We start from the raw sequence: 57,230 nt of genomic DNA, 5'->3' as shown, positions 1-57,230 counted from the left end.
CCGCCACGGAGAGTGCCGCAAGGACATAAGCCACCAGCAGCGAAAGCTGGGGTACGAAACCCGGCAGCGCATTCTCGTCCACGAGGAAGGAGGATTCGTCCTCTGCCCGCACCACGCGCAGTACGGTGATTGCGAAGGCGAAGGTTCCGATGAAGGTCGCGAGGCTGAGCTGATTGCCGCGGTTCTCCATGAAATTGGTCAGCAGGCGCGGACCGTAATTGCCGCTGGCATAGGCGACCGCGGCAATCGTGATGGAGAAGACCGTGGAAGCGACGCCGATCATCGAGCCGGCGATGACGGTCAGCATGTTCGATGCACCTTCGGGGCGGGCCGGCTGCAACCATGAGACGTCGTTCAGAAACTGCGCGTATCCGTTGCGATCGAGCCAGATGGTGAAAAGGGCGGCGGACACTGCCGCAACCGTGAACAGGGCGGGGTAGAACCAATAGGATGCATTGACCGTCTTCCAGAAGTGCCAGAGTTTGGTCAGCATCGTGTGGCAGGTTCCATCATCATCCGATCGACATTAGCGAATGCCGCCCCAATGTCTTCCCGATCCTTGCCGGTTTGTGCCCGCGCCTGTGCATGATTGGCTAATTGTTCGGCATAATCCCGCAGGAAGCCGCGAAGGCCGGCAGGGCAGCCCACGACATGCAATTGCGTAATCATCCGCGCGATATTGCCGATCATGCGGATCGAAACCGAAGGATAATCGGCCGCCGCCTGCCGGAACTCGGCAAGCGGGTCTTCGAACAGGCCACGGAAATCCTGGCCCGGCAACTCTATGGCGCGCTTACCGCAACGCACGGGGATCTGCAGTTCGTCGATCCAGTTGCCGCGATGGCCTTGGAGAACCTCGCAAATGGCATCGGCGGCCACCATGGCAGTCCAGAAATCGTTCACCGCAGGCGACATGGCGCGGGCCGCGATCTCGACCAGCAGCCGGATCTGGAAAACCGTGCCCTGATTGTCGCTGCGGAAATTTCCGATAGGAATGCATTCCCGAACGAAATCCGGATTGGAGCATTCGTTTTCCAGCATTGCGATGGTCTGGTTTTCGAACACATGCTGTCCGGGGGCCACGCATACGCGCACCGCGCCCGGCAGGTCGGCTAAATGCTTTTCCAGTTTATCGAGTTCGATGCCTTCGACATAGCCATCCTTCGGAGCGAGGATGGTTTGTGCAAACGTACCTGAAAACGGCCTTTGTCCTTCGACTTCGACCGAGATCGGCTTCGCGTCCGCCGCCAACTGGTCGATTTCCTTGTCGACGAAAATCGTACGCCCGAGATCATGAAGGGCAACGGCCAACATCGCGATATTGACCAGCAGGAAGAAGATGGTGAGCGCGAAACAGAACAGCGGCGTATCTGCCAGTTCCGCATCGGGATCGATCGCCGCCATAGTCAACACGGCATAGATCAGCGTGAACGACAGGCCCGCGATGGAGATCCGGACCAGCTTCTTCGCAAGCCAGCGGTCAACCAGTCGGACGCCGAGATTGCCAGCGGCTATGGTCAGAACCAGCAGCGAGATCGAGAAATACAGCGTGATGAACGCCGCATCGATTCCTGCGACAACGCCCGCCAGATCGCGCGCCGTATCGGCGGTCGCGACGGGCGCCAGATCTTCGCGAAGCAACCAGTCGGTTGCGCTATCCCGGTCGAAAGCGAGCGTCGCGAAGAAGAACAGCGGCGAAGCGATCACAGCGCCAAGTGCGAGCGACCAGTAATTGACCGTCAGGCGATGTGCGATCCAGCCTGTCAGGCCGGTTATGGGATTGTTATTCACAGTCGCGCTCGCCCCTTAACCGACGGTTACAAAGGAACCTAACCTGCGACGGTCCATTTGGTTGCAGCGCACCCAAGCCCAACAGCCTTTGGTGGGGAAGGCAGAAGGTGAGCAACCATTATAAAAGGATACCGTGATGGTCTTACCTTCAATTGCCGAGCAATTCGGCAGCATCGAGAACCTCGTTGCGCTTACACCGGGGCAGTATACGACCGGATCGTTGATCCTCATGGTCAGCTATGGCGCGCATTTCGCGTTCCTGTTGTTCTTCGTACTTATGTCGTTCCAGCTTGCGCCGCGTTACCGCATCGTGCCGATCATGTCGGCGGTGGTCATGGCTTCGGCGGGCCTCAGCCTGCTACGTGAAGCCAATCTGTGGCAGGAAAGTTATGCGCTCGTCGGCACGGTCTATGCGCCGCTGGCCGAAAATACGAGCTTCACCAACGCCTTTAGATATGGGAACTGGACGATCACCGTCCCGATCCTGCTGACCCAGCTTGCTATCGCGTTCGGCCTACCGCGACCGGAATTGCACAAACGGTCGCTGCGCATGATCATCCCGGCGGTCCTGATGATCTGGACCGGGCTTTACGGCCAGTTCGGCGAGACGGGCGACTACTCTCGTCTCAACATCTGGGGTGTCATCTCGACTGTCTTCTTCGTATGGCTGATCCTCGAAGTGCGCGGCGTGATTTCGGCTGGCGTGTCCAACAGCCCGGCGGAACTGAAGCCGTGGCCGAAGAACATCTGGTGGTACTTCCTTGCGACCTGGGGCATCTATCCCATCGCCTACGCCCTGCCGCAGCTCGGTCAGAACGGCGACATCGTCGTCATCCGACAGCTCTTGTTCTCTATCGCCGACATCTCGTCGAAACTGATCTACGGCCTGATCCTCAGCCGCTACGTCCTGCGTCGCAGCGCGCTGGAAGGCTATGTGCCGGCAGCCGAGGCTCTGGAAACCTCGCCGCTCGGTTCGGCAGTGGCGTCCAAGCGCGGAGACTGACCGCTTGCGGGAGGTTTTTCCTCTACCGAGAAAGGGGCCGTGGCACGATGCCGCGGCCCTTCTTTCGTGGGGCGCGATACTTGTGGCGATCACCGCTCAGATCGCCGGACCAAGCTGGTCGACGGCGGCAGGATTGCTGTTCTTCGTCCTGGGATTGGCGCATGGTGCAGGCGACGAGAACGACGGCCGCATCGCGCGCATCACTGTAACCCACGCGGCAGCTTACCTTGTTGCGGGTACAGCCGTGGCGGGCCTGTTCCTTGTCGAACCCCTCAGTGGGCTGGTGCTGTTTCTCGCCTTGTCCGCCTGGCATTTCGCGCGCAGCGACTGCGCGCTTGCCCCGATCACCCGCTATGCCATCGCCGGGCTCGCCGTGGGCGGCAGTGCGCTATTCCGGCAAAGCGAAACGCTGTCGATCTTCGAGTTCGTGACGAACGACGCGGTCCCCTCCGCCTTCATCCGCTTGCTGGCGGTGATCGGCGGTGGTGGCGCCGTATGTGCGGCCATGGCCTTGCTGAAATCGAGGCGCGGCTTCGGCCATGCGATCGTCGCTCTCACCGCCACGGTGTTGCTCCATCCCGTACTAGCGGTGGGGCTCGTCTTTCTCGTCGCCCACGCCGTACCGGTGCAGCAACGCCAGATCGCAGCCTATGGCCGAAGCGCTGTAATCCGTGCCGTCGCCATTCCGAGTGCGATCGCCACCGTGGGCGCGGCGGCGATCATGGGGCTAGTGACCAGCGGGTTGCTCGCCTTGCCTTATGCGGTTGCCTTGGCTTTCGGCATGGCCACCCCGCACATGCTTACGGAGCGGCTGGAGCGCTAGCTACCGCCGTTTCGGTGTCTTGGCCTTCCCCAAGCAATTCGCGGTTGAGAAAAGCCAGCAGCAGCGCCGCCCGCTTCGCATCCTCGGCATGGTCCGCGCCGACCGAATGGCCGCCTTCGCGATATTCGTGGTAATAAACGGTTTGGCCAAGCGCCTCGTGCTTCGCCGCCATCTTGCGGGCGTGGCCCGGATGCACTCGATCGTCGAGCGTGGAGAGGTAGTAGAACGTCGCGGGATAGCCTTCGGCCGCCTTCAGGTTCTGATAGGGCGACCATTCGCGCATGAACGCCCAGTCTTCCGGCACATCGGGATTGCCGTATTCGCCCATCCACGATGCCCCGGCGAGCAGCTTGTTGAAACGCCACATATCGTCGAGCGGGCTGCCGGAAATGACCGCCGCATAAAGATCGGGCCGCTGGTTCGCGAGCGCGCCGACCAATGCGCCGCCGTTCGAGCGACCGGAAATGCCGATAGCCTGCGGTTTTGCAAGATCTGCGGCGATCAGGTCTTCGGCCACCGCATGGAAATCGTCGAAGGCGTTCTGACGCTTTTCGCGCAAGGCTTCCTCATGCCAGCGCGGACCGTATTCCCCGCCGCCACGAATATTGGCAAGGACGTAGCTGTTGCCCTCTTCAAGCCAGAACAGACCGAGCGGGCCGCTGCGATACGGTTCGGCGGTCAGATATTTCGGCGTCTGCGCCGCGCGGAAACCGCCATAGGCATGGATCAGCGTAGCGAGCGGGCCTTCCGCATCGTTGGGCCGGACGAGGTAATACGGGACCTTCGTCCCGTCCTTCGAGGTCGCGAACCGCTGCTCCACTTCGAACTTCGACGCATCGAACTGCGCAGGTTCGCTCGCGACGACGCGCGGCGCGCCGTTCTGCCCGACGGCATACAGCGTCGGCGGGGTCAGCATGCCTTCAACCGTCACGAACGCCATGTCGCTGTTCGTCGCGGTCGCGGCGAGAGAGAGGGTGCTGTTGCCCGGCAGGTCGATCGCGCGCTCGGTCCAGCCGTCTGCAAATGGCGTAAGTTCGATCAGCTTGCCGGATACGTCGTCGAGCAGCTTGACCCACAGCTTGCTGTCGGAGGATGCGACCTCCTCGATCGCCTGGCTCTCGCTCGGGTTCAACACCATCGAGGGGGAAGGTGTCCGGCCCGCTGCGATGTCGGCCAGCGACCATGCGACAAGACTGCCTGCCGGAGCCTCGCCGAGGGGCGAATTCAGAAGCGCGATCAGCTTGCCGTCGAGCACGTCCTCGAACGTCGCATCGTCCGGCAGGGGCAACGCGACGGTCGACCCGTCGTCGCGCACCAGCGAAAGTTCGTTGGTAAAGAAGCTCGGACTGCGATTGACGAGGTGCCAACGCGTATCCCCGTCGAGCACCGAGAAGCCGTTCACCGAAACGTCGGACGCTTCGCCTTGCGCCACCAGTTTCGCCTGCGCGAACGGCGTGCCGCGCTGCCATAGCTTGACGAAACGGGGATAGCCGGACTCGGTCAGACTGCCGTCCCCTTCGTCGGTGCCGACAAACAGCGTGTTCTCGTTGTACCACGCCACGTTCGACTTCGCGGCGGGCAAGGTGAAGCCATCCCTTACGAAGGCTCCGGTCGTGATGTCGAACTCGCGTACCGTATCGGCATCGGTGCCTCCAGGGCTCAATGAGATGAGGCAGCGGATATATTCAGGCGCGAGACAATTTGCACCGTGCCAAACCCAGCTCTCGCCTTCCTGTTCGCCAAGTGCATCGACATCGATCAGCGTGCGCCATTCCGGTTCGCCGGAAAGATAGCTGTCGAGGCTGGCGGTGCGCCACAGCCCCCGCGGATTGTCGGCATCGCGCCACAGGTTCAGCACACGGTCGCCATATACGGCATCGGGCATCGCGATCTGGCGATCGTCGTCGAGGATCTGTTTCGCCCACGCCTGCGCGATGGGATATTCCGGCGCCTTCGTCAGCACCGCCTCGGTCTCGGCGTTCCATTGCTCGACCTGTTCGAGCGCACGCTCACCCTTGATCTCTTCAAGCCACAGATACGGGCCTTCCGCATCCGTCTGCTGTGCGGCGAGCGGCATGGCGGCCAGCGCCAGCGCCGTGGTGAATGCGAAACGTGCGACCGTCATAATCCCTCCGATATTCTTTTCAGACTTTGCCCAGATCACCCTGTCCGATGGTACCGCTGGCCATTTCCAGCATCCGGTCGAGGCTTTGCTTCGCCTTCAGGCGGAGACCTTCCTCGATCTCGATGCGCGGTTCGAGATCACGCAAGCAGACGTAGAGCTTTTCCATCGTGTTGAGCGCCATGTATGGGCAGATGTTGCATGAACAATTGCCGTCCGCACCCGGCGCGCCGATGAAGGTCTTGCCGGGCAGCGCCTTTTCCATCTGGTGGATGATGTGCGGTTCAGTGGCGACGATCAGCGTATCGCCCTCGAAGGTTTCGGCGAATTGCAGGATGCCGCTGGTCGAGCCGACATAGTCCGCATGGTCCACGATAGTCGGCGGGCATTCGGGGTGCGCGGCGATCGGCGCATCGGGATGTTGCTGCTTCAGTTTGAGTAGTTCGGTTTCACTGAAGGCTTCGTGCACGATGCACACGCCGGGCCACAACAGCATCTCACGATTGAACTTGCGGGAGAGATAACCGCCAAGGTGCCGGTCCGGACCGAAGATGATCTTCTGGTCTTCGGGTATCTGGCTGATGATGGTTTCCGCGCTCGATGAGGTCACGATGATGTCGCTGAGCGCCTTCACCTCGGTCGAGCAGTTGATATAGGTCAGCGCGATGTGATCGGGATGCGCCTCGCGGAACGCCTTGAACTTTTCGGGCGGGCAACTGTCTTCGAGGGAACAGCCGGCGTCCATATCGGGCAGGACGACGATTTTTTCCGGGCTGAGGATCTTGGCGGTATCGGCCATGAACTTGACCCCGCAGAACGCGATCACGTCCGCATCGGTCTCGGCCGCCATTTGCGAAAGCTGAAGACTGTCGCCGACGAAATCGGCGAGATCCTGAATCTCGGGCTTCTGGTAGTAATGCGCGAGAATAATCGCGTTCTTCTCCGTGCGGAGACGGTCGATCTCGGCGCGAAGGTCGGTGCCGGTAAGTGGAGCGTTCTGGGCGGTCATCGTGCTGTCCTGTAGCGAAGATGCGGAATGTATATCGGAGGCAAAGAGGGTGTCGCGCTGGTCCTATCGCGGTGTCAGGCCATTTGCCATGTGTCATCCGAACGGGCGACGAGGCCGCGCCGTTCCAGATCGATGAGATGGGCGAGGACAGACATCCTGGCCGCGCCATGCAGCTTCTCGTCGAGGCCGCGATACATTTTCGGGACGAAATCTTCCGCCCGGTGCGGCCCTTCGGCGAGGTGCCGGAGGATCTGCCGTTCGCGTTGGCGGCGATGGCCCAGCATCCCGCGCACGAGCTGCTGCGGCTTTTTCACCGCCTCGCCGTGCGCGGGGTAATAGACCCGATCTTCTCTCATGCCGAGCGCCTCCAGGCTTCGCATGTAATCGGTCATGTCGCCATCGGGCGGCACGACCACGCTGGTCGACCAGCCCATCACGTGGTCGCCGGTGAACAATGCGCCGCTTTCTTCCAGCGCGAAACACAGATGGTTGGAAACGTGGCCAGGCGTGGCAACGGCGCGCAGGGTCCAGCCGGGACCGCTCATCGCCTCGCCATCATGCAACACGCGGTCCGGCGCATAATCGCGATCGAAGCTCGCATCGGCGCGGGGGCCGCTATCGTTCATTACCAGCGGAGCGCAGCCGACGATCGGCGCGCCGGTCCGCTCCGCCAAAGGACGCGAGGCTGGGGAATGATCGCGGTGGGTATGAGTGCACATGATGGCGATCACAGGCTCATCGCCGACGGCCGTCAAAAGCGCATCGATATGCTCGGCTTCGGCCGGGCCGGGATCGATCACAGCGCAACCGTCGCCCGCACTCACGATGTAGGTCTGCGTACCGGTATAGGTATACGGCGAAGGATTGGGCGCGAGGACACGGCGGACCAGCGGCTCGAGTTGTAGCGCATCGCCGGTCGGCCAGGGTTTTGCGGGAAGTGATGCCATCGTTCCCATATGGGCGAAACCGCGCCGAAGTCGAGCGCTCGACATTTTAGCAGGCGCGCGCCATCAATCGGGAATGGGAGAAACCATTCTCGTCCTCGATGCAGGCACGACCTCGACACGCGCCATCCTGTTCGACGCAAAAGGCCGAATGTTAGGTAATGCGCAGCGCGAACTGGCGCAGCATTATCCCCGGCCCGGCTGGGTGGAACACGATGCCGCCGAGATCTGGACCAAAACGCTCGCTTGCATGCGCGAGGTGGCAGGACCCTCCGCCGAAAATATCGCTGCCATCGGCATAACCAACCAGCGCGAAACGGTGGTAGCGTGGGATCGGCGAAAGGGCGACCCGCTCGCTCGCGCAATCGTGTGGCAAGACCGGCGAACGGCTGACTATTGTGCGCGATTGAAGGAACAGGGGCAGGAAGCGAACGTCCAGCGCCGCACCGGCCTGCTTCTTGATCCCTATTTTTCCGGCACCAAGATGCGCTGGATGCTGGAGCACGACGATGCAGTCGGCCCAGCGGCGCGGGACGGGTCGCTGGCATTCGGGACGATTGAAAGCTGGCTGGTCTTCAAACTTTCGGGCGGGGCGCATGTCAGCGATGCCAGCAATGCCAGCCGCACGCTGCTCCTTCCGCTCGACGGGGAGGGCTTCGACGACGGGCTGTGCAGCCTGTTCGACATTCCCCGCGCCGCCCTGCCGGTTGTGATCGATACCCACGGGGAACTGGCCGAAACGTCGAGCGAATGGTTCGGCCGCCGCGTGCCGATATGCGGGTTGGTCGGCGATCAGCAATCGGCGACGATCGGGCAGGGCTGCCTCTCTCCGGGCGAGACGAAGGGCACTTACGGCACCGGCGCGTTCGTGCTGACGAACAAGGGCGAGACGATTCCCCAATCGGACCATCGCCTGCTCGGCACCGTCCTTCATCAGCGCGGCGGCAAACGGGTTTATGCGTTGGAAGGTTCGGCTTTCGTCGCTGGCAGCCTGATCCAATACTTGCGCGATCAGCTTGGCCTGATCGGCTCCGCCGCCGAAACGGAGGACCTCGCGCGGTCGATCGAGGATAGCGGCGAAGTGGTAATCGTACCCGCACTCGCGGGTTTGGGCGCACCGCATTGGCGGCCCGAGGCGCGCGGCGTCATTTCCGGTCTGAGCTTCGCCAGCGGGCGCGCCCAGATCGCCCGCGCCGCGCTGGAAGCCATGGCGCACCAGACAGCCGATCTGGCGAGCGCCTTTGCGAAAGACGGTGCGCCGTGGACAATGCTGCGGATCGATGGCGGCATGAGCGCCAATGAATGGATGGCGCAGGACCTCGCCGATATGCTCGACCTGCCGGTTGAGCGACCGGACTTCATCGAGACGACGGCATTGGGTGCGGCCATCTGCGCAGCCGTCGGCGCGGACATGTACTCCGATCTGGAGGCGGCAGCGCTGGCGATGCGGGGTGGGGCGCGGGAATTCCTCCCCCGAATGGAGAGAGCCGTGCGGGAGGCGCGTTTGGCGCGCTATGCGAAGGCGCTGGGCGCCGCCTGATCAGACGGTATCGAACGCCGTCGCTATCCGGTCCTGCATCGAATGGACCGGCCCGTCTTCCTCGATAGCTGACTGCCGCCATTCCGTATCGAGGCGGGAAACGCGCGCATGCAGTGAGATCGTGTCTGCAATCAGGATGCGCGTTTCCGGTTCGAGAACGGCGAGCGAAGCTTCGTCCGACGGTCGATCGTCGCCAAGAACGTTGCGGCGGCGAAGCTGGCGTGCCGACAGCTCGCCATCGAAGAACGCACGCTGGTTCAGCAGCCAGGCCAGGATATTCATGATCCGGGTGGTCGAGCGAAGGCCCTCGATCGACATGGCGATGCGAACGTCATCGTTGGCGGCATCATCGATCCCAACCGGTCCATATGCGAAGACCGCCCGGACTTGTTCGGCAAGCTGGATCGCCTCGTCGTAAAGCGTCTCGACGATCTGTTCGTTCATGGGGCGCATCATGTCCATAAGATGGCGCGCTTAGATGAATGCCCGAGTGCCGCCAGCGGCGTGAATTTCGCTGTCCCGCATTGGAACTCGCGCGTCCGCGCTCAGGCGATGATATCGGGAATGAGATTGTCCTCGAACGCCGCGATGCGGTCCTTCAATTGCAACTTGCGCTTTTTCAGGCGCGCGATCTGCAACTGATCGACGAAGCCGGCACGCTCCCCGGCATCGCGCAGGGCTGAGATCGCGATATCGAGGTCGCGATGCTCGCTCCTGAGCGCTTCGAGGCGCTTCCTCAATTCCTGTTCGTTCACCCGCGCGACCTTCCCCGAATCTCGTTTCGTCGCATGGCTAGCCTATGGGGGTTTGTAAATTCACAATGCTGTGGTTTGATGTCTCTCCAGCGACACATGTCGCCATCGACATGAGTCGCCTCAACAGGGGTCTTTCAACCCGAGAAGGAGACAACTCGATGCAATCATCCCATGTCGAATCGCTCAAAGCCAAGCACGCCGGTCTCGATGCCCGCCTGCACAAGGAGCAATCCCGGCCTGCACCCGACGATGCGATGATCAAGCAATTGAAGCGCGAAAAGCTGCGGATCAAGCAGGAGATCGCCGCTCATTGAAGCGCGGGGTGCGTGCGGCGGGGCCTCGATTGGCCCCGCTTTCGCATGCTGTCCTTTTTGGTATAGGCTGACGCGATGTCAGCCGCCTCGTCCGCCCGCCAGATCCTCACCCGCTTGCACGAGGTCATGGCAGGGCGCACCCATGCCCAGCACAAGCTCGATCGGGTGGTCGAGATCATTGCCGACAGTCTGTCGAGCGAGGTCTGCTCGATCTACCTGCTGCGGGAAGGCGAACTGGAACTGTATGCCACCCAGGGGCTGAACCCTTCCGCCGTCCACGTTACCAGGCTCGCTCTGGGCGAAGGTCTGACGGGCACCATCGCCAAGAACATCGCGACGCTGAACTTAGCCGAAGCGGCCTCGCATCCCGACTTCCAGTACCGCCCTGAAACGGGCGAGGAGAAGTTTCATTCCTTCGCCGGCGTGCCGATCGTCTATCGCGAGCGGGCCGTTGGCGTCCTGTGCGTCCAGCATGCCGATCCGCGCCGCTACGAGGATGTCGAGATCGAAGCGTTGCAGACGACGGCGATGATCCTGTCCGAACTGATCGCGCACAAGGAACTGGTCGACGATACCGAAACTATCGCATTCGACGAAGTGCACACCGAATGCGAAGTCATGCAAGGGCTGGCGCTGGTAAAGGGTCTGGCATTCGGCAAGGCGGTGTTTCACCAGCCGCGCGTCGAGATCGACCAGGTCATCGCCGAGGATATCGAAGCGGAGCGTCAGCGGGTTTATCGCGCCTTCGACAAGATGCGCGACCAGATCGACGCGATGGGCCGTGAACCCGAATTCGGCAAGGGCGGCGAGCATGTGGACGTGCTCGAGACCTACAAGATGTTCGCCTACGACGAGGGGTGGAGCCGCCGGATCAACGAGGCGATCGACAGCGGATTGACCGCAGAAGCCGCGATCGAGCGGGTGCAGCAGCGCACCCGGATGCGAATGCGCGAGATCGACGATCCCCTGCTGGCCGACCGAATGCACGATCTGGAGGACCTCTCCAATCGGTTGCTGCGCATCGTCTCTGGTCAGCTCGGCACGGCCGCCACGCAAGGCCTTCGGCGCGACACGATCCTGTTCGCGCGCAATCTCGGTCCGGCGGAACTGCTCGAATACGATCGGCGGCGCCTGAAGGGCGTCGTGCTGGAAGAAGGATCGCTCACCGCCCATGTCGTGATCGTGGCGCGGGCGATGGGCATTCCCCTCGTCGGCCGGTTGCCCGGCATCCTCGCCCGGGTCAGCGAGGGAGACGAAATCCTCGTCGATGCCGATATGGCCAGCGTCACCCTGCGCCCGACCCAGGCCCATCTCGACGCGTTCGAAGGCCGGTTCATCAAGAGTCGCGAACGGCAGGCGGCCTATGCCGAACTGCGCGACGTCGAACCTTTCACCCGCGATGGCACGCGCATTACCGTCATGATGAATGCCGGCCTGCGCGATGATATGAGCATGTTGCAGGTGACGGGCGCGGACGGGGTAGGGCTGTTCCGGACCGAATTCCAGTTCCTCGTATCTGCTACTCTTCCGCAGCGAGAGCGCCAGATGCGCCTTTACCGCGACGTGCTTGATGCGGCGGACGGCAAGAAGGTCATCTTCCGGACGGTGGATATCGGCGGCGACAAGGCCGTGCCCTATCTTAACAACGACATAGCCGAACGCGACGAAAACCCTGCGATGGGCTGGCGCGCATTGCGCCTCTCGCTGGAACGCGAAGGCTTGCTGAAGGCACAAGCGCGCGCTTTGTTGGAAGCGGCGGCCGGGCGACAATTGTCGGTCATGTTTCCGATGGTATCGGAACCGTGGGAATTCGATGCCGCGAAGGCCATCTTCGACGAACAGGCCGAATTTCTGCGCGCCCGCCGCAAACGATTGCCGGCGGAGATCGAGTTCGGTTGCATGCTGGAAGTGCCCTCGCTTGCGGAGACGCTCGATCTCCTGGCGCCGAAAGTGTCTTTCATTTCAGTCGGCACGAACGACCTTACGCAATTCCTTTTCGCAGCCGACCGCGCGAACCCCAAGCTTGCCGCGCGCTACGACTGGCTCAGCCCGGCGATCCTAAGGTTTCTTGCGCGGGTTTCGCAAAATCTTGTGGGGACGGATGTCAGGCTCGGCGTATGCGGCGAAATGGGCGGGAGACCATTGGAAGCACTCGCTCTTCTTGGCTTAGGCTACCGTCGGCTATCGATTACGCCGGCGGCAATCGGGCAGATTAAGGAACTGGTCCGCAAGGTCGATCTCGATGAGATTTCGGCCCAAATGCAGACATGGCTTTCGAACCCGCCCGCCGCTATGCGGGCGGCACTTGGCGACTGGGCGCGGGCCCGCGAAATAGACATCGAATAAATTTGGTCGCATACACGGCCCGTCTCGCCTTTCAGCATCGAATGTTATAGGTCACCGCTGGTTGACCTGTGCTGCCGGCTTGTCTTGAGCCGCGTCGAGGCGTCGGGAAACGCCGGGTCATATTGTGTCGGGATTATTATGGAAGATGTTCACTCCGAAGACGACGTAGCGACGCAGCAGGCCTCTGTCGGAACGCAGCTGCGTGAGGCGCGCGAAGCGGCGGGCATGGAACTGGAACAGGTTGCCGCCGAAACGCGCATTCCGCAGCGTCATCTGGTGTCGATAGAGCAAGGCGATTTCGCCGCTCTTCCTTCGCGGACCTATGCGATCGGATTCAGTCGGACCTATGCCCGGCTCCTCGATCTCGACGATCGGGAGGTGACCGACCGCGTACGCGCGGAACTGGCATCGACACAGAACGAACGCCCCGAACGCACGACGAAGCTGGAACCCGGCGATCCTGCCCGCGTGCCGGGGCGTGGCCTTGCGTGGTTCGGCCTGATCGCGGCGGTGCTGCTGATCGGCGGCATATACGCGTTCTACAGCAGCTATTTCTCGCCCGGTCTTGGTCCTGCACCGCTGCAGGAACCCGAGGCGCAAGTTGCACAAGCCAATGGCCGGACGGCTTCGGCGCCCGCGCAAGCATCGGCTTCGCCGGCGCCTACGGGGCCGGTCGTTTTCACCAGCACGATGGACGGCACTTGGGTGAAATTCTACGACGCTAATGGCGAGCGACTTTATGAGGCGCAGATGGACGAAGGCGATACGTATACGATCCCGTCCGATGCCGAAGGACCGCAGGTCTGGACCGGCCGCCCCTACGCGCTCGCGATAACCGTCGGCGGACGCGAGGTGCCGCGACTGTCCGAAGAGGACGAGATCATTCGCGATGTTCCGGTGAGTCCGGAGGCCTTGCTCGCGCGTGGCGAGAATACGGCTGCGCCGAAAGCCAACGAGGCCGGTACCGCTGCTGCGCCAGCAACCACCTGATACGAACGATTTCAGAATACCGACAGTTTTCCGTCTCTAGGCCGATAGGCCAAGATCAGGTCGGATGAGGAGAGATTCACACATGTTCGCACGCACTTTTCGCCGGTTCGCGGTCGGTACGCTTGCAGGAGCGCTCGCCGTGACCGCTATCCCGGCCGGCGCGCAAGACGCCGACCAGTCCGCCCGTATTCGCAAGCTGGAGGCCGAAGTCAGTGCATTGCAGCGCAAGGTCTTCCCCGGCGGGAGCGGGCGCTTTTTCGAGCCCGAGATAACGGCGCCGCAGCAGAATCAACCCGCCACCAATACAGTCACGACCAGTGCGCTGACTGACGTTCTGGCGCGGCTCGATGCACTCGAAAGCCAGCTGCAGCGCTTGACCGCGCAATACGAGGAGGGCAGTAATACCGTCCGCCTCTTGCAGGAACGGGTCGATGCGCTGGAAGCTGGTGGAGCGGGGCCGGCGGCTATTCCACAGCCCGCATCCGGCAGTGTGCAGCCTTCGGGGCCGCTACCGGTGTCCGCCAATCAGCAGCCCTCGACCCCCGCACCTGCCGCGCAACCGTCTCCCCAGCGCCTTGCCGCCGTTCAGCAGATCACCAAGCCGCAAACCGGCGATACGGGCGACGACGAATACAGTTACGGCTTCAGGCTTTGGGACGCCGGTTTCTTTCCTGAGGCGCAGCAGCAACTGACGATGTTCGTGGAACAGTATCCTAATCATTCGCGGGCGAGCTTTGGGCGCAACCTGCTGGGCCGGGCCTATCTAGACGATGGAAAGCCGAGCGAGGCGGCGCCTTGGTTCCTGAAGAATTATCAGGAAAACAAGAACGGCGCGCGGGCAGGCGACAGCCTTCTCTATCTCGCCGAAGCGATGATCGCGCTGAACGACACCAGCCGCGCCTGCATCGCGCTCGCCGAATTCAGCGAAACCTATCCGGCGCTGGCGGCGGGTCGGCTGCAGAACGAATACCAGGCCAATCGCGGCAAGGTCAGCTGTAGCTGATATGGTCGTAAGCCCAAAACTGGTTGCGCGGTTTCGGGACGACCTTGCCGCTCTCTGGCCGAACGCCGAAGACGGGAAAGGGCTGCTCGGTCTCGCGGTTTCCGGGGGCGGGGACAGCTTGGGCATGCTACTTCTCGCGGCCGCGGCAATGCCTGGGCGGGTGCGGGCGGCCACCGTCGATCATGGTTTGCGTCCCGAAAGTGCTGCAGAGGCTGCCTTCGTCGCCGAGAGGTGTACTGAACTCGGCGTGCAGCACGATACGCTCGCAGTCGAAGTCGGCGACGGAAACCTGCAGGATCGGGCGAGGGCGGCGCGATACACTGCGCTTTCGCAATGGTGCGCTAATAGTGAACTAAAGGCTTTGGCGACCGCGCACCAGTTGGACGATCAGGTCGAAACACTTCTGATGCGCCTCAACCGAGGTAGCGGGCTCTCCGGACTTTCGGCGATCCGTGCCGTTCAGTCGATACAGGATAACTTGCCACTGATCCGTCCGGTTCTGGGATGGCGGCGCGAGGAACTGGCGAAGGTCGTGAGGGATGCCGGTTGGCGAGCCATCGACGATCCTTCGAACGGGGACGACCGGTTCGATCGGGTGCGGCTGCGCAAAGTGCTGGGATCGGTCGATTGGCTTGACCGCGCCAACCTTGCCCGCAGCGCCGCGCTGCTTGCGGAAGCGGAAGACAGTCTCGAATGGGCTGTCGAACGCGAAGTCGCGGAGCGTGTCCGGTTCGATGGAGAGCAGGCTTCATATGCTGCGGGAAGCAGCGATGCGCCTGCCCTTATCCGCGTCGAGGTCGTCCGCGCTCTTTACCGGAATTTCGCGACGTCTATCGACCGGCGTAGCGCGGCAGAGGTCGTCACGCGACTGACTGCCGAGCAAGTTGGCAATGTTGCAGGCTTGAAGTTCACCGTAAGCGGAACGGCGGCAGAGCTTCAATGGGTGTTCCGCCGGGAGCCTACCCGCCGGACCGGTTAGGCCAGCGCACTCGCCCTGCGCGCGATCTGCTCGACCTCTGCTTCATCGATGGGCCCGCGCGGGGCGACCCAGCTTCCGCCGACGCATAGCACCGGATCGAAAGCCAGCCATTCCGCTGCGTTTTCTTCCGATATGCCTCCTGTCGGGCAGAATTTGCAATCGCCGAATGGCCCTGCAAGTGCTTTTAAGGCTGGGAGGCCGCCCGATGCCATGGCCGGGAAGAATTTGAAGTGATTCAATCCCAGGTCGAGACCGCGCATGATGTCATCGGCGTCTGAAATTCCGGGCAGAAAAGGAACGCCTTCGCGGATGGCGGCTTTTCCGAGCGTTTCTGTAAGACCCGGCGACACAATGAACTCACTTCCCGCCCCCAACGCCTTTGCCAAGCCCTCCTGGTTGGTTACCGTCCCGGCACCGACGATTGCGCCGTCGACCTTCTTCATTGCCGCGATCGCCGGGAGGGCGGCTTCGGTCCGCAGCGTGACCTCGAGCACGCGCAATCCGCCCGCAACCAGAGCGCGCGCGAGCGGCTCTGCGTGATGCACTTCGTCCACCACGATGACGGGAATCACCGGGGCGGTGCGCATGATGTCTTCGATGGTCATTCGGTGTATCCGTGCTGGCGGTGGAAGGCGGCCGCCGCGCCGAACAAGCCGGGCTGCGGGTGGGTAATGAGCTTGACGGGAATGGTCGCCATCAGTTCGGCGAACCGGCCCTTGGCGCGAAACCGCTGGGCGAAACCGGACTTCGGCAATTGATCGCGAAGCCGATAGCCAAGACCGCCGGCGATCACGACGCCGCCGAACCCGCCCTGTGCCAGCGCGATATCGCCTGCAACGCTGCCGAGCGAGAGGCAGAACCGGTCGAGCGCCGCGGCGGCGAGGGAATCGCTTTCCTTCATCGCGCGGGTCCACACGGAGATATCGTCCTCATCGCGAGTCTTGCGGTTCTCCATCGCGGCGAGGGTCAGGTAAATGTCGGTAATCGCGGGGCCGGACACCACACGTTCGATCGAAACGCGGTTGTGCCGCTTGCGCAGCCGGGCGAGGATCGCGTCCTCGATACTGTCGAGCGGCGCGAAATCGATATGACCACCCTCGGTTGCCTGCACCCTATATTCGCCGCCATTGCGCCACAGATGCGCGACGCCAAGTCCGGTGCCGGGGCCGAGCACGCTAATCGTGCCATGCGGAGTAAGCGGTTCCTCCGGCCCGGTGATGTGCAGGAACTCGTCGTCCGGTGCACGCGCGACGGCGTGGGCCACGGCCTCGAAATCGTTGACGATCGTGTACGCCTCGACGCCAAGTTTCGATTTCACTAGGGCGGGGCGGATGATCCACGGATTGTTGGTGAAGCGGATCACCTCGCCGCCGACCGGTCCGGCGATCGCCATCGAGACACGCGGGGGAAGGGTACCGCCCCGCCGTTCGCGAAAATCCTCCCAGGCGGTCTGGAAGCTTGCATGATCCTCGGTGTGCAGCGTTTCGGGTTCACCGAGAGAGATCGTACCGTCGGGCGAAACGGAGGCGACGGAGAAACGCGCATGAGTGCCGCCGATATCGACGGCGACGACGTCCATCACAGACCTGCCATCGCGAGCATCGCCGACGCGCCTCTTTCAGCCCCGTCGGCACAGGCGCGGAACATGGCGAAGAATTCGCGGCCCATGCCCATGTCGGGTTCCGGCTCCGACGCGGGATCGCGCGCGTCGAGATCGGCCTTCGCCTCGAGCGTACCGGTTTCGGCGCAGACGCGTACGATGTCACCGTCCCGAAGGCGCGAAAGCGGCCCACCGCCAAGCGCTTCGGGCGTGCAATGGATGGCGGCCGGCACCTTACCGCTCGCGCCCGACATCCGGCCATCGGTGACGAGTGCAACCTTGTAGCCGCGATCCTGCAATACGCCCAATGCTGGGGTCAGCTTGTGGAGTTCGGGCATGCCGTTGGCACGCGGCCCCTGGAAGCGGACGACCACTACGACGTCGCGATCGAGTTCGCCTTTCGTGAAGGCCTCGTTCACGGAATGTTGATCCTGGAAAACGCGGCACGGCGCTTCGATCGTCCAGCGCTCCTCCTCGACCGCGGAAGACTTGAAGCAAGCACGCCCCAGATTGCCCTCCAGCAATCGCATACCGCCATCCTTCTGGAACGGGGCGGAGGCGGGGCGAAGCATTTCATCATCGCCCGATGGGCCGGGATCGCGCCAAGCGAGATCGTCGCCGTCCATGCCCGGTTCGCGGGAATAGCTTTCGAACCCGCCATCCCACACGGTTAGGATATCGGGATGCGCCAAACCTTCGTCGAGCAGAGTGCCGATGACGTAGCCCATGCCGCCCGCATCGTGGAAGTGGTTCACGTCGCCCGAGCCGTTGGGATAGACCCGGCTGACGAGCGGCACGACATGACTCAGTTCGGCGAGGTCGGTCCAGTCGAACCGTATACCGGCAGCGCGTGCGAAAGCGGGAATGTGGATCGCGTGATTGGTCGATCCGCCGGTGGCAAGCAGACCGATGGCCGCGTTCACGATCGCCTTTTCGTCGACCACGCGTGCAAGCGGGCGATAATCGCCGCCATCCTTGTGCAAAGCGGCGAGACGGTGCGTCGCCGCGCGGCTCAACTCCTGCCGTAGCTTCACGCCCGGTTGCACGAAGGCGGCGCCGGGGATGTGGAGACCCATCATCTCCATCATCATCTGATTGGAATTCGCGGTGCCGTAGAAGGTGCAGGTGCCGGGCGAATGGTAACTCGCGCTCTCGCTATCGAGCAGTTCTTCGCGCCCCACCTTGCCTTCGGCATAAAGCTGGCGGACGCGCTGCTTTTCCTTGTTCGAAATGCCGGACGGCATCGGGCCGGACGGGATGAAGATCGCAGGCAAATGGCCGAAGCGCAGCGCGCCCATCAGTAAACCGGGTACGATCTTGTCGCAAATACCGAGCAACGCGACGCCGTTAAATACCGCATGGCTCAAGGCGACGATGGTCGACAGAGCAATCGTGTCGCGGCTGAACAGTGAGAGTTCCATGCCGTCCTGCCCCTGCGTCACCCCGTCGCACATGGCCGGGGTACCGCCTGCGACCTGCGCGGTGGCACCGACTTCGCGCGCCCAGATCTTCATTCGCTCTGGATAGCGGTGATAGGGCTGATGGGCGGACAGCATGTCGTTATAGGCTGTCACGATGGCGAGGTTCGGCCCAACGACGCGCTTGATCGCTTCCTTGTCTTCCTCCGCCCCGGCGAACGCATGGGCGAGGTTCGAACAGGAAAGATTGGTGCGATCAACTTGCCGTTCGCCTTCGCGATCCATCAGGCCGAGATAGGCGGTGCGGCTGTCGCGCGAATTGTCGATCACGCGCTGCGTGATGCGGTGGATGGCGTCGTTCAGCGGCTTACTCATCGTGCCAGGTAACTCCGTCGCGTTCGGTCAGCGCGATGGCCGCGCTCGGCCCCCATGTTCCCGCGCTGTAGGTCTTTGGCGTCATGCCGTGCTCGTCCCAGCGGTCGCGAATCGCATCGATCCAGTCCCACTGCGCCTCGACCTCGTCCCGCCGGACGAACAGCGTCTGGTCGCCTTCGATGAGGTCGAGTAGCAGGCGTTCGTAAGCGATGCGGCGCACTTTGTCTGAAAAGGCATCGGGCATCGCGATGTCGAGCGGAACGGGTCGCAGGCGAATGCCCTCGCGGCCCAGACCTGGCACCTTCGCCATCATCGTAAGCTGGATATTTTCCTGCGGCTGAATGCCGATGACAAGGCGATTGGGGTGGGTACGCGCTCCCCGGCCTTCGAAGATCGAATGCGGTACGCAGCGGAACTGCACCACGATCTCGGTCACGCGCTTGGGCAGCCGTTTGCCGGTGCGCAAGTAAAAGGGCACGCCCCGCCAGCGCCAGTTGTCGACATGGGCCTTGATCGCGACGAAGGTTTCGGTGTCGCTGTCCTTCCCCAGTTCTTCATCATAACCAGGAACGGATTGCCCTGAAACGGCGCCGGCGCAGTATTGTCCGGTGACGACTTCCTCGCCGCTGGCATGGCGGAGCGCGCGCAGGACCTTGACCTTCTCGTCGCGAACCGCGGTTGCATCGAAACTGGTCGGCGGTTCCATCGCGACGAGGGCGAGCAGTTGCAGCATGTGGTTCTGAACCATGTCGCGCAACGCACCACTGTCGTCGTAATAGGCGACCCGCGACTCGAGTCCGACAGTTTCGGCGACGGTAATCTGGACATGCTCGATGTAATTCGAGTTCCACACCGGCTCGAGCATGATGTTGGCGAAGCGCAGGGCCAGAAGGTTCTGCACCGTCTCCTTGCCAAGATAATGGTCGATACGGAAAATTCGGCTTTCGTCGAACGCCTTGGCGACGGCGTCGTTAATTTCCTCGCTCGATTTGAGATCGGTGCCGAGCGGCTTTTCCAAGCCGATGCGCACCTTACCCTCGGTGAGACCCGCATGTTCCAATCCGCCGATCGTGGCTTCGAACAAGCTCGGCGCAGTCGACAGGAATATCGCCAGACCATCGGAATAGTCGCCGATCTCTTCGGCAAGCTGATCGTACCCTTCGGGTGTCGTCGCATCGACCGGCACGTAGCTGAGCCGATTGAGGAAATCGGCCATGCCGCCGCGGCGATTGGGTGTTAGGTACTTTTCCAGCGCTTCACGGGCGAAGTTGCGGTACTCTGCCGTGCTCATTTCCGAGCGGGCGGTGCCGACGATTTTCAGGTCGCTCGCCAGCAGGCCGTCATTATGAAGCGCGCAAAGTGAAGGCAGGAGCATGCGCTGCGACAAATCGCCGGTCGCTCCGAACAGCAACAGGCGGTCGGCAGTGAATTTCCTATCCTGCATCGATGCTCGAAGCTCCATCCTTTCCCACGGTGCTAGCGGTTATCAGGCGAGCGGACCCTGCACCAGTGGACTGCATTCCTATTCAGCTTTGCGTCGGGCCGTCATTGGCGCCGACCGAGACCGAACTCGACTTGAATTCGCTCTGCGCGAAACTGGTCATGAAACTGACATCGGCAGCGTCGCGTCCGATACCGATTTTCACTGTCTGGGCGGGGTCCGCCATGCCGGTAGCATCGACGATTTGCCAGGTTCCGCCCCCGGGCGTTTTCGGATCGCACAGGAATACCTCAGCGACCGCATGGAAATCGGGCGGGTCGACCCCCGGTGCATAACAGGCGACGAAGCGTGCGGGGATGGCTGCCGCGCGCGCCAAGCTGACGAGAAGATGCGCATAGTCGCGGCAGATTCCCTTGCGCTCTACGAAGGTGTCTAGCGCATCGGTTTCCGATCCGGAAGAACCCGGCGTGTACGCCAGCTTGCGGGCAATCCAGTCGCGCATCGCGGCAACCTTCGCGCCGCCTTCCAGCTTGCCGAATTCCGCATCGACAAAGGACTGGAATCGCGCGGCAGGGCAATACCTGCTGTCGAACAGGTACTGCACCGCTTCGCCGGGCATATCGTGCGGTAAGAGCAGATCGAGCGTCGCAAGTTCGGCAAGTTGCCGATCGATCTCAACCTCCGCTTCGTACTCGACTTCGAAGTCGCCTTCGGCTCGGACCCAGATCCGTTCCCCGATGTCGTCTTGGGCCGGAACGCTGGCCCGGTGCTCAGCATCGGACATCGTTGTGTTCGACGAGATGATGCGCTGTTCCGGAATGGCCGCCGCTTCGAATTGCAGGAGGACATCGCCTGTCGAGGGCAGGGCGAAGGCAAAGCGAGAGCGGATCGAGATGGTCATGCGCACCCAACGCACGGAGGGGGTGGGTGTTTCATCGCGCCCATTGATGCGCTCCAAATGAAAAAGGGCCCCGCGAGGAGGCCCTTCTCGTCAGTTGATTTGGGTAAAGCTTAGCGCTTGCCCCACATCCAGTTGTAGAAATTCCACATAGGATCCTCCTGTTGAATACCCAGGAGAAGAATGCATTAACCAGTCTTGGTTGTAAAGCCTTAACTATGTACCGAACGACGCCGCCTTATCGAATGCGCCCTTTTCCAGCAGTTTTGCGAGTGGCAAGGGTCGGCAAAAACCGAACCCCTGAATTTGGGTGCACCCAATCTCGGTAAGAATGCGAATCGTCTCATCGTCTTCGGCGCCTTCAGCAACCACCTTGACCCCGGCACTGCGCCCCAATGCAACCAGGCTTGCGACGATCGCTCGCGCCTTATGGCTGCTGGCAATTTCCGCTGTAAAAATTCTGTCGATCTTCAGTTCGTCGAACGGTAACTTTAGGAAATTCTCGAAATTCGCTGCTCCAACACCGAAGTCGTCTATCGATATCTGAACGCCCAAACCCTTGAGTTCTTCAAGTATCATCTCGGCAGCAGAGAGATCGCCAATGCGGGCGGTTTCCGTGATTTCAAGCATCAGGAATGACGGATTGAAGCCCGTTGCCTCAATCACGTTGCGTACCATTTCGACGATCTTCATATCCGTCATTTGGGTCGCGGAAATATTCACCGACATCGTGAAGGGCATACCGCGAAAGTGCATAAGCTGGCCTGCATTGCAGGCGGACTGAAGAACGTAGCGGGTCAGATACTCCATCCGTCCGGCTTTTTCGCACTGCGCGATAAAGTGGACCGGGGAGATATATCCACGTTCCGGGTCGTGCCAACGAACCAGCGCCTCAACTCCCGAAATCGATTGGGTCTCTACGTCTATCTTCGGCTGGTAAACACAGTAAATCTGGCCTGCCGCCATAGCCTCGTCGATCTTTGCGCGGAGAGACAAGTCCCATAAATCATCTCCATCCATGCGGGACTGGGCTAAAGCAATCGGGCGGAACGCTTCGGACGTTTCTTCAGCGGCTGCGATAGCTGCAGCGAGCGAACTGCGTCCATCTTCGCCCTTCGCTGCGACACCGAATGTGATTCCCACGTCGAACACGTGCCGACCGACCATGACAGGGGCTGCAAATATGGCTCTCAGGCCTTCGAGGTGTTCCTTTATATCGGGGAAACTGGCCTCATTCGTGTGCCATCCGAGAAGATGCGAATCGGTATAGATGGTCAGTTCGGCATCACTGGCCTTCAGGCGTTCGACGAGCTTCAAGACGTAATCTACATGTTCGTCATGCGAGAGTGTTTTGAGGACTTGCTCGAACCCGTGAATTCGAGCGATGATAACGTGCCCATTCAGGTCTTCCGCGCTCTGGAGGCGGTGCTCCAGAGCGCGAAGGCGCGGCAAACCCGTTTCGGCATCGAATAGCGTAAGCTTGCGTTTCCATTTTTCACGGCTTCGCAATGCGAAAAATAAAGCGAGAAACGTGAAGGAGTAAGAAACAGATAAGCGCAACTCGAAAAAAATTGATGCCGCGGTTAGCGCAATCAGTAATAAAGGAAAAGCTGCATACAAAATTGTTCTATGACGCTTTTCGTTTAGAGCAAAGACGCCAATGGCAAATGTGATTAGACAGACGAAAAGTAATCGATCTGCACTTATCTCGGAATAGCTATTTCGAATTAGTGTTTCGGCAGCATAGATCGAAGGGAAAGTACGCGAAAGTATATCACCTTTCGGCGCTGTTGAGGTTTGCGAATATCGCGAAGGAGTAGGACCGATGATGGCGGTCTTTCCCTTCCAGAACCCCGGCTTTTCGGTGCGGATGCTGTTTGCATCGATACGCAGAAATTTGCTTGGCTCGATGCCGTAATTGATCGGGAACTCTTGAACTCCGCGATTGTCGCTGCCCGCGAGCGACGCTGCAAAGGATTGCCGCTGGATGTCGCCAGAAGAAACATTGAAACGATCGTTCCACTTATGACCCAGGAAATCGAAGTTTGCTTCTGCAAACACGCGCTGCGTGTCAGAGACGAAGAAACTGGCTGTTTTGTTTGAAGAGTTTTTTACTTCGTCAACTCGATCGACGACGAAGATATGAGATGAGGGATTCTGCAGAGCCTGTTTGAGCCTGGAATCAACGGCAGCGTTGACACGAGTTTCGAAGGCGAAATCTATGTAGACACGCTCGATCTCGGTTTTTTCAAGCTCTTCAATCGCATTGGCGATGTGATCCCGCTTCGCGATTTCAGAATCACCGCCGTCGGCCTCTTCGATTTCGATAAAAACGAATTGTCCTGAAGGGTCCTGAAGGTTGAGCTTGGACTGTAAAGTCCAGATCGACATGTCCAAAGGATATAGGAGAAGGATGAGGTAGAGCAGAAAGCTTATAGCGCCTGCTATCCCGACGTGTTGCAGGCGTTTCACCTGGTCGGCGGGCAGGCCGAGAATCCAGGCATCGCGCCGCTTCTCGGCGGAAGTGAAGAGGGCCGGTTTCGCCATCGCAGACACCGCTTTCGGCGATTAAGATTAAGAAACCTTTGACGCGTTCGGAGCGGCTGCCGCGACAGGCTGCATTCCTGCGCCTCACGATGGTTAAAACGGCTTCATGCCGCTTGGTTAACGAACGCCGTAGTTAACGTGCATTGCCGACGATCAGGCAACGGCTAAAGCCAAATAAACTCATGCATAGTCCGCGATTGTGCTCGGTTAACGCGAAGTCCTTCCGGACATTCGGACCTACGCAAATCGCGCGAACAAATCATGCGCGTCGGCATCCTCGACGGTTGCTTCCACGATGTCACCCGCCTGCACACGCGACGATGCGCCGCGCAGGAACACCTGCCCGTCGATCTCAGGCGCATCGGCCTCGCTGCGGCCCGTCGCGCCAATGTCGCCATCCTCGTCGGGCTCGCCCACCTCGTCGATAATGACGGGGATGGTGCGGCCGATCTTCGCTTCGAGCTTCGCCGCGCTGATCCGCTCCGTCACATCCATCAGGCGGGCGTAGCGCTCTTCCTTGAGCGCTTCGGGTACTTGACCGGGCAGGGCGTTGGCCTGCGCGCCCGCGACGGGCTCGAACCGGAAGGCGCCGACGCGGTCGAGCTGTGCCTCTTCCAGCCAGTCGAGCAGATAGCGAAAATCGTCCTCCGTTTCGCCGGGGAAGCCGACCACGAAGCTGGAGCGGATGGCGATCTCGGGGCAGATGGTGCGCCAGTTCTTCAACCGTTCGAGCACCTTCGCCTCGTTCGCCGGACGCTTCATGCGTTTGAGGACCGCCGGGCTCGCATGCTGGAACGGGATGTCGAGATAGGGAGTCAGCAACCCCTCGGCCATCAACGGAATGACCGCGTCGACATGGGGGTAGGGGTAGACGTAGTGCAGCCGCACCCATGGCGGAATGCCCTGCGGCGTGCGCAACTGCCCGAGTTCGCGGGCAAGATCGGTCATGTGCGCGCGAACCTCGCGGCCCTTCCATGTCCGTTCCTCATGCCGGGTATCGACGCCGTAGGCACTGGTATCCTGGCTGATCACGAGTAGCTCGCGGGTGCCGGCAGCGACCAGCTTTTCCGCCTCGCGCAGCACCGCGTCGATCCGGCGGCTGGCGAGTTTCCCGCGCAGGTCGGGGATGATGCAGAAGGCGCATGAGTGGTTGCAGCCCTCGCTGATCTTCAGATAGCTGTAGTGCCGCGGTGTCAGCTTGATGTCCGGCTGCGGGATCAGATCGACGAAGGGCCCCTGTGTGGGCGGGGCGGCTTCGTGCACCGCCTCGACCACATCCTCGTATTGGTGCGCGCCGGTGATGGCGAGAACCTGCGGAAAACGGGCGCGGATCGCGTCGGCCTCGTCGCCCATGCAGCCGGTGACGATCACGCGGCCGTTCTCGTTGATCGCTTCGCCGATCGCGTCGAGGCTTTCCTCCTTGGCGGAGTCGAGGAAGCCGCAGGTGTTCACCAGTACCACGTCGGCGCCGGCATAGTCCGGGCTCATGGCATAGCCATCGGCCCGCAGGCGGGTGAGGATGCGTTCGGAATCGACCAGCGCCTTGGGGCAGCCGAGGGAAACCATTCCGACCTTCTTCTGGTCGGGGATCGAGAGCGTCGTCGTGTCCATGATTGCGCGCGCCTCTACACCAAGCGGGCCCGGCGCGCTAGAAGGCGCGCATGGGACCGGTAAACTGGATCGCGGTAGTAGCCGCATGGGCGGTGGCGGCGCTGCTGGGCGTGGCGTTCTACGGCCGGCGGGCGACGCCTGCGGGCGGAGGCGGGCTGCTGCTGCACGGGGCGGCGGCGCTGTTGCTGTTCGCGAGCTGCGCGATGATCGGCCATATGTTCGCCCGGGTGGGCGAGGCGACGTTGCAGGCGAAACCGTGGCTTTATTTCATGATGTCGGGCGGTCTCGCGCTGACCTTCATCGGCCCCGCGCTGTTCATCACGGCGGTGCGGAGAGGGGGCGCGGTGCGGGAATCGCTGTTCGATTGGGGCTATTGGCTGGCGGCGCATCTGGCGATCGGCGGGGTGTTTTGGGTGCTGAGGTAAGGTCTGCTGTCGGCGTAGAAAGCGGACGTTACGCGATGCTCGCTAGTCTGCCGCCTCATCTTCATAGCCATGCCCGTCGCCCCTGCGTTCGCCGCTGACGGTGGGGACGATCTCGACCACGATATCGCCAGCCTGCAGCGCCTCGCATTCCGCTTCCCAGAAGCCGAGCGCCTTGCCGTCGCGATAGATGCGCAGGCCCCGCCCACCCGTATCGAGTTGCGAGATCGATAGGCCGACCTCGCATTCCTTCAGCGGCCGCTCGACCAGTTGCACCCGGCCCGAGATCGAGGCGAGGTCGGCGAGATAGTCCGCGATATGCTCGCCCTTGGCGGAGCCGGCCAGCAGCAGTCCGGTAAAGCGCACCGGATTGATGACGTTGTTCGCGCCGGCCTGCCGGGCGAGCGATTCGTTGTCGTCGGCGCGCACCACCGTGCTGATCGGCACGTTCGGGGCCAGCGAGCGGGCGGTGAGGGTGATGAGGATCGTCGTATCGTCGCGCCCGGCGGAGATAAGGATATTCGCCGCCTCTGCGATCCGCACGGCTTTCAGCGTTTCGTCGCGCGTGGCATCCGCCGCCATTACGTTGCAGCCCAGCGCTTCGGCGTCCGCAAGGCGATCCTCGCTCGGATCGATGACCACGATGGTGCTGGGATCGATGCCGCGCTCGATCAGCTCGGCAACCGCTTCGGAGCCGGAAATACCATAGCCGAGGACCACGATGTGATCGCATAATTGTTCCTGGATGCGGGCCATGCGCCATTGCTCCCATGTGCGCTTGATAAGGAAATTGTAGGCGGTGCCCACGAAGATGAACAGGACGGCGAACCGCACCGGCGTCACGATAACCGCCTCGACCATACGTGCCCGGTCGGTAATCGGCGCGATGTCGCCGAAGCCGGTCGTGGTGATAGAAATCATCGTGAAATAGACGACATCGGAAAAGCTGACATCGCCGTCGAGATTGTCGACCAGCCCGCCGCGATCCCACCAGTGGATCATGATGACGATCATAATGAGAAACAGCGCAAGCCCGAGGCGAATGCCGAGATCGCCCCAGACGGGGATGCGCACTGCACGCTTCAACGGCTGGAAGCGGGGCCCCCGCCGCGTGCCTTTGCGCGGACCTACCCGATCAAGCTGCTTAGGGTCGCTCATCGCTGGCGGTGGTGCGCGACGGCGGGGGCGGGGTCAAGTGGGGTGGGATGGTTGCGTTGTATTCGGCTGATCTCAAGCGATCAGCACAGTCGGGCCGTGTTTCGATGACACGTGAGTCGCGCTGGCCGTTGGCGCATAGCAAAACCCACGGCGCCGAAGCCGAGTATCAACAAAGCCCAGACCGAAGGTTCTGGAACATATGCAATCGACAAACGATAGCCGACCGGTCCGTCCGAAACCACGTTCGCATTCAGGAAAAGGCTGTATGACGTCGCGGTTTCTCCATTCAGGACGAGATCGGAGTACCACGCATTGGCGTCTGCGACGCTCGGATTTAAAGGAAGGCGGAAGGTGAGGTCCGTTAATGGGCCATAGTCTGCGGGAAGCAGACTATATACACCGGGAATATCGACCTCGTTATATTCGTCGAAATCGGTATAAAACCAATAATACGTAGTCGAAGCGAATATTGGCGACAACTGAACCGCGTCGTCGAATTGCAACGAAAATCGAACGCGCCGACCGAAATCCGGCACACCGGGCTCTTCGAACCTGTATTCGGCAGTGATCGTTCCGTCGTCTGCAACACCGTCTTGCGTGAAGATTGGCGCGGCGGCAGCAGGGGAGGCGGTTAAAGCGCCTAGCAAGACAGCGGCGATAGTGGGCAGTTTCATGTTATTCCCCTTTTTCTAGCGGATGGGGTTAAATGACAGTGCAACCGTTAAGCAAGTCACCTGCGTCCGCCTCGCTGGATTGCGCATTCAGCCCGCGAACCGATCCGCCAGTGCGCCCAGCGACGTGTGGTGCGTCAGATCGAGTTGCAGCGGCGTTACCGAGATATAGCCCTCGTCGATCGCTTCCAGATCGGTGCCATGATCGAGCGTGTGTTCGATCGCTTCGAGGCCGAACCAGTAATATTTGAACCCGCGCGGATCGCGGCCTTCGACGACCGTTCCGCGCGAGTAATCGTGGAAGCCTTGCCGCGCGGCGCGGATGCCCCTGATCGCATCGGGCGCGAGGGCGGGGAAGTTCACGTTGACCAGCGTTCGCTTGGGCAGCGGCGTATCGAGCAGCGGGCCGAGCACCTTTGCGCCCCATTCGCGCGCGGCGGCGAACGGTACTTCGGCGCCCATGCCCTCCTTGGCGTAGACCTGGCTGAGCGCAATCGAGCGAACGCCTGCCAGCGCCCCTTCGATGGCAGCGGAGACGGTGCCGGAATAGGTAACGTCGTCAGCCAAGTTCGCCCCGCGATTGACGCCCGACAGGATCACATCGGGCGCGCCGTCCATCACCTTGCGAAGGCCCATCGTCACCGCGTCGGTCGGTGTGCCGGTGACGGAGAAGCGCCGCTCGCCGTGCTGGCGCAGGCGAACGGGGCGGGTGAGGGTGAGCGCATGGCCCATGCCGGACTGTTCCTCGTCCGGGGCACAGATCCAGATATCGTCCGAAAACTGCCGCGCGATTTCCTCCAGCACTTCGAGGCCCGGAGCGTGAATGCCGTCGTCGTTAGTGAGTAAAATCTTCAAGGCGCGGGTTCCACAAGCTGAAAGCTGATCATGAGGCGGGCGAAAGCTTGGTAATCCCGCCCATATAAGGCGCGAGCACGTCCGGCACGGCCACGCTGCCGTCGGCGTCTTGATAATTCTCCATCACGGCCACCAGCGTGCGCCCCACTGCAAGGCCGGAGCCGTTGAGGGTGTGGACGAAGCGCGTCTTCTTTTCGCCTTCCGGACGGTAGCGGGTGCTCATCCGCCGCGCCTGATAATCGCCGCACCAGCTGATCGAACTGATCTCGCGATAGGCACCCTGGCCCGGCAGCCAGACTTCGAGATCGAAGGTCTTCTTGGCCGTCGCGCCCATATCGCCGGTGCACAGCAGCATGGTGCGATAGGGGAGCTCGAGCGCCTCGAGAATGCCTTGCGCGCTGGCGACCATGTGCTCGTGTTCGGCCTCCCAATCGTCGGGCGCGCAGATGCTGACCAGCTCGACCTTCTCGAACTGGTGCTGGCGGATGAACCCCCGCGTATCGCGCCCCGCCGCACCGGCCTCGGAACGGAAGCACGGCGTATGTGCGGTGAGCCGCATGGGGAGGGCGGCGGGGTCGAGGATCTGCTCGCGGACCGAGTTGGTCAGGCTGACCTCGGCGGTGGGGATGAGCCAATGGCCTTCGCGCGTTTGGAAGGAGTCCTCGCCGAATTTCGGCAACTGCCCGGTTCCGTAAAGCGCCTCGTCGCGCACCAGCACAGGCGGATTGCATTCGATATAGCCGCGCTCGCCTGTCTGCCGGTTGAGCATGAACTGCGCCAGCGCCCGGTGCAGCCGCGCCATACCGCCGCGCAGGAAGGTGAAGCGCGCGCCGGACATGGCCGCACCGGTCTCGAATTCCATGCCGAGCGCGGGGCCGATATCGGCGTGCTCTTGCGGATCGAAATCGAAATGCCGCTTCGTGCCCCAGCTTGCGACTTCGACATTGTCGCTTTCGTCCGCGCCTTCCGGCACATCGTCGGCGGGAATGTTTGGCAAGCCCGCCAGCAGTGCGTCCAGTTCGTCGCCCGCAACCTTCTCCGCCGCTTCCCATTCGGGCATGCCTGCCTTGATCTCGGCAACCTCGGCTTTCAGCGCTTCGGCGCGTTCCTTATCGCCCTGGCTCATTGCCTGCCCGATCGCTTTCGACGCGCCGTTACGGCGGTTTTGCGCATCCTGAATCTTGGCCATCGCTTCGCGCTTTCGCGCGTCGAGCGCGAGAATATGGTCGGCCACAGGCTCGCCTCCGCGCGTCTTCATCGCGGCGTCGAATTTCTGGGGGTTGGCGCGGATATAGGCGATGTCGTGCATGGCGCCGCGCTATGCCGATTTGGCCCGCGATTGGCCAGTGGGGAAACGCTGCGGCACTTTCATCGCGGGTTCGGGTTATCACGCCTACAGCGCCGCCTTCGCTTATCTCAGGAGCCTTCTTGCCCGAACCGACCGCCACACCGCCCCGCCGCACGCGCTTCATCGACATGCTGGATGCGGGGGTGCGGGCCGGGCGGAAGCTGGGCCTGATCGGTTCGGCGCGGCTGGATGCCGAGGCGTTGCTCGGGCGGGCGACGGAGGAAACGGGGCTGGGCGATTTCGGTAATCCTTGGTTTCGCGAACCGCTCGAGGTGTTGCTGGAGAGCGTAAAGCGCGAAGCCAACCTCAATGCCGCAGGCGAAGTTTCCGGGGTGGCGACCCTCCACCACCTGCTGCGCGACAGGCTGCTGGCGCAGATGTGGTTCGAGCGGCACCCCGAAATCCTCGCCCGCCCCTTGCGCAATCCGGTCGTGATTGTCGGCCCCATGCGATCGGGCACGACGCGGCTGCATCGCCTACTCGCCAGCGACCGGCGCTTCGCCCATTTGCGCAGCTTCGAGACAATCAGTCCGGTCCCGCGCCCGGAATTCGAAGCGGTCATGCGGGGCGAAGCAAAAGACTTCCGCCCCATCCTCGCCAGGCGGATCATGCGCGTGGCCCGCCTCGCCAATCCGCGGACCCTGTCGATCCACCCGACCGGGCCTTACGAACCGGAGGAGGAACTCGGCCTCATCGCCGCCAGCTTCTACGGCATGAAGTTCGAGACGCAGTGGCAGGTGCCGACCTACGCCCGCTGGTGCGAGGGGCAATCGGGCTTGGCCGCCTATCGCCACATGGCGAACCTTCTGCGCCTGATCGGATGGTCGCAGCAGGAAAGTTCGCTGCGGCCGTGGATCCTGAAGACGCCGCAACACATGCTCGACTTGCCCGTGCTGCTGGAGGTATTTCCCGATGCACGCCTGATCTTCACCCACCGCGATCCCCAACAGGTGGTCGGCAGCGCAGCATCGCTCGCCTGGAACCAGTCGATCATCTATTCCGACGATGTACGCCCCGGCGATATCGGCCGGGAATGGCTCCGCAAGACCGAAACGATGGTCGCCCGCATGCGCGCCGCGCGCGACGCCATTCCGCCAGAACGCATGATCGATGTGCAGTACGAGGATATGGAGCGGGACTGGGAAGGGACGATGCGCCGTATCTATCGCTTTCTCGCGCTCGATATGGAGCCGGCGAGGGATGCGATGCAGGCCTATATGAACCGGACAGCCTCCCTCAAGCGCACTCCGCATAGTTACAGCCTCGAAAGCTTCGGCCTGACCGCCGAGACGATACGCGAGCGCTTTGCCGATTATGTGCGAGCTTACGATGTGGCGACGGGCGAGGCCGTTTTGCCCCGGCCCTCAGCAGCATCGGCCTGATCGTTACCGGAGGAACCGCGATTGCCGCGTTGCGTTCGGTTACCAAAGGAGATTTCATATGATCGGCAAGGTAATCGGAGCATTCGTGGGCGATCGGCTCGCCAAGCAGACCAGCGGGATCGGCGGTGCCGGCGGTGCGGCCCTCGGCGTGGTTGCGGCAACCGTGCTGCGCCGGATGAGCCTGCCTGCGATGCTCGCAATCGGCGCCGGAGGCTATCTGGCGAAGAAGATGTCCGAAAAGGACAATGCGCGAAGCGGCATCTGACCCCTCCCGTAAAAGTAACAAGAAAAGCCGCTCTTCGGGGCGGCTTTTTTTATGGGGACGGCGCGTAGAAGCGCTCGGACGAGATGGCGGCAGTGCGCTTCGCCAATGCATCCTCTCCGCCGAACTGGAAGCCCAGCTGCGACGCGAAACAGCGACACATGGCAAGGCGCTGGATGCGGTCGTAGTCGCTTAATTCATGCACAAAGGCCGGCGGGCTCGATGGGGTGTATTCGGACCGGTCGAGATATGGCCAGTCTTCCCAAAGCAACACGCCCGGAAGGTCTACCATCGCCTCGCGCACGGCATGGTGGTCGACATGATCGCCGATACAAAGCGGACCGAGGACCGCGTCGGGCTGCAGTTCTTCGACCTGTTCGGCGATGGCGGTGCGAAGCCGTTCGACGATATCGTCGTCCTCATGCGATCCGGCGAAGAGGGCGGGGGCGCTGTCGTAGCCGCGATGCGGCGCTTCGAGGAAGGGGAGGTGTATCGGCTTTGCCCCAATGACGGCGCAGGCCGCTTCGTCCTCGGCGCGGCGCAGGGCCATGTAATCGACGTCCGGCCCCAGACCCTTGTCGAGCTGGCAGGCGAGCGCAAAGCCTTCGGGTTGTTCGACATTGCCGGTGAAGCAGGTGAGGATCGTCACTTCGTCTCCGGCCCGCTCCCGGCTGGCCAGATAGCCGCCCGCCGAAAACGCGGCATCGTCGAGATGCGGCGAAATGGCGAGGATGCGGTTCACAGCAGGTGCGGTTCGGCGCGGAAGCGGCACTCCGCGATCGGGATGTGCGGATCGACGCCGCTTGCAGGGGCGCCGCCTGAAAGATCGGCATAGATATCCATGATCTGCCGGCCGACCGCATCCCAGCTATAGACCCGGCGGCATTCCTCCAGCGCATTTTCGGCGAGCCGTTCGCGCAAGGCATCATCGGTTACCAGCCGGGTCAGCGCTTCGACCTGCGCCTCGATATCTCCCGCTTCGATCAACAACCCGTTCTCGCCGTCCCTCAGGCAATCGACAACGCCGACCGAATTGCATGAAAGGATCGCATGCCGGCTCGCCATCGCTTCGAGGATGGTGTTGGAGAACCCCTCCGCATAGGTCGGCGAGACGAACAGGTCGTGTGCGCGGTAGAGTTCGGGAACATCGGCATATTCGGCATAGCCGCTGAACGTTACACGGTCGGTCAGCCCCAAGTCCTTTGCCAGCGCCTGCGCCGCATCGGTATCGGGGCCGATACCTGATACAGTGCAGCGCCAGTCGCCTTCGACCTTCGGCAGGGCATGGAGCATATCGAGCACGCCTTTGCGGCGGTCGACGCGGCCGTGATAGAACATGCGGACCGGTTCGCCAGACTTTCGCGGTTCGACAGGGGTGAAGCGTTCCGTATCGACCGCGCCGGGCACGATGGTAAACCGCTCCATCGGCGTGCCGAGCCGTTCATGCACCTCGCGCGCAAAGCTTTGGCCGCCGATCAGCAGCGCGCCGGCGTTATCAAGCACGCGCTCCATCGCGATGCAGTGCGTGGAACAGCACGAACCGACCCAGTGCCCGTCGCCGCCTTGGATCGAGACGACGCACGGCACGCCAAGTTGCTGCGAGGCGAGCACTGTCGCCCAGCCGGTGGGGTAGCCATATTGCGCATGCAGGATGTCGAACGGCTTTTCGGCGTGTTCGGCCGCGATAGTGTCGATCATGGTCTGCACGTCGCGCTCGAATTCGCCGCCGTCCTGCTCGCCCAGCGCTTCGAGGCCGATCACCTTCACCCCCGGCACGTCGGGTGGCGGGCCGCCACCATAGACGCGGCGCTTGTCGGGATCGCCGTAATACTGGCTGATCATCGTCACATCGTGGCCCGCGCGCTCCAACTGGCGCAGCAGGTTGATGGCATAGATCGACATGCCGGAGATCGCTGGGAAGAAGCGGCGCGAGACGAAGCACACCCTCATGGCAGGCGCGCCTTCAGATACGCGATCGACTCCGGAATGGCGTCATGCGCGCGCGGGCTTTCGCGCGACAGTTCGACGCAGACAAGGCGCTCGAAGCCGATCTCGTCCAGCGCAGAAAGAACAGCGGGAACGTCCATATCGCCGGTGCCGAAGGGAAGGTGGGTGTGATCACCTCGCTTCATATCCTCGATGGCGACGGTTCCGAGCCGCTGCTCATACCGGCGCACCGCATCGGCTGGATCGATATCCTCGGTGACGAGACAATGCCCGGTATCGAGCGCAAGCTTCAGGCGGGGGTGACGTTCGACAAGCCCGTCGTAATCGGCGACCGTTTCGATCAGCATGCCGGGTTCCGGCTCGAAGCTCGCATCGACACCGCGTTCTTCCGCGCAATCAAGTACCTGTTCGAGGCATTCGTCGAGGTATTCGCGCGCCTGTTCGGGGTTCACATCCGCTTGCGGGACGCCCGCCCAGAAGGACACCGTTTCGCTGCCGAGCATATCGGCGATCGCCAGCGCCCGATTGAGGAACGCGACCCGCTTCGCCCGCCCTTCGGGATCGGGATGCAGCATGGTTGGCTCGTGCTTGGCGCGCGGATCAAGCAGGAAGCGTGCGCCCGTTTCGACAACGCTTCCAAGGCCCAGTTCGTCCAGCCTGCGGCGGACCCGGTCGGTGCGCGCCTTCCAGTCATCGCCGAAGGGATCCAGGTGCTGGTGATCGAGCGTAAGCGCCACGCCGTCATATCCAGCGTCGGCGATCATGGCGAGCGCATCGTCCAGCCGATGGTTGGCCGCGCCGTTGGTATTATAGGCAAAGCGCAAACTCATGCGGCGCGCGCCTGTGCGGCTGCGGCGGCATGGTGCGCTTCGGGCTCGCGATAGAGCGGGTAGAGCGGGCCAACGATCTCGTCCGCCAGTTTCGTGTCGAACATCGGCTGACCGCCCAACCGGTCGAGCGCTTCGGGGGGCAGCCGCACCGGTTCCAGCCCGCCGCGCTGCTTGCCGAACTGCACGAGCGGGCTATCCAGATCCATCAGTTTGCGTACACCGCGCTCGCCGATCCGGTAATAGCTCATCGTCTCCACCTCCATGCCGGGGACGATCAGCTTGACGGTAGAGACGGGGCAGCCCTCGGGCGACATATCGACATAGAGCCCGTCGAACCCGGCATCGCTGACGCGCTCTATGGCGATCCGTCCCCGATCGCGGGGGCCGGGGCAGGGCGTATGCGGCAGTTCGGCGAACGGCTTGCGGGTCGTTTCAGCAAGCATGTTCGGCGCGAGCCAACCGCGCAAATCCGATGCCTCGCGCGATTGCCAGTCGATCATCGTATCGAGCGCGCGCTTGTCCGAGCTCTTCGCCGCACCGCCGCTTTGGGCAAGGAAATGATCGACATATCCCGCCGGGCTCAAGCGGCGCGTATTGCCGTCATCGCCATGAGCATAGGCCTTGCGCGCCCGGCTGGCGGCATATTCGGCGAGGCATTTTTCGAGAGCCGCATAGGCATCGGGATGGCATGCTTCGCCGCAGGAGCTGACCATGATCGGTTCGGCGGGCGCTTCGCCTTCGTCGACGCCGACGCAGTAGATATTCGTGAGGCCGAACTCGTCAGTTGCGAATTTGGGGATCGGGCGAACGCCAGCGGCACGATATTTGTCGAGCAGACCGGCCACGACTGGCGGCACGTCGTCCGGCAGATCGAGCGCGATGCCGCGATCCAAGGCGCGGAACAGCAAGCCGTTGCCGTCGCGCTGGAGGATTTCGCACAGACCATGGCCGACCGCCCAGTCCCGGTCCGGCCCGGCACCCATGCCATTGGAAATGATGGTCGTGAACGGCTTGTACCCATCCGAAAGTTCGGCCGAATTATAGGCGGCGAGATCGATGGGCACGAGTACGGTCGAGCCGTCGGCATGGCGCACCGCCTCGACCCATTCGAGCGCCGTATCGCGCCCGACCGGCGACCCGGCAGGTAGGCACAGGGTCAGCGGATCGGCGATAGCCCGCTCGCCGACATTCGCTTTCAGGTCGGCATAGGAACCGCGCACCTTCTCGCGTTGCGATAGGGAGAGGGCGGGAAAGACCATTTCCGCGATCTCGCCCATCGCGCCCAGGATCGCCTGTCCCTCGTCCGCACCGTAGCCGACGCCGTAGGGCATGACACCGTCGAGCAGCGGCTGATCTTGAGGAAACAGGGCGACGATCCACACGGGGATGCCGACCCGGTCGATCGGGTCGATCGGAAATGCCACGATCTCGCCCTTCGGGAAGGCGTCGAGATAGCGGCGGGCGGCTTCGGGCAGGTCGCTCGGCAGACCGGTATTCTTCACAGCGCATATCTCCTGACTTGGGGCGGGCGCGAAAGGGCTTCGTCGAGCACGGCGAGCGCGGTGTCGCGGCCGATCTCGGGGGCGTATTCGAAGGGCGTGAGGACCGCGTCGAAGTCCAGCGGGGCGATCACTTCGCGGTAGTGCGCGAGTTCGCCGTGGGTCAGCGGAATGTCCTTGTGGAACGCCTTGTGGCTCGAAACATGCGTCGAGCGGCCTTCGATCTGATCGACCTTGAACATATCGCCGCAGAACAGGCGTTTCTCCGTGGCGTCATGAAGGCAAGCCTGTCCTTCGTAATGGCCGCCCACATGATGCAATGTGAGGCCCGGCGCGAGGTCGAGCGTGGCGTCATAAGGCGCGGTCACGCGGAACGCCTTGGTGAGTTGCAGATCGTCCTTCTGGATCGCGACCACCGGCGGCTCGAACTCACGCTGGAGCTGGAACAGCGCGCCATAGCCGTGGGCATGGCTCGCCGCCAGCGCCGTGATACCGCCAAGCTCGCGGATCTGATCCAGCATGGCTTGCGAATAAAAGGGGGCGGCTTCGAAGGCGACGTTGCCTTCCTCGCGCACCATCAGCCAGCCGGTCCCGCCAAGGCCGAGATGGGGCGTTGTCGTAAAGGCCCAGAGGCCGGGCGCGACCTCCTCCGCCGCACCGGAATGCGTTTCGCGCACCTCGTCTTCGGAGAGGAAATGCCAGCCGTCCTCGGGCAGGTCGTTGCGAACATCGGTGCAGACCGGGCAATCGGGCGGCGCGAAATGGTGCTGCCAGAAGCCGCAATTGGCACAAGCGAACCAGCTCAAAGGCATTGACGGGCCTCCCTGTAGGCGCGGTCGAACAGGCGCATCAGATTGAGATCGCGCGCGGCGGAGAAATCGTGCGGTTTGCCGGCGACTGCTGCTGCGAAGGCAGCGGCCTGCGCGGCGAAGGGGCCGGTCTCGGTGTCGAAGGCGATGGCGGTTTCCTCGCCGCTCGCGCCGCAGCGCTGGGTTAGCGTTCCGCCCGCCGTCTGCCCCATCGTGTCGGTCGCAGCGAGCAGGCCCTTTTCGCCCAGTACTTCCAGCCGGCGGCGGGGCAGGACTTCGGGGCAGTTATAGGCGACATGGCTTTGCAGCAGCGTTCCGCTTGCCGTGCGGCCCGACAAGACGCCGCCATCGTCCACCGGATAGGCGTGGATGCGGCGCTGGAGCATGATGGCGAGGTCAATCAACGGCTCGCCAAGCAGGTATTGCGTCAGGTCGAGTCCGTGGAGCGCAAGATCTATCACCGCGCCGCCGCCGGCCCGTTCGGGATCGGCCCGCCAGTTATCGTGTGGTTCTTCACCGGGGGACCACGCCGGATCGACCCAGCAGGCATAGACGATCCGCGCCGCGATCGGGCGACCGATCGCGTCCTGCGCGATCTGTTCGCGCAAGGCGGCGTGGGCGGGGTGGTGGCGCTGGTCGAAGGCTGTTCCGTAGAGCGGGCCACCTTCCACCGCAGCGGCGATGGCTTCCGCTTCGCCGAGCTGCGCCGCCATCGGCTTTTCGCACAATACGGGAATGCCCGCCGCCGCCGCCGCGCGAACCGGCGCGAGGTGGGCATGGTTTGGCGTGGCGACATACAGCGCTTCGCAGCCGCTTTCGGCGATCAGCTGTTCGGTCGTTTCATAGGCCGCGTAGCCTTTCGCCTCGGCCGCCGCGCGTGCCTGCGGCGAAGGGTCGGCGATACCTGCGATGGTGCCGCCCGCAGCTTCGATCCCGGGCGCCATGTAATCGCGCGCCACCCAGCCGAAACCTGAAATACCCCAGCGCATCACCATCGCTCCGGCAGGTCGACTTCGCGGCGGAGGCGAACCGGGTCGGCGGGGAAGGGCAGCGCTTCGTCCGGCTGTGCCCAATAGCTGCGGCGGGCGTATTCCTCGCGGTATCGTTCCGATGGCCAGTGGGGTTCGGCGCCGCCGTTCAGGAGAGGATTGCGCCGGGTGTTCGCGCCCGGCGCCGGCATGGCGAGGCCGGCATCGATACGCTGCGGCTCCCCCGCTCCTTCGGCGACGGACCAGGCCTCGATGTCGGAATTGTTTTCGAACGCTGCGTGCTTCGGTGCACGCTGCTCCATCAAAGCGGTGAGCAATTCGTCTTCGTCATAGACCCGCGCTTGCGGGAACAGCGTCTGCCATTCGGACGGCTCGAGCGCTGGCCCCATTGCGCCGCCCGTCACACCCGCATTGTGCAGGTGGCCGACGAGCAGCGTATCGGCGGCGGCTCGAAGGCGATCCGCAATCCGCTCTTTCTCGGGCAGGAAGTAAAACGCATCCTGACACACTGCGAGATCGAAATGGCGGTTTGAAATCGGCCACGGGCTCGCCGCATCGAACACCACGTATTCGGCATCCGGCGCGACCCAGTTCTTCGCCACCCAGCATTTGGCGAAAACGATATCGCCGCCGAGGCACGCGACGCCGCGGCGGGTCAGTTCGCGCAGGTAATGGCCGATGCCGCAGGCCAGTTCGAAAGCCGTGTCAGGTGCGGTCCAGTGCGCTTCCATCAGGGCGAGCCCGGCAAGGTAGGTCGGGTCGCTCCAGCGGTAGGCGAAATAATCGGCGACGGGGCCCCAGGCGAGCAGGCGCATCGCCTCCCGCAAGGTCAGATCGTCGCGCCCGGAAACAAGTTCGTGGAGATCGTCGGCCGAGGCGGTCGGGCCGGTCCACCAGTCGTCTTGGTCGGCGAGCAGGCCGATGAGCGCTTCGTCGGTCCGACCAGCATCAAGATGATCGAGCGTCGTGCGGACCAAGCCCTCGCGATCTGTCCTTAGGAGCGGAATGCCTTCCACCACCGGCCAACGCTCTTCACCGTTCGCCAGCGAGTGCGGCGTATCGGCTTCGAGCGGATCGCCGGACAGGGGCGAGAGCCACGTCACCCGAGCCCTGCCTCCGCCAACACGGTATCGTGGTAAGCCTTCACCGGACCATCGTGAACCAGCCCGTATTCGCCGAGGACCAGATCCATCGTCACGGCTGCGCGGGTGAGATGCTGCTCGATCTCGAACACCCGATCGAGCACGTCGCCGACATGGAAGGCGCGCGCTTCCGGCGTTTCGTCGCTCGCGATCGGCTCGAGCGCGGCGCGAATTGCCCCGAGAAGCGGTTCGTCCAATTCGCGCATCGCCGCTTCCCGCGCATTTCCGATCGCGGCATCGAGCTTGTCGCCGAGCAGGATTTCGCCCGAAAAGCCACTGTCGGGCATCATCGCGCTGTGAAAATGATGCGACATTCCGGCAAGGAACACCTCGGTCGGATCGGCATCCTGCCACGGCGCGGCGATCACGCCGTACAGCGTCACCAGCATGCAATGTTCGGCGTGATTCTCCGCCGGGGTCAGCATGATGCGCGGTTTGCCCGGACAGGTGACGCCGGCGCGCGGTTGACGCGCGAGGGTCAGCGCGAACTCAGGCGGCTCGCCATCGAAGCGTGCGCCCTTTGCGAGCGCCGGATGCAGCCGCTGCGCCAAGGACGGTTCGAGCAGACCTTCGCCAATCTCGTCGAACGCACGCCCGAGGATGGCATCCGCATCGTCCTCCAGGCCGAGTTCGACAAGCTTCGCCCGGTCTAGGTCGCCCAGACGCCCCGCCGCAATCGCCGCCGCGCACACCCGCGCCATCACCTCGTCCGGTGCGACGCCCGCCGCCAGCCCGCGCCAGCCGTCGACGAACAGGCGCTCGGCGATGGAGCCTCCGCGGTCGGCGGAGAAGATACGCTTCAGATCGCCGAGTTCGCGTAAGGGTGGCAGCTTGTCGGGACTAAGCCTTCCGCTCACGCCGGTTCAGTCGCGAGCCAATGGTCGAGCGCGGCCTGCTGTTCGGCGAAACCGTGGACCGGATCATTGCCGTTGGCCGTCTGCGGCAGCTTGAAGAACAGGCCGAGCTGTTCCTGCACCCCGCCTTGCCCGCGCTGGTGCGCAAGATCGAGGCAGCGCGCGATCTCGATGGCAAGCGGTGCGGCCAGCACCGAATCCTTACACAGGAAGTTCAGCTTGAGCTGCATCTTCTGGCCCATGAAGCCGGTGAGATCGATATTGTCCCACGCTTCCTTGTCGTCGCCGCGCGGCTTGTAATAGTGAATCATGATGATGTGATCCTCCACTTTGTAGCCGAGGATCTGATCGAGCACGCTGCCCTTGGTGCCGAGCTTCGATTGCAACGATTTGGGATCATCCAGCGCCAGCCCGTCGGAATTGCCGAGGATGTTGGTCGAAAACCAGCCGTCCACGTGCAGCGCCCGGTCGCGCAGGGCGGGGGCGATGACGGTTTTCATGAAGGTCTGGCCGGTCTTGCCGTCCTTGCCCGCCACCGGCACGCCGCGTTCGGCCGCAAAATCGGCGATCGGCGCGCAATCGCTCGCCATCGAAGGCGTGAAGTTAGCGTAGGGCGTATCGGCATCGATCGCGGCATAGGCATAGAGCATGGCGGGGCTGATCGCCTCGTCATTGTTGTCGAGCGCCTTTTCGAAGGCATCGCGCGACGCTAGCGCCGGGCTGTCCGGATCGGGCACGCGCTCGGTCGAGGCGAGGTTGACCACCACCACCCGGTCGAGCGATTTCTCGTCGCGGAACCGGGCAAGATCATCTTTGATCTGCTGCACGGCGGCGCGGTGGCCGCCTTCCAGCTTGTTGTTGCCGTCGATATTGGCGCAGTAATTCTTGCTGCCGACCGCTTTCCACGCCCGCATGTCCTTCATGCTGGATGCGCCGTCGGCCAATTCCTTGTCACCGATAACACCGTGACGCAGCGCGCAATCGGCCAGGCTGTCTTCCGCAAGGTCCCAGCCACCAAATTCGATGTCGCGATAGGCCGCCATGCCGCGCACGTCGCGATCGGCCAGGGGCAGGCCGGCAAGGCTGTTGGAGCCCGCCTTGATCATCTCGATACCGGCGATCGCGGTCGTCGCCACTGCACCGCCTACGCCCACGACTGCTACACCAAGCCGTTCTGCCATTTCTTCAATCCTCGTCCATATCGGCAATCGTGCCGTCGGCCGGGAGTTAACGATAATGAACGGATAGACAGAAATGAAAAACGTCGCGCACTAACGAATATCGTACCCAGCGGCGACATAAGTCAGCAGCGAGCAAAAAGTTTATTAATAGCCGACTATTTGGGAACTAATGTAGACTTAGTGCTTTTGCGCGATCCAGCTCGTGTCGATATGCGCATGGCGGTCCTTGAAATCGACGATATCCGACAAGGCATTCACATCCGTGATACGGATAAGGCGACCCTCTCGTTCGACGAGCCCGGTTTTCTCCAACGCCTTCAGCGATCGTCCGATATGCGTCTTGGTCAAGCCCACGGCATCGCCCAAATCCTGCTGCGTTAGCGGGACCTCGAATTGCGAACCCGATATCTCGCCCACGGCCCGAAGACGCGAACGGATATCGAGCAGGAGCGTGGCGATGCGCGCCATCCCGTCGGTCCGGCCGATCGACGTCAACCGGTCCGCCATGGCGACCTGCTCCGCCGCCGCAACCGCATAAAGTAACGCACCAAGCCGCGGATATTCGCGAAACAATTGGCCAAGGGTTGTGCGTTCGAACCCGTACAGCGTGCAGCGACTGACCGCAGTCAGTGTCGCCGCCGAATATTCCCAGGCGACGCTGAACATCGTCGCGATCTCGCCGACGAAGATGAACCGCAGGATCTGCCGGGCACCGTCCTGCAAATGGGTCGATGCATGAAGCCAGCCGGACCCGACGATATACATGCGCTCAAGCGCTTCGTCCTCACGCGCGATGATATCGCCCGGTTCGAACTCGTGGCGCTCCTGCTCGAGCGCGCGCAAGGCGTCTCGTTCCGAGTAGGTGAGATCGAGATATTGCGACAGGCGGCGGGCGAGCGGGCTCTCCGCATCGGGCGCGGCGGTGATCGCGGTTTCCCTGTTCATAACGGGGCAGAGCCTACTCCAAACCTGCGCAATCTGTCGAGCGGTCTTGACGACTGAGGGGCGCACCCGCACCCAACGCGAAATCTTTTCAAGGAATGCTACCATGCCCGACCGGACCCGACCCCTTCCGAAAATGCGATCGTGGCTGTTCGCGCCGGGCGACAGCGAGCGCAAGATGACCAAGGCGTTCGAGAGCGAGGCGGATATCGCGCTCTTCGATCTCGAAGATGCGGTGGCGGAGGCGAACAAACCGGCAGCGCGCGATGCGATCGGGGGATTTCTGAAGGATCGCGGCGCGGAGGAGAAGGCACGGCTATGGGTGCGGGTCAATCCGCTGGACGGCGAGCATACGCTGGCGGACCTCGCCGCGATTATGCCGGGCGCGCCGGGCGGGGTCATGCTGCCGAAATCGCGCGGTCGTCACGATGTCGAGCGGCTCGACGCCTACCTGTCCGCCTTCGAGGCTGCACACGGCCTGGAACAACGGAGCACCCCGGTCATCGCGCTGGTTACCGAAACCGCCGAGGCGATGTTCACCACCGGCAGCTATTCCGGCGCGCCGCGCCTGGTGGCGATGACGTGGGGCGCGGAGGATCTTGCCGACAGCCTTGGCGCGCAAAGCAACACCGATGAGGACGGCGCATTTACGCACACGTTCGAACTGGCCCGGAGCCTGTGCCTGCTCGGCGCGGCGAGTGCGGAAGTTGCGCCGATCGAGACGATTCAGGGCGATTTTCGCGATCTTGAAGGGTTGGAGGCGCGCGCGAAGCGCGTCCGCCGCCAAGGCTATCGCGGCATGCTGGCGATCCATCCGGCGCAGGTTCCGGTTATCAATGCTGCCTTCACACCGAGCGACGGGGAGGTGGCGGAAGCGCGCGAGATCGTTGCGCTCTTCGAGGCCAATCCCGGGGCGGGTACGCTTGGTTGGAAGGGCGGCATGCTCGACCGCCCGCATCTGTCGCGCGCGCGGCAACTGCTCGCGCAGGTCGACTAAGCGAGCGCGGCGACTTCCTCGAGGACGCGGTCCGCCCACTCCGGGCGGCAAATCAGCAAGTCCGGCATATAGACGTCCGACTGGTTGTAGACGAGCGGGCTGCCGTCGATGCGGCTGGCGTGAAGGCCGTGCGCCACAGCCACGGCGGCCGGCGCCGCACTGTCCCATTCGTACTGGCCGCCGGTGTGGAGATAGATTTCCGCCTCGCCGCGCACCACGGCCATCGCCTTCGCGCCCGCCGATCCCATGCCGACGAGTTCGGCCCCGATCTTTTCCGATACCTTGACCGCTTCGGCAGCGGGGCGCGTCCGGCTGACGACCATGCGCGGTTTGTCGGCACCATCGTCAAGAGGGCGGGGCTGGTCGGTACGCAGCACTTCGCCAAGGCCCGGGAGGGCCACTGCGCCGATTTCCGGCTTGCCACCGATGCAAAGGGCGACGTGCACCGCCCAGTCGGTCCGCGCCTCGCCATATTCGCGCGTCCCGTCGACCGGGTCGACGATCCACACCCGTTCCTTCTCGAGCCGTTCCTTCGTGTCCTTGCTTTCCTCGCTCAGCAGGCCGTCGTCGGGCCGCTGGGCGCGCAAGGCATGGACGAGGAACTGGTTCGCCGTTTCGTCGCCCGCATTGCCGAGCGCCTTGCCCTCGAACATCCCGCTATCCCGCACCTCGATCAGGATACGGCCCGCCACTTCGGCGAGATGGGCGGCGAGTTCGGCATCGGTCATAGCAAGGACATCCGTCGGTCAGAAAAAGAAGGGGCCGCATGGCAGACCTGCGCCGCCATGCGAACCCCGGACTTGCATGCGCGTATTCAGGCGGGACGGCGCGCGAAAATACCGAAGCCTGCGATGATGGCATAGCAGATCGCCGGAAGGATCAGGGCGAAGGCGAGGCTGCCGCTGGTATCGGCAAGGACACCGAAGAGGAGCGGCACGACCGCCCCGCCGAAAATCGCGACGTTGATGATGCCCGAACCATCGGCGGCGCGCGGCCCCAGCTTCTCGCAGGCGAGCGAGAAGATCGTCGGGAACATGATCGAATTCATCAAGCCGACGGCAAGGAGCGTGTAGCCCGCCAATTCGCCGTTGGTCAGCGCGCTGATGGCGATGAGCGTGATCGCGCCGATGGCGTTGAAGGCGAGAATCCTGCCCGGCGAGAATATCCGCAACACGGCCGAACCGATGAACCGGCCGATCATCGCGCCGCCCCAGTAAAGGCCGATCATCCAACCGATCACGCTTTCCGGTTGCCCCAGTATGCGATCTTGCGCGAGGTAGTTGATGACGATCGAGCCGATCGAAACTTCCGCGCCGACATACAGGAAAATGCACAGCGCCCCGTAACCGAAGCGGCCGCGTTTCAACAGATCGAGACCGGCCAGTCCGGACGAGGCTTCGTGCTTTTCGCCCTGCAGACGGTTGCGGAACAGCCATACCGCCAGCGCGACGAGCGCGATGAGCACCGCGACGCCGAGGTAGCCTTGCCAGATCGCCTCGCTCTCCGCCTGACGATAGGCCTGCAGTTCCGCGCCCGAAAGTTCGTCCGCCGTTACGTTGGCAAGGCTGCCGAGAATGACTGCCGCACCCACGATCGGAAAGACGGTCGTGCCGAGCGAGTTGAACGCCTGCGCGAAGGTCAGCCGGCTATGCGCCGTTTTCTGCGGTCCGAGCAGGGAAATGAGCGGATTCGCCACGACCTGCACGATCACGACGCCGCTCGCGAGAATGAACAGGGCAAGCAGGAAGACCCAATAGGTCGCGTTCTGGCTGGCCGGGATGAACATCAGGCAGCCGACCATCATGGTGACCAGCCCCGCCACCGCGCCGCGCATGTACCCCAGCCGCTTGACCAGTTTCGCGCCCGGAATGCCGATCACGAGATAGGCGGTGAAGAAGCAGAACTGCACCAGCATCGCCTGCGTATAATTGAGCGTGAACAGCTCGCGCAGCTTGGGAATGATGACGTCGTTCAGCGAGGTGATGCCACCGAAGATGAAGAACAGGCCGAATACGAAATATTGCAGGCCGGGCGCGTTGATCGGCGCGCCTTCGTCCTCCACCGGATGCGGGTCCGTGCTCGCCGAAACGTCAGGTGCCAGTGCCATAATGCTCTCCCTCCCGAATGGAAGCCGAATTGCGTTTGCCCGGCTTTCTCGTTTGCGCGGCTTGTGCCGATAACCCGTATTCCGCCAAGCCGAATACGAATGCGCTCGCGCTGGCAAGAGAGCCGCATATGTTATTTCGTGCGTAACTTACCGGCGCTTCCGCTTGATGCCTAAAATCAGGATGAAAGAAATCGCGGTAAGCCCTGCCAGAACAAAGGCGAGTCCGCCGAAGCCGACCTGCGGAACGAGCAGCAGGGTCAGCCATGGCATCACCAGCGACGGTATCGTATTCGTGAGATTGAAAATTCCGAGATCGCGCCCCCGCGTCTGCGGGCGCGGCAGGACGCGGAGCGTTTGTGCCGAATGCAGCGCCAGAAACACGCCGCTCGACAGGCCGAAGACGATATAGCCTGCTTTTGCCGCCTGTATATCGCTCGCGAACCCAAGGAGAACCAAGCCAATCATTCCGAAGCTCAGGGCGCCAAGTAGGGGAACGAAAGGCTTCCGCACGCGGTCCGACCAACGACCTGCCATAAGCGAAGCGGGCACGGAAAGGGCGATGACGACTGCAAACAGGCGAGCCGCGTCGTTGCCGCCGAACGTCGGATCGATGTCGCGAAACCAGAGCAGCAGATAAGCGAACAGGGCCGCTTCGGAAATCTGCAATAGCAACCGCGCCAGCCACATCCGGGGCAGCGCACCGGCCGATCCTCCCCTGGTCTGCTCCACGGTGGGAATGGGGCTGAGCGGTTCCATCAGAGCCGGCATAGGGCGCGGGTTACCGAAGAGGCAGAGCGGCAGGACGAGAGCGCACACGATACCCGCAACCAGCCACAACCGTCCCTGCGCGTCGGCAAGATCATCGATGGTGACGAACGCCCCCGCCAAAGCTGCCAAAGCGGGGGCCACCGACAGCAAACCGCCGAGGGTGCCTTTCTGCAGGTCCGGAACGAAATCCCCTCCCATGGCGGAGAGCGGGGCGAGCATCATGTTCAGCGCCAGTTGCCAGACGAGGATCAGGCCGATCAGGCTTGCGATCGATTGCGGGCGCAGCATGAGGACGAGGAGCGAGGAGCTGAGCACCAGCCCCGCGAGGATCCAGGGAATGCGCCGCCCGGTTCGGTCGCTTATCCAGCCGAAGGCGATATTCCCGATGCTCGCCGCGATGGCGCCGCCGAACGCAATGTAAGCCACCCCTTCGATCGCGCCGTTTTCGGCGATTTCGGAAATGCGCAGCGGCAGAAGGATGGTGAGGAAGGGGAGATAGGCCGTCGCGCCTCCGGCGACAGCCAGGGCGTATAGCGCGAGGAACCGCGGCGACTGCAGCGGACCGTCGCGCGTCGGCGTCATGCCTGTCGCCTATCGATGATGCGCCTGCCCATGTCTGAAAGAGCTCCCTCTCCGCGGCGTGATGCTCGGCTCTGACTGTCCCCGTGCGGTGTCACATCCGACCTTCAGCCCGCGGCATACGCATTGCTCCTTTCTCGTAGTCGAACCTGCACCGAAGACAAAGAATTGCCGTTGAGGCGCAAATTCGGTTTCGACTCCAGCCTGACCTTGCCCGATGCCGGGAAGGGCGATAGCGCATACCCGATGTTCGACGCCAAAGCCTTTCGCAGTGCCCTCGGCAGTTTCGTGACCGGAGTCACGATCGTCACGGCGCGCAGTGCGGACGGAAAGCCGTACGGATTGACGGCCAACAGCTTCAATTCGGTCAGCCTCGATCCGCCGATGGTTTTGTGGAGCCTCGCGCTCAGCTCGGCCTCGCTGCCCGTGTTTCGTCAGGCGGAAAGCTGGGCAGTGCATATTCTCGCGGCCGACCAGCAGGCGATGTCTGACCGGTTCGCCGCGCCCGATATCGACCGGTTCGCCGGTCTCGACTCGCAGGACGGGGCCGAGGGTGCGCCGCTGATCGAAGGATGCGCGGCGCGCTTCGGCTGCAAGGCGCAGTTCGAGTACGAGGGCGGCGATCATGCGATTTTCCTTGGCGAAGTCATCGACTTCCATCGCAGCGACATGGAACCGCTGATTTATCACGGAGGCCGCTACGGCCGTGTCATGCGCGGCGCCGACGAGGACGACCTCGAACTTCAGGGGTTGGCCGAGCGTGAGCATGGCGACCTCGCTTTGACCGCGCGCGGGGCGGAATTGCTCGAGGCGTTACAGGCCCTGTCCGACAGCCGAGATTGAGATTCAAAAGAAATGAGAGGAACCGATCATGAAAACCCGCATCACCGAGATGTTCGGCATCGAACACCCGATCATCCAGGGCGGCATGCATTATGTCGGCTTTGCGGAAATGGCGGCGGCGGTCTCCAATGCGGGCGGGCTCGGCATCATCACCGGCCTGACGCAGGGCACGCCTGAAAAGCTCGCCAACGAAATCGCGCGCTGTAAGGACATGACCGACAAGCCGTTCGGCGTGAACCTCACTTTCCTGCCTTCGCTCAACGCACCGGATTATCCCGGTCTCGTCCGCGTGATTATCGAGGGCGGCGTAAAGATCGTGGAGACGGCGGGCAACAATCCGGCGCAGGTCTTGCCGCATTTCAAGGATGCCGGGGTCAAGGTGATCCACAAATGCACCAGCGTACGGCATAGCCTGAAGGCGCAGTCCATTGGTTGCGACGCAGTAAGCGTGGACGGGTTCGAATGCGGCGGCCATCCGGGCGAGGACGATATCCCGAACATGATCCTGCTGCCGCGCGCGGCAGACGAGCTGGACATCCCCTTCGTCGCCAGCGGCGGCATGGCGGATGCGCGCAGTCTCGTTGCGGCGCTCGCGATGGGAGCCGATGGCATGAATATGGGCACACGCTTCATCGCGACGAAGGAGGCGCCGGTGCACGAGAACGTGAAGCAGGCGATCGTCGATGCAAGCGAACTCGATACGCGGCTGGTTATGCGGCCGCTGCGCAATACCGAGCGGGTGCTGACGAACGATGCGGTCGAGCGCCTGCTCGAGAAGGAAAAGGAACTGGGCGACGACCTCAAGTTCGAGGACATCGCCGAGGAAGTCGCCGGCGTCTATCCGCGCATCATGAGCGAGGGCGATATGGATGCGGGCGCATGGTCGTGCGGCATGGTCGCCGGTCTCATCAACGACATACCGACCTGCAAGGAACTGATCGACGGGATCATGCAGGAGGCCGAAGCGCTTATCCGGCAACGCCTTGCGGGCTTTGTCGACGGCAAGGCGGCATGACGCCATAGGAGAAGTCCCGATCGAATACGTCAATCTCGGCCCCAGCGGCCTCAAGGTTTCGCGCTTGTGCCTCGGCTGCATGAGCTACGGCGATACGTCGCGCGGCTGGCATGGCGACTGGGTGCTCGATGAAAACCAGAGCCGGCCTTTCATTCGCGGGGCGGTGGAAGCGGGGATCAACTTCTTCGATACCGCCAACATGTACTCGCGCGGCGCGTCGGAGGAGGTGGTCGGCAAGCTGCTTCCGGAATTCGCGCATCGCGACGAGATCGTGCTGGCGACCAAGGCGTTCCTGCCGTGGCGCAATGCGCCCAATGCCGGCGGCCTTTCGCGCAAGAGCCTGATGCAGGCGATCGACGACAGCCTCGGGCGGCTGCAGATGGACTATGTCGATCTTTATCAGATCCACCGATGGGACGAGACGACGCCGATCGAGGAGACGATGGAGGCGCTGCACGACATCGTGAAGTCGGGCAAGGCGCGCTATATGGGTGCGTCCAGCATGGCGGCATGGCAATTCGCCAAGGCGCAGGAGGTCGCGCGGGCGAATGGCTGGACGCCGTTCATTTCGATGCAAAACCAGGTCAACTTGCTTTACCGCGAAGAAGAGCGCGAAATGATCCCGCTTTGCCGCGATCAGGGCGTTGGCATCATCCCGTGGAGCCCGCTGGCGCGCGGAAAGCTGGCGAGAGGCTGGGATGAAAGCACGGTCCGCAGCGAGACCGACGGGTTCGGAAAGACGCTCTATACCCAGAACGTCGATGCGGATCGCGATATCGTGCAGGCGGTCGGCGAGATCGCCGAGGCGCGCGGCGTGCAGCGTGCGACCGTCGCGCTGGCCTGGCATTTTGCCACGCCCGGGATCACCGCCCCGATCGTCGGTGCTACGAAGGACGGGCATATCGCAGCCGCGGTTGCCGCGTTGACCCTCGATCTCACCGAGGACGAGGTTGCCCGCCTCGAAGCGCCCTATCGCCCGAAGAACCCGGTCGGCGTGGAATCCACCGCACCGACCGGACAGACGCTTACGACCAAATAGGTCGTTTTCGCCTTAGAAAGTAAGCGCTGCGCTTACTGTGAACTCACGGCCGATATCGAACGTGTTGATGTCGATCCGCTGGGTGCCATTCGTTTGAAATTCCTCGTTGCCGCGACCCGTGAGGTTGCGGGCTTCGAGTTTTACCTGCAGGTCCTTGCCGAACAGGTCGAAGCCCTGCCGCGCAACGACATCGAGCGTGAAACCGGGATCCTGAAGGATATCGGGCAGCGGCCCCGCGCCGCGCGCCGTTACTCGCTCGCTGGCATAGTTGAGCAAGACCGTAAGCTGGCTGAGCCGGTCGAGATCTTCGATGCCGAGTTGCAAATTGGCCAGATGATCGCTTTGTCCTGTCAACGAAACCCCATCGATAAACAGATCGGAAGCGGGCTGGTTCGGCGCGCCGACGATGGGCGCGAAATCGTCATCGCTGACCTTCACGCTCGATTGGGTGTAGGTGTAGTTCGCGATTGCGACCAGTCGCTTGCTGGCGAACCAGTCACCAAAATCGGCAAGGTCGTAGAAATATTGCGCTTCGACTTCCGCACCGTATAGCTCGGCCTTCGGAGCGTTCGCGAAGCTGCTGATTTGCTCGTTATCCGAGAAGCTGGAGAAGACTTCGATCGGACGGTCGATTTCCTTGTAGAAGCCCGCAATGCTGACCCGGCTCTCACGGTCGAGGTAATATTCCAGCCGAGCTTCGGCATTGATCAGTTCGCTGTCGACCAGGAACGGGTTGCCGTTGAACTGGCGATTGGTTTCCGGATCGAAATAGGTCTGGAAGATAAGTTCGCGAAACTGCGGCCGGGCGATCGTTTTCGATGCGGCGAGGCGCGCCTGGAAATCGGGTGTGATTTCATAGGTCAGGGTGGCGCTCGGCAGGAAATAATCGTTGTCGAGCATCGTCTGCCGATCGTTGTTCGGAGACTGGCGCGGCACGGCGAATACCTCGACCGGGACGACCGACTGGTCTGCCGTTTCGTAACGCACACCGATATCGAGGGTGAGTTCCGGCACCGGCACCACGGTTGCCTTGGCATAACCGGCATGAATGCGAAGCGCTGCGGCGAATGCAGGGTCGTTCTCGGTCGTCTCGAAGATGCTGAATTCGAAGGGGCCGATCCCGGCTGCATTCTGGGCGTCCCGATCGAAACCAAGCTGCAGGAGACTGTCGCCGAGCAGGGCGTCGGGCCGCAGCCCGCCGAAGACTGCCGGGAACCCGGTCGATGCGCGCAAGTCGAATTCACGACGCGTGGAGAAACGATCGGTATCCGTATACGCATAACCGACAGTCGCGGTCAGCCAATCCGTCAGCAAATAGCTGACATCGACACCGCCATAATAGAGGTCTTCCTCCAGATCGGAGAAGGCGACCGTCGCACCGCCGCGTTGCGGATCGAGTGTGTTGAGAAAGAGATCGCCCAGCGGATCGTTCGCATTGTTCGTACGGGTATAGGTGAACTCATACTCGAACGGCGCTTCGCGCTTGGTTTGTGCGTATCCGGCGCGAAGATCGATTTCCAGATCGCCGAAGCGCAGTTCGCCGACACCCTGCGTGTTGAACAGCTGTCGCTCGAACCACGAGGTGTTCTGGACGAGGTCGGTATCGTCGTTCTGGAAATCTTGGCCTTGCGAGAGCGCAGCGCGTTTCAACGTGTCGTGAATATAGACGTTGGTGAAGCGGAACTGGTGCTCGCCGACTTCGAGTCCGAAGCCCAGCAGGCCGTTGACCAGCACGCGATTGTCGGTGACGAAATCACGGAAATCGGTGTCGAGATCGAGCGCTTCGTTGACCGCGGTCTGCGAAATGATCGAACGATTGCGCCATTTGTTGCTGATCGAACCGGTCGCAATCACGCCGAACCGGCCATCGGAGAAAACATCGCCTGCCGTACCTGCCGTAAAGCCGGTGGAAAAATTCACCGGCAGATCGTCGATACGCTGTACCAGCACGAGGTTGGGATCGCCGAGATCGTCGAGAATGCCGCGCGTATCGACGCCCGGGTCGTTCACACGGGCGCCGCTTTCGAAGAATTCGCGAAGTCCGGGGCGGGCATCCACATCACGCCGTGCGTCTGCATAACCCGTCCAATCGTAATCCCCGCCGTAGTAGGTGTAGCCGGGGCTGAAAGTGGTTTGCGTATCGCCGCTGACCGATCCGCTGATCGTTACGAAGGTTTCTTCGGGGATGGCACGCGTCGTCAGGTTGATGACGCCGCCGCCGAATTCGCCGGGAAAGTTCGCGCTGTACGTCTTTTGCACAAGGCTCGATGCGACGACGCTCGTCGGGAAAATATCGAGCGGCACCACACGGCTGAGCGGCTGCGGGGAGGGGAGGGGGAGGCCATTCAACAACGCAAGCGAATAACGATCGCCAAGACCGCGCACATAGACGAGGCCGTTGCCTGCTTGCGAAAGACCGGTCACGCGGGTCAATGCGCCGGCGATGTCGCCTTCGCCGGTACGGGCGATGCTTTCCGTATCCAGCACTGTTACCACCTGGCTCGATGAACGCACCGGATCGCGGCGGCGCCTGCCGGTCACGACGATTGAACCGCCCGGCAGGGAGACATCCGGCTCGGCGACGGTTTCGCCTTCGAATGTCTCATCGCCGGGAACCACGCTTCCGGGGATGGTGCTATCGATATCCTGCGACTGTTCCTGATCGGGAACTTCGCTCTCGGTAGGCGGGGGCCCTTCCGCTCCGGTCGATTGCGCAAATGCGGCAACCGGCCAGACGATCGCGGTGGAAAGCAGGAGCAGTGCGGATACCCGCTTGCCGGTGGACATGAGGTGACCCCCTAGATTGGTCGCTATGGAAGAGAGAACCCCGCCGTCGCGGGGAGATATGGTCGGGGCCGCCTGGCTTCGGCGGCCCCGCCTATTGCTCAGGTGTCGCTGCTATAGATCGGCAGGCTGGTGCAGCTCGATACCGCACTGTCGAACGTGGCGGTGGCGGAGTTGCAAGTCCAGCCGTTCACCCAGTCCGAATTGCCTTCGAACACCGCGCCGATATTGTCGACCTCTTCGAAGAAAGGCGCCCACTGCGTTACGTCGTAAACCGGCACGCCGTTCTCGTTCGATCCGTTCACGAACAGCATCTGCAGGGTATTCGTGAAGTTCGAATTGTTGTTCGAGCCCGCATCGAAAACGTTCTGGACATCGGCCGCAGTCGCGCCCGAACCGTCGCGGAACGGTGTATCGCAGTCGAGAACGACGCTGTCGAACGCGACCGGGCCGGCTTCGTCCGGACCGTCGGTACGGGTCAACTCTTCCTGCCCATCCACTCGGATACAGGGCGTGTCGTTCTGCGAAACGATGACCGAATTCGCGATCGAGTAGTCGGCGAAGCCGCGGATACGAACCAGCTGGTCACCCACCGAGCTGTTGCCGACGAATGTCGCGTTGGAAATGCGCGTATTCTGCCGCGGCGTCGAATCGTTGAAGGCGTTGTCGCTGTCCGCTTCGATGATCGTATCGCCAGCGCTCGGACGCTGGATGGCGATGACATACTGCAGGTTGGCCTTGACGCCGGTGTCGGTGTCGAGACTGTCGTCTTCCGCGCCGACCACGATCAGGTTCTTCACATTCACCCGGCCGCCGAAGAATTCGACGCCATCGTCGGAGCTATTGTAGCTCATGATGTGATTGAGCGTGGTTCCCGAACCGACGCCGCCCGTGGTGAGCGACTGCAATTCGCTGTCGCCTGAAAGGACGAAGCCGGAATAGCGGATCTGGACATACTGCATGCTGCCCGAACTATCGCCCGGTGTCGCGCCGCCGAACAGGGCCGGATCGGCCGCACCTTCGACCTGGCGCTGGCAGTTGACCGTGCCGGGTTCCGCATTGGCTGCAATGCAATCGGTTGTCGGTGCGCGGCCGGAGAGCACGACGCCGCCCCACTGACCCGAAGAGTTGTCGCCGTTGAGACCTTGTACGTTGTCGCGGCTGGTGAAGATGATCGGGCGCGAGGCCGTACCGTTCGCTTCGATCGTGTTGCCACGATTGACGTTCAGGAAGCTCGACCCGCTGGCGAATACGATGACGCCCGGCTCGATCGTGAGTTCGACATTGGTGTCGCTGGCGCCATCGGTATCGTTCGCGCTCGGTCCGCCATCGGTGCCGACATCGACGCGGCCGTTGAGACGATAGAGCACACCTTCGATATAGGGCAGTGTCGTGCTTGCATTGATACGCGCGGGCAGGGTGCAAACCCGATATTCGCCGGTCGGACCCGAAATGGTGCCGCTGTCGGTCAGGCCCGTCGGATCGGAAATGGTCGGGCAGCCGGCCGCCGCTTCGACGGTTGCGGTCGGTGTCGGCGTCGGTGTCGGCGTCGGAGCAGGCGTCGGCGTCGGGTTGTTGATGATAATGTCGCCGCCCGTGCCGGGCGAGACGATTTCGTCCGCGCCGCAGCTGGCGAGAGCCAGAGCGGAGCAGCCGAGAACGAGTGAACGATGAATATTGGTCACGCTGTCGGTCCCCTCAAAAAAACCGGTGATTCGAATGCGAATTCGATGTCGCAAGAGGTCCGTTAGGCGCGGGATGTGACAGTTTTTGTCGTTCGGTTACGACAATGTTTCAGTTTCCACACGATCTTCGAGCATTCCGATCAGCGGCGGCTTCGCAAAGCCAAGAAGCGGTAAATTACGAAAATATGACAAATATGACAAATTTGTTGCAGCGCGACGGTTTTCGTGAGATGCAGGACCCATAGAACTGGAGAGTTTGCATGAATATTTTCGTTATTGCCGCAGCGCTGGCCCAGGCAGGGGCTGTCCCCGCAACCGCACAGACCGAGACTGTCGGCTACGTCGAACTCGCGACTGGCGAAGATGCCGCCGCCCTGACGGCGATCGAGAATTCGATCGTTGACGAACAGGACCCCGCATTGCTCATCAACGAAGGCATCGCTCTCGCGCGTCTCGGAATGACGGATGAAGCGGTGGCGAGATTCGAAGCTGCGATGGATTCCCCGGAGCGGGTTTCCCTCGAGACGGCAACGGGCGAGTGGGTCGATTCACGACAGCTTGCGCGTCGGGGCTTGCGGATGGTCCGGAATGGTGAATTCCAGCAATATGTTGCCGCGAACGCACGTTGATCACGCGCTATAGGAACGTGTTTCTTCGCGCGTTGCGAGGACGCGTGCGCCAAAAGCGCTGATCCGAAGGAACCGCGCGGCAGTTCACCTTTCTGTCACTAGCCCGTCATGTAGTATGGGCAACGGGATCGAAAGGAGGGTTCGCCATGATTCGCGGGCACATCGCGGCATTCGCCATTGCCGCCATCGCCGTTTGTTCGGCGAACCACGCAAAAGCTGACGTTCTCGAGATTACCGATGACGGTGCGAGGTGGGTCGCCGGCGGTGAAGGACAGGCCGTCGAGCCGCTGCAGATCGCGCAGTCTTATGACGACGCGCTATCTGTGGACGTCCCTGCTGATGTTTGGGTGCCCGACCATATCGTGGCCGACCCCGATGCTCACGCCCTCAGCGTCCCCGAATTGTATCGCGCGAAGGTCGCTGAACTTTCCAAACGATTTGACCTTAGCCCGACCTTGATCGAGGCGATGGTCTGGCAGGAAAGCCGCTGGCAGGCCAACGCGGTGTCGCCCGTCGGGGCAAGGGGGCTTGCGCAATTGATGCCGGGCACGGCCCGCGATCTGGGCGTCGACCCTAGCGATCCCTTCGCCAATCTCGAAGGCGGCGCACGCTATCTGCGCGCGCAGCTCGATCGGTTCGACGGCGATCTGGAAAAAGCCCTTGCCGCTTACAACGCCGGGCCTGGCCGCGTCATGAAGGCGAACGGTATTCCGCGTATTCGGGAAACGCAGTTATATGTCGCGTCGATAATGGGTCGTCTGTCGAATTATTCGCGATCGGGCAGTTAAGACGTAAGGACGGAGTACCTCAGTGAAATTCAAGTTTTCGCCTTTTGCCGCCTTGGCCTTTCTCTTGGTACCGAGCGCCGCTTTCGCGCAGGCGCAGGCCGATCCGGCCGGGTCCGGTCCGATCGTGGCCGCCTTAGGCTGGCTACAAGGCACGCTGCTCGGCAACGTGGCGACGGCGGTGGCGGTAATGGCGGTGGCGGCCGTTGGCTTCATGATGCTGACCGGCCGGCTCAACTGGCGGTTCGGCGCAACCGTTATCATCGGTGTATTCATCCTGTTCGGTGCGGCGTCCATCGTTGCCGGCATTCAGGGCGTGGCGCTCTGAGATGACCGCACTCGTCCGCCATCCCGTTCACCGCGCGCTCACTCGCCCGCAGATGTTCGCGGGCGTGACGTTCAACTATTTCATCATCAACGGCGTGGTCACGACCGAGGCTTTTCTCATCACAGGCAGTTGGCTCGCTTTGCTGGCCGCCGTCGTGATGCATGGCATCGGCTATTTCGCCTGCCTGCGCGAACCGCGCATCTTCGACCTCTGGATGACCAAGGTTTCGAAATGCCCGCGCGTGAAGAATTACAAGCGGTGGGGCTGCAACAGCTACGCCGCCTGAACCGGCCACCTGGAGGGTCGATAATATGAGCAAATGGATCGGAGCGGCGTCTTGGAGCGCCAAGGAAGCGCGGGTCGGCGACCGGCTTCCTTATGCGCGGCTGGTCGACGAACACACCGTGCTGCTGCGCGACGGTTCGGTGATGACGGCCATCCAGGTGCCGGGCCTGTTGTTCGAAACCGAGGACAGCGAAGCACTCAATGCCCATGCGGCGACGCGCGAGGTAATGCTGCGCTCGACCCTCGACGCACGCTTCGTCATGTATCATCACGTGATCCGTCGCCGGGTTTCGGTCGAGCTGGACGCGCAATTCCCCGAACCGATAAGCCGCCATATCGACGGGCGCTGGAAAGAACGATTGGGGTCGGGACAGCTCTTCATCAACGACCAGTTCATCACGCTGATCCGCCGCCCAGCGCGCGGCAAGGCGGGTCTGGTCGAGCGGGTCGGCAAGACGGTCAAGCGGCGCAAGAAGAGCGAACGGCTCGAAGCCGATCCCAAGGATTTGCGCAGTCTCCGCGCCGCCGCCCAGGGCCTTGTCGCTTCGCTCCAGGCCTACGGTGCCTCGATGCTCGGTGAATATGTCGGGCCGCAGGGCAACACCAATTCCGAGATGCTGGAACTGCTTTCGGCACTCTACAACGGCGAGATGCGTCCGGTACGCAAACCGAGCGAGGACGTCGATCTCGGGCAGATGCTGCCCTATCGCCGGGTCTCGTTCGGGCTCGATGCGCTGGAGCAACGCGGCTCCGGCTCACCCGATTTCGCGACCATCCTCGGGCTCAAGGATTATCCCGAGGCAACGACGCCAGGCCTGCTCGATGGGCTGCTGCGTCTGCCTTACGAAATGGTCGTTTCGGAAAGCTATGCGCCGACCGAACGACAGACCGCGCGCGAGCGGATGGATCTTGCGATCCGGCGGCTGAAATCCGCCGACGAGGAAGCCGCCGCCGAACGCGCCGACATGCTTTCGGCGCGCGATGCGCTGGGGAATGGCGCGGTCGGCTTCGGCGACCACCACCTTACCGTGATGGTAAAGGAGCGCGACCTCGCTCGCCTCGACGATGCGACCGCCGCCTGCGCCGCCGCCATCGCCGATACCGGCGCCATCGCCGTGCGCGAGGATACCAATCTCGAGCCCGCCTTCTGGGGCCAGTTCCCCGGCAATGAAGGCTATCTCGTGCGCCGCGCGCTGATCTCCAGCGCCAACATGGCAAGCTTCGGCAGCCTGCACGGTTTCGCATTGGGCCAGGCGCAGGACAATCACTGGGGCGAGGCGGTGACGCTGCTGGAAACCACCAGCGCAACGCCGTTCTTCTTCAATTTTCACCACGGCGATCTCGGCAACTTTTCAGTCATCGGGCCGAGCGGTTCGGGCAAGACCGTCGTGATGAATTTCCTCGCCGCGCAGGCGCAGAAGTTCAGCCCGCGTACCATCCTGTTCGACAAGGATCGCGGGGCGGAGCTGTTCGTGCGCGGTATCGGCGGCCGGTATGACAGCGTGCGGGCGGGCGAGCCGACCGGGTTCAATCCTCTCTCGCTACCCGAAAAGCCGGGCAACAAGGCGTTCCTGCGCGACTGGCTT

General features: G+C 62.5%; 53 protein-coding genes (2 of these 53 running past the window's edge). 20 read left to right on the top strand and 33 right to left on the bottom strand.

The features are described from left to right. On the bottom strand, positions 1–493 hold the start of the coding sequence (locus E3U23_RS01305) for a DUF2254 domain-containing protein (RefSeq protein ID WP_279349368.1). Its footprint begins 821 nt before the window's first position; 493 of the gene's 1,314 nt are visible here — the first part of the coding sequence; its start codon is at positions 491–493; its stop codon lies beyond the left edge, outside the window. Continuing rightward, entirely contained in the window at positions 487–1,791 is a 1,305-nt protein-coding gene (locus tag E3U23_RS01300; RefSeq protein WP_279349367.1) for a DUF2254 family protein, read from the bottom strand. Before E3U23_RS01300 ends, E3U23_RS01305 begins: the two co-directional genes overlap by 7 nt. Positions 1,792–1,927: 136 nt before the next feature. On the opposite strand from E3U23_RS01300, the gene E3U23_RS01295 reads away from it, so the two are divergent. Both E3U23_RS01295 and E3U23_RS01290 read left to right on the top strand, forming a co-directional pair. Continuing rightward, positions 1,928–2,794: a bacteriorhodopsin gene (locus tag E3U23_RS01295; RefSeq protein ID WP_279349366.1), complete on the top strand. Its 867-nt coding sequence runs from the start codon at positions 1,928–1,930 to the stop codon at positions 2,792–2,794. An 82-nt stretch (positions 2,795–2,876) separates the two neighbouring features. Next, positions 2,877–3,617 (top strand): Brp/Blh family beta-carotene 15,15'-dioxygenase, encoded by a 741-nt coding sequence (locus E3U23_RS01290; protein WP_279349365.1) that lies wholly within the window; start codon positions 2,877–2,879, stop codon positions 3,615–3,617. Here the strand turns inward: E3U23_RS01290 and E3U23_RS01285 are convergent. The 3 genes from E3U23_RS01285 to E3U23_RS01275 all read right to left on the bottom strand — a co-directional run bounded on the left by E3U23_RS01285 (position 3,595) and on the right by E3U23_RS01275 (position 7,695). Then, on the bottom strand, positions 3,595–5,742 hold the full coding sequence (locus tag E3U23_RS01285) for a prolyl oligopeptidase family serine peptidase (RefSeq protein WP_279349364.1): 2,148 nt from the start codon (positions 5,740–5,742) through the stop codon (positions 3,595–3,597). The genes E3U23_RS01290 and E3U23_RS01285 overlap by 23 nt on opposite strands. Before the next feature lie 19 nt (positions 5,743–5,761). Further along, positions 5,762–6,748, bottom strand: coding sequence for a quinolinate synthase NadA (gene nadA / locus E3U23_RS01280; protein ID WP_279349363.1), 987 nt, complete (start codon positions 6,746–6,748; stop codon positions 5,762–5,764). Between the two features lie 74 nt (positions 6,749–6,822). After that, positions 6,823–7,695 (bottom strand): MBL fold metallo-hydrolase, encoded by an 873-nt coding sequence (locus E3U23_RS01275; RefSeq protein ID WP_279349362.1) that lies wholly within the window; start codon positions 7,693–7,695, stop codon positions 6,823–6,825. A gap of 73 nt (positions 7,696–7,768) precedes the next feature. On the opposite strand from E3U23_RS01275, the gene E3U23_RS01270 reads away from it, so the two are divergent. After that, a complete protein-coding gene (locus tag E3U23_RS01270; RefSeq protein WP_279349361.1) occupies positions 7,769–9,232 on the top strand; it encodes a glycerol kinase in 1,464 nt (487 codons plus the stop codon). Here the strand turns inward: E3U23_RS01270 and E3U23_RS01265 are convergent, their stop codons facing one another. Further along, positions 9,233–9,676, bottom strand: a complete 444-nt coding sequence (locus tag E3U23_RS01265) for a DUF1465 family protein (protein ID WP_279349360.1) — start codon at positions 9,674–9,676, stop codon at positions 9,233–9,235. Positions 9,677–9,777: 101 nt separating this feature from the next. Continuing rightward, positions 9,778–9,987 (bottom strand): YdcH family protein, encoded by a 210-nt coding sequence (locus E3U23_RS01260; protein ID WP_279349359.1) that lies wholly within the window; start codon positions 9,985–9,987, stop codon positions 9,778–9,780. A gap of 158 nt (positions 9,988–10,145) precedes the next feature. On the opposite strand from E3U23_RS01260, the gene E3U23_RS01255 reads away from it, so the two are divergent. The 5 genes from E3U23_RS01255 to tilS all read left to right on the top strand — a co-directional run bounded on the left by E3U23_RS01255 (position 10,146) and on the right by tilS (position 15,619). Then, entirely contained in the window at positions 10,146–10,301 is a 156-nt protein-coding gene (locus tag E3U23_RS01255; protein ID WP_279349358.1) for a YdcH family protein, read from the top strand. Between the two features lie 75 nt (positions 10,302–10,376). Further along, on the top strand, positions 10,377–12,647 hold the full coding sequence (gene ptsP, locus E3U23_RS01250) for a phosphoenolpyruvate--protein phosphotransferase (RefSeq protein WP_279349357.1): 2,271 nt from the start codon (positions 10,377–10,379) through the stop codon (positions 12,645–12,647). Positions 12,648–12,785: 138 nt separating this feature from the next. Beyond that, entirely contained in the window at positions 12,786–13,637 is an 852-nt protein-coding gene (locus tag E3U23_RS01245) for a helix-turn-helix domain-containing protein (RefSeq protein WP_279349356.1), read from the top strand. 82 nt (positions 13,638–13,719) lie between these two features. After that, the gene (locus E3U23_RS01240; RefSeq protein WP_279349355.1) at positions 13,720–14,640 is read left to right on the top strand and encodes a tetratricopeptide repeat protein; all 921 of its coding nucleotides are present in this window, start codon (positions 13,720–13,722) and stop codon (positions 14,638–14,640) included. Between the two features lies 1 nt (position 14,641). Next, positions 14,642–15,619 (top strand): tRNA lysidine(34) synthetase TilS, encoded by a 978-nt coding sequence (tilS, locus tag E3U23_RS01235; protein ID WP_279349354.1) that lies wholly within the window; start codon positions 14,642–14,644, stop codon positions 15,617–15,619. Here tilS and eda read toward each other — a convergent pair. The 7 genes from eda to rimO all read right to left on the bottom strand — a co-directional run bounded on the left by eda (position 15,616) and on the right by rimO (position 25,509). Beyond that, on the bottom strand, positions 15,616–16,224 hold the full coding sequence (eda, locus tag E3U23_RS01230) for a bifunctional 4-hydroxy-2-oxoglutarate aldolase/2-dehydro-3-deoxy-phosphogluconate aldolase (RefSeq protein ID WP_279349353.1): 609 nt from the start codon (positions 16,222–16,224) through the stop codon (positions 15,616–15,618). The genes tilS and eda overlap by 4 nt on opposite strands. Continuing rightward, entirely contained in the window at positions 16,221–17,198 is a 978-nt protein-coding gene (gene glk / locus E3U23_RS01225) for a glucokinase (RefSeq protein ID WP_279349352.1), read from the bottom strand. Before glk ends, eda begins: the two co-directional genes overlap by 4 nt. Beyond that, positions 17,198–19,012: a phosphogluconate dehydratase gene (edd, locus tag E3U23_RS01220; RefSeq protein WP_279349351.1), complete on the bottom strand. Its 1,815-nt coding sequence runs from the start codon at positions 19,010–19,012 to the stop codon at positions 17,198–17,200. The genes glk and edd overlap by 1 nt, the downstream gene beginning before the upstream one ends. After that, positions 19,005–20,456 carry a glucose-6-phosphate dehydrogenase gene (gene zwf, locus E3U23_RS01215; RefSeq protein WP_279349350.1) on the bottom strand — a complete coding sequence of 484 codons (1,452 nt, stop codon included), beginning with the start codon at positions 20,454–20,456 and terminating at the stop codon, positions 19,005–19,007. Before zwf ends, edd begins: the two co-directional genes overlap by 8 nt. Positions 20,457–20,538: 82 nt before the next feature. Then, complete coding sequence (locus E3U23_RS01210) at positions 20,539–21,354, bottom strand: transglutaminase-like domain-containing protein (RefSeq protein WP_279349349.1); 816 nt, start codon at positions 21,352–21,354, stop codon at positions 20,539–20,541. Between the two features lie 213 nt (positions 21,355–21,567). Continuing rightward, a complete protein-coding gene (locus tag E3U23_RS01205) occupies positions 21,568–23,898 on the bottom strand; it encodes an EAL domain-containing protein (RefSeq protein WP_279349348.1) in 2,331 nt (776 codons plus the stop codon). A 237-nt stretch (positions 23,899–24,135) separates the two neighbouring features. Then, on the bottom strand, positions 24,136–25,509 hold the full coding sequence (gene rimO, locus E3U23_RS01200; protein WP_279349347.1) for a 30S ribosomal protein S12 methylthiotransferase RimO: 1,374 nt from the start codon (positions 25,507–25,509) through the stop codon (positions 24,136–24,138). 50 nt (positions 25,510–25,559) lie between these two features. Here rimO and E3U23_RS01195 point away from each other — a divergent pair, with 50 nt between their 5' ends. Then, on the top strand, positions 25,560–25,934 hold the full coding sequence (locus tag E3U23_RS01195) for a DUF1761 domain-containing protein (RefSeq protein ID WP_279349346.1): 375 nt from the start codon (positions 25,560–25,562) through the stop codon (positions 25,932–25,934). A 42-nt stretch (positions 25,935–25,976) separates the two neighbouring features. On the opposite strand, the gene E3U23_RS01190 is transcribed toward E3U23_RS01195, so the two are convergent. The 4 genes from E3U23_RS01190 to serS all read right to left on the bottom strand — a co-directional run bounded on the left by E3U23_RS01190 (position 25,977) and on the right by serS (position 29,924). Continuing rightward, positions 25,977–27,089 (bottom strand): potassium channel family protein, encoded by a 1,113-nt coding sequence (locus E3U23_RS01190; RefSeq protein WP_279349345.1) that lies wholly within the window; start codon positions 27,087–27,089, stop codon positions 25,977–25,979. 80 nt (positions 27,090–27,169) lie between these two features. Then, a complete protein-coding gene (locus E3U23_RS01185; protein WP_279349344.1) occupies positions 27,170–27,763 on the bottom strand; it encodes a PEPxxWA-CTERM sorting domain-containing protein in 594 nt (197 codons plus the stop codon). 87 nt (positions 27,764–27,850) lie between these two features. Then, entirely contained in the window at positions 27,851–28,615 is a 765-nt protein-coding gene (surE, locus tag E3U23_RS01180) for a 5'/3'-nucleotidase SurE (RefSeq protein WP_279349343.1), read from the bottom strand. Between the two features lie 28 nt (positions 28,616–28,643). Further along, entirely contained in the window at positions 28,644–29,924 is a 1,281-nt protein-coding gene (serS, locus tag E3U23_RS01175; RefSeq protein ID WP_279349342.1) for a serine--tRNA ligase, read from the bottom strand. Between the two features lie 119 nt (positions 29,925–30,043). On the opposite strand from serS, the gene E3U23_RS01170 reads away from it, so the two are divergent. Together E3U23_RS01170 and E3U23_RS01165 are read left to right on the top strand one after the other, a co-directional pair. Continuing rightward, positions 30,044–31,345 carry a sulfotransferase family protein gene (locus E3U23_RS01170; RefSeq protein ID WP_279349341.1) on the top strand — a complete coding sequence of 434 codons (1,302 nt, stop codon included), beginning with the start codon at positions 30,044–30,046 and terminating at the stop codon, positions 31,343–31,345. 58 nt (positions 31,346–31,403) lie between these two features. Continuing rightward, positions 31,404–31,610, top strand: a complete 207-nt coding sequence (locus E3U23_RS01165; RefSeq protein ID WP_279349339.1) for a hypothetical protein — start codon at positions 31,404–31,406, stop codon at positions 31,608–31,610. Between the two features lie 49 nt (positions 31,611–31,659). Here E3U23_RS01165 and E3U23_RS01160 read toward each other — a convergent pair whose 3' ends face one another. From E3U23_RS01160 to E3U23_RS01115, 10 genes are all read right to left on the bottom strand, one after another. Further along, positions 31,660–32,349 (bottom strand): PIG-L deacetylase family protein, encoded by a 690-nt coding sequence (locus E3U23_RS01160; protein ID WP_279349338.1) that lies wholly within the window; start codon positions 32,347–32,349, stop codon positions 31,660–31,662. After that, the gene (locus tag E3U23_RS01155; RefSeq protein WP_279349337.1) at positions 32,346–33,557 is read right to left on the bottom strand and encodes a glycosyltransferase family 4 protein; all 1,212 of its coding nucleotides are present in this window, start codon (positions 33,555–33,557) and stop codon (positions 32,346–32,348) included. Before E3U23_RS01155 ends, E3U23_RS01160 begins: the two co-directional genes overlap by 4 nt. Then, positions 33,554–34,384: a sugar phosphate isomerase/epimerase family protein gene (locus E3U23_RS01150; RefSeq protein WP_279349336.1), complete on the bottom strand. Its 831-nt coding sequence runs from the start codon at positions 34,382–34,384 to the stop codon at positions 33,554–33,556. The genes E3U23_RS01155 and E3U23_RS01150 overlap by 4 nt, the downstream gene beginning before the upstream one ends. Next, positions 34,381–35,886 (bottom strand): YcaO-like family protein, encoded by a 1,506-nt coding sequence (locus E3U23_RS01145; RefSeq protein WP_279349335.1) that lies wholly within the window; start codon positions 35,884–35,886, stop codon positions 34,381–34,383. The genes E3U23_RS01150 and E3U23_RS01145 overlap by 4 nt, the downstream gene beginning before the upstream one ends. Next, positions 35,883–36,695 carry a hypothetical protein gene (locus tag E3U23_RS01140; RefSeq protein WP_279349334.1) on the bottom strand — a complete coding sequence of 271 codons (813 nt, stop codon included), beginning with the start codon at positions 36,693–36,695 and terminating at the stop codon, positions 35,883–35,885. Before E3U23_RS01140 ends, E3U23_RS01145 begins: the two co-directional genes overlap by 4 nt. After that, complete coding sequence (locus E3U23_RS01135) at positions 36,686–37,681, bottom strand: Gfo/Idh/MocA family protein (RefSeq protein ID WP_279349333.1); 996 nt, start codon at positions 37,679–37,681, stop codon at positions 36,686–36,688. Before E3U23_RS01135 ends, E3U23_RS01140 begins: the two co-directional genes overlap by 10 nt. Next, positions 37,681–38,784, bottom strand: a complete 1,104-nt coding sequence (locus tag E3U23_RS01130; protein WP_279349332.1) for a class I SAM-dependent methyltransferase — start codon at positions 38,782–38,784, stop codon at positions 37,681–37,683. Before E3U23_RS01130 ends, E3U23_RS01135 begins: the two co-directional genes overlap by 1 nt. Beyond that, positions 38,781–39,680, bottom strand: a complete 900-nt coding sequence (locus tag E3U23_RS01125; RefSeq protein WP_279349331.1) for a hypothetical protein — start codon at positions 39,678–39,680, stop codon at positions 38,781–38,783. The genes E3U23_RS01130 and E3U23_RS01125 overlap by 4 nt, the downstream gene beginning before the upstream one ends. Further along, entirely contained in the window at positions 39,677–40,858 is a 1,182-nt protein-coding gene (locus E3U23_RS01120; RefSeq protein WP_279349330.1) for an inositol-3-phosphate synthase, read from the bottom strand. The genes E3U23_RS01125 and E3U23_RS01120 overlap by 4 nt, the downstream gene beginning before the upstream one ends. Before the next feature lie 177 nt (positions 40,859–41,035). Beyond that, positions 41,036–41,803, bottom strand: a complete 768-nt coding sequence (locus E3U23_RS01115; protein WP_279349329.1) for a Crp/Fnr family transcriptional regulator — start codon at positions 41,801–41,803, stop codon at positions 41,036–41,038. 103 nt (positions 41,804–41,906) lie between these two features. Here E3U23_RS01115 and E3U23_RS01110 point away from each other — a divergent pair, with 103 nt between their 5' ends. Continuing rightward, positions 41,907–42,797, top strand: coding sequence for an HpcH/HpaI aldolase/citrate lyase family protein (locus tag E3U23_RS01110; RefSeq protein WP_279349328.1), 891 nt, complete (start codon positions 41,907–41,909; stop codon positions 42,795–42,797). Here E3U23_RS01110 and E3U23_RS01105 read toward each other — a convergent pair. The 3 genes from E3U23_RS01105 to E3U23_RS01095 form a co-directional block, all read right to left on the bottom strand. Continuing rightward, the gene (locus tag E3U23_RS01105) at positions 42,794–43,525 is read right to left on the bottom strand and encodes a 3'(2'),5'-bisphosphate nucleotidase CysQ (protein WP_279349327.1); all 732 of its coding nucleotides are present in this window, start codon (positions 43,523–43,525) and stop codon (positions 42,794–42,796) included. The genes E3U23_RS01110 and E3U23_RS01105 overlap by 4 nt on opposite strands. 86 nt (positions 43,526–43,611) lie before the next feature. Beyond that, positions 43,612–44,904: a sugar MFS transporter gene (locus E3U23_RS01100; protein WP_279349326.1), complete on the bottom strand. Its 1,293-nt coding sequence runs from the start codon at positions 44,902–44,904 to the stop codon at positions 43,612–43,614. Between the two features lie 147 nt (positions 44,905–45,051). Beyond that, positions 45,052–46,254 (bottom strand): MFS transporter, encoded by a 1,203-nt coding sequence (locus E3U23_RS01095; RefSeq protein ID WP_279349325.1) that lies wholly within the window; start codon positions 46,252–46,254, stop codon positions 45,052–45,054. A gap of 171 nt (positions 46,255–46,425) precedes the next feature. Between E3U23_RS01095 and E3U23_RS01090 the strand changes: the two genes are divergently transcribed. Genes E3U23_RS01090 through E3U23_RS01080 form a run of 3 tightly spaced genes read left to right on the top strand, consistent with a single transcriptional unit; the run spans position 46,426 to position 49,148 of the window. Continuing rightward, positions 46,426–47,094 carry a flavin reductase family protein gene (locus E3U23_RS01090; protein ID WP_279349324.1) on the top strand — a complete coding sequence of 223 codons (669 nt, stop codon included), beginning with the start codon at positions 46,426–46,428 and terminating at the stop codon, positions 47,092–47,094. Between the two features lie 28 nt (positions 47,095–47,122). Next, positions 47,123–48,109: an NAD(P)H-dependent flavin oxidoreductase gene (locus E3U23_RS01085; RefSeq protein ID WP_279349323.1), complete on the top strand. Its 987-nt coding sequence runs from the start codon at positions 47,123–47,125 to the stop codon at positions 48,107–48,109. 19 nt (positions 48,110–48,128) lie between these two features. Next, on the top strand, positions 48,129–49,148 hold the full coding sequence (locus tag E3U23_RS01080; protein WP_279349679.1) for an aldo/keto reductase: 1,020 nt from the start codon (positions 48,129–48,131) through the stop codon (positions 49,146–49,148). A 12-nt stretch (positions 49,149–49,160) separates the two neighbouring features. Here E3U23_RS01080 and E3U23_RS01075 read toward each other — a convergent pair whose 3' ends face one another. Together E3U23_RS01075 and E3U23_RS01070 are read right to left on the bottom strand one after the other, a co-directional pair. Then, positions 49,161–51,935, bottom strand: coding sequence for a TonB-dependent receptor domain-containing protein (locus E3U23_RS01075; protein WP_279349322.1), 2,775 nt, complete (start codon positions 51,933–51,935; stop codon positions 49,161–49,163). 98 nt (positions 51,936–52,033) lie between these two features. Beyond that, positions 52,034–53,617 carry a hypothetical protein gene (locus E3U23_RS01070; protein WP_279349321.1) on the bottom strand — a complete coding sequence of 528 codons (1,584 nt, stop codon included), beginning with the start codon at positions 53,615–53,617 and terminating at the stop codon, positions 52,034–52,036. Positions 53,618–53,877: 260 nt separating this feature from the next. Between E3U23_RS01070 and E3U23_RS01065 the strand changes: the two genes are divergently transcribed. From E3U23_RS01065 to E3U23_RS01045, 5 genes are all read left to right on the top strand, one after another. Further along, positions 53,878–54,246 (top strand): hypothetical protein, encoded by a 369-nt coding sequence (locus E3U23_RS01065; protein WP_279349320.1) that lies wholly within the window; start codon positions 53,878–53,880, stop codon positions 54,244–54,246. Between the two features lie 146 nt (positions 54,247–54,392). Next, on the top strand, positions 54,393–55,034 hold the full coding sequence (locus tag E3U23_RS01060; RefSeq protein ID WP_279349319.1) for a lytic transglycosylase domain-containing protein: 642 nt from the start codon (positions 54,393–54,395) through the stop codon (positions 55,032–55,034). Positions 55,035–55,056: 22 nt separating this feature from the next. Then, positions 55,057–55,359 carry a TrbC/VirB2 family protein gene (locus E3U23_RS01055; RefSeq protein ID WP_279349318.1) on the top strand — a complete coding sequence of 101 codons (303 nt, stop codon included), beginning with the start codon at positions 55,057–55,059 and terminating at the stop codon, positions 55,357–55,359. Position 55,360: 1 nt separating this feature from the next. Then, a complete protein-coding gene (locus tag E3U23_RS01050) occupies positions 55,361–55,645 on the top strand; it encodes a type IV secretion system protein VirB3 (RefSeq protein ID WP_279349317.1) in 285 nt (94 codons plus the stop codon). Positions 55,646–55,670: 25 nt separating this feature from the next. Then, positions 55,671–57,230: the 5' portion of a VirB4 family type IV secretion/conjugal transfer ATPase gene (locus E3U23_RS01045; protein WP_279349316.1), read on the top strand. 870 nt of this gene lie beyond the right edge of the window; 1,560 of the gene's 2,430 nt are visible here — the first part of the coding sequence; it begins with the start codon at positions 55,671–55,673; the stop codon falls past the right edge of the window.

Source organism: Erythrobacter litoralis (assembly GCF_029760855.1).
GTDB classification, from domain to species: domain Bacteria; phylum Pseudomonadota; class Alphaproteobacteria; order Sphingomonadales; family Sphingomonadaceae; genus Qipengyuania; species Qipengyuania litoralis_A.
The sequence above is the reverse complement of the archived record's forward strand: the minus strand, read 5'-3'. Positions and strand labels throughout refer to the sequence as shown.

Excerpts from the sequence above, each read along its gene's own strand:
- E3U23_RS01060 (WP_279349319.1), top strand. The coding sequence starts at position 54,393 with ATGATTCGCGGGCACATCGCGGCATTCGCCATTGCCGCCATCGCCGTT.
- E3U23_RS01120 (WP_279349330.1), bottom strand. The coding sequence starts at position 40,858 with ATGGCAGAACGGCTTGGTGTAGCAGTCGTGGGCGTAGGCGGTGCAGTG.
- E3U23_RS01100 (WP_279349326.1), bottom strand. The coding sequence starts at position 44,904 with ATGGCACTGGCACCTGACGTTTCGGCGAGCACGGACCCGCATCCGGTG.
- E3U23_RS01155 (WP_279349337.1), bottom strand. The coding sequence starts at position 33,557 with ATGAGGGTGTGCTTCGTCTCGCGCCGCTTCTTCCCAGCGATCTCCGGC.
- E3U23_RS01110 (WP_279349328.1), top strand. The coding sequence starts at position 41,907 with ATGCCCGACCGGACCCGACCCCTTCCGAAAATGCGATCGTGGCTGTTC.
- E3U23_RS01150 (WP_279349336.1), bottom strand. The coding sequence starts at position 34,384 with ATGAGTTTGCGCTTTGCCTATAATACCAACGGCGCGGCCAACCATCGG.
- E3U23_RS01265 (WP_279349360.1), bottom strand. The coding sequence starts at position 9,676 with ATGAACGAACAGATCGTCGAGACGCTTTACGACGAGGCGATCCAGCTT.
- E3U23_RS01065 (WP_279349320.1), top strand. The coding sequence starts at position 53,878 with ATGAATATTTTCGTTATTGCCGCAGCGCTGGCCCAGGCAGGGGCTGTC.
- E3U23_RS01295 (WP_279349366.1), top strand. The coding sequence starts at position 1,928 with ATGGTCTTACCTTCAATTGCCGAGCAATTCGGCAGCATCGAGAACCTC.
- E3U23_RS01075 (WP_279349322.1), bottom strand. The coding sequence starts at position 51,935 with ATGTCCACCGGCAAGCGGGTATCCGCACTGCTCCTGCTTTCCACCGCG.
- E3U23_RS01050 (WP_279349317.1), top strand. The coding sequence starts at position 55,361 with ATGACCGCACTCGTCCGCCATCCCGTTCACCGCGCGCTCACTCGCCCG.
- zwf (WP_279349350.1), bottom strand. The coding sequence starts at position 20,456 with ATGCAGGATAGGAAATTCACTGCCGACCGCCTGTTGCTGTTCGGAGCG.
- E3U23_RS01275 (WP_279349362.1), bottom strand. The coding sequence starts at position 7,695 with ATGGCATCACTTCCCGCAAAACCCTGGCCGACCGGCGATGCGCTACAA.
- E3U23_RS01190 (WP_279349345.1), bottom strand. The coding sequence starts at position 27,089 with ATGAGCGACCCTAAGCAGCTTGATCGGGTAGGTCCGCGCAAAGGCACG.
- E3U23_RS01085 (WP_279349323.1), top strand. The coding sequence starts at position 47,123 with ATGAAAACCCGCATCACCGAGATGTTCGGCATCGAACACCCGATCATC.
- edd (WP_279349351.1), bottom strand. The coding sequence starts at position 19,012 with ATGAGTAAGCCGCTGAACGACGCCATCCACCGCATCACGCAGCGCGTG.
- eda (WP_279349353.1), bottom strand. The coding sequence starts at position 16,224 with ATGACCATCGAAGACATCATGCGCACCGCCCCGGTGATTCCCGTCATC.
- E3U23_RS01105 (WP_279349327.1), bottom strand. The coding sequence starts at position 43,525 with ATGACCGATGCCGAACTCGCCGCCCATCTCGCCGAAGTGGCGGGCCGT.
- ptsP (WP_279349357.1), top strand. The coding sequence starts at position 10,377 with ATGTCAGCCGCCTCGTCCGCCCGCCAGATCCTCACCCGCTTGCACGAG.
- E3U23_RS01205 (WP_279349348.1), bottom strand. The coding sequence starts at position 23,898 with ATGGCGAAACCGGCCCTCTTCACTTCCGCCGAGAAGCGGCGCGATGCC.
- rimO (WP_279349347.1), bottom strand. The coding sequence starts at position 25,509 with ATGGACACGACGACGCTCTCGATCCCCGACCAGAAGAAGGTCGGAATG.
- E3U23_RS01185 (WP_279349344.1), bottom strand. The coding sequence starts at position 27,763 with ATGAAACTGCCCACTATCGCCGCTGTCTTGCTAGGCGCTTTAACCGCC.
- nadA (WP_279349363.1), bottom strand. The coding sequence starts at position 6,748 with ATGACCGCCCAGAACGCTCCACTTACCGGCACCGACCTTCGCGCCGAG.
- serS (WP_279349342.1), bottom strand. The coding sequence starts at position 29,924 with ATGCACGACATCGCCTATATCCGCGCCAACCCCCAGAAATTCGACGCC.
- E3U23_RS01195 (WP_279349346.1), top strand. The coding sequence starts at position 25,560 with ATGGGACCGGTAAACTGGATCGCGGTAGTAGCCGCATGGGCGGTGGCG.
- E3U23_RS01245 (WP_279349356.1), top strand. The coding sequence starts at position 12,786 with ATGGAAGATGTTCACTCCGAAGACGACGTAGCGACGCAGCAGGCCTCT.
- tilS (WP_279349354.1), top strand. The coding sequence starts at position 14,642 with ATGGTCGTAAGCCCAAAACTGGTTGCGCGGTTTCGGGACGACCTTGCC.
- E3U23_RS01165 (WP_279349339.1), top strand. The coding sequence starts at position 31,404 with ATGATCGGCAAGGTAATCGGAGCATTCGTGGGCGATCGGCTCGCCAAG.
- E3U23_RS01115 (WP_279349329.1), bottom strand. The coding sequence starts at position 41,803 with ATGAACAGGGAAACCGCGATCACCGCCGCGCCCGATGCGGAGAGCCCG.
- E3U23_RS01135 (WP_279349333.1), bottom strand. The coding sequence starts at position 37,681 with ATGCGCTGGGGTATTTCAGGTTTCGGCTGGGTGGCGCGCGATTACATG.
- E3U23_RS01255 (WP_279349358.1), top strand. The coding sequence starts at position 10,146 with ATGCAATCATCCCATGTCGAATCGCTCAAAGCCAAGCACGCCGGTCTC.
- E3U23_RS01285 (WP_279349364.1), bottom strand. The coding sequence starts at position 5,742 with ATGACGGTCGCACGTTTCGCATTCACCACGGCGCTGGCGCTGGCCGCC.
- E3U23_RS01095 (WP_279349325.1), bottom strand. The coding sequence starts at position 46,254 with ATGACGCCGACGCGCGACGGTCCGCTGCAGTCGCCGCGGTTCCTCGCG.
- E3U23_RS01210 (WP_279349349.1), bottom strand. The coding sequence starts at position 21,354 with ATGACCATCTCGATCCGCTCTCGCTTTGCCTTCGCCCTGCCCTCGACA.
- E3U23_RS01270 (WP_279349361.1), top strand. The coding sequence starts at position 7,769 with ATGGGAGAAACCATTCTCGTCCTCGATGCAGGCACGACCTCGACACGC.
- E3U23_RS01240 (WP_279349355.1), top strand. The coding sequence starts at position 13,720 with ATGTTCGCACGCACTTTTCGCCGGTTCGCGGTCGGTACGCTTGCAGGA.
- glk (WP_279349352.1), bottom strand. The coding sequence starts at position 17,198 with ATGGACGTCGTCGCCGTCGATATCGGCGGCACTCATGCGCGTTTCTCC.
- E3U23_RS01140 (WP_279349334.1), bottom strand. The coding sequence starts at position 36,695 with ATGCCTTTGAGCTGGTTCGCTTGTGCCAATTGCGGCTTCTGGCAGCAC.